Source organism: Fictibacillus sp. WQ 8-8 (assembly GCF_024494405.1).
Classification (GTDB): Bacteria; Bacillota; Bacilli; order Bacillales; family Fictibacillaceae; genus Fictibacillus_C; species Fictibacillus_C marinisediminis.
In genome coordinates this window covers 1-57,671 of the sequence record NZ_JAMXKG010000010.1, presented here as the reverse complement: position 1 = coordinate 57,671, position 57,671 = coordinate 1, and the positions used below count along the sequence as shown (strand labels likewise).

Genomic DNA, 57,671 nt, shown 5'->3' with positions numbered 1-57,671 from the left:
ATCCGTGATGAGGCCACACAAACCTGGCCCTGGTTAAAAAAAGCACCAAATACGGACCATTCAACCGCTGCTTCTATATCTGCATCCTCCAGGACAATGAGTGGAGATTTGCCTCCTAGTTCTAGAGAAACGCGTTTAAACGACCGGGCACATTGTTCGTTCACCTTTCTCCCTGTTTCCGATCCTCCGGTAAAAGAGACTTTATCTACATCCGGATGCGAAACAAGCGTTTCACCGACCGGCTGTCCTGTCCCAAGAACAAGGTTAAAAACGCCTGCCGGAAAATCACATTGATCAATTAGCTCTGTAAACATAAGCGCTGACACTGGTGTTATCTCAGATGGCTTAAAGACGACTGTGTTTCCGGCAGTTAGGGCCGGAGCAATTTTCCAGATTCCTAATAAAAGAGGAAAATTCCACGGTACGATTAACGCACAAACACCAATCGGTTCTTCCATCACCTTGCTTGTTGTGCCATCATGCATTTCTTTTTCCCATGGTTTCCGGCTTGAAGCGAGATCCGCATAATAGCGCAGACATGTGACTGTGTCGTTAACATCAAGGCGGGATTCCCGAATCGGCTTACCAGTATTGGTTGTCTCAGCAGCAGCAAACTGCTCTGCCTTTATTTCCAGTAAATCGGCAAGCTGATGCAGCGAGTTCACCCTTCGCTGTACATCCGCAGGCCAGCTGCTAGTTTCAAAAGCTTGGCGCGCTGCTTTAACAGCCTCCTCGGTTTGTTCCCTGGATGCTTCTTGTACCTCAACAATCAGGCTTTCGTTGGCAGGATTAATGATTTGCCGCTTCGTCCCTTCGCCCGCGACCCATTTACCTCCAATGTATTGGTGCTTTGTATATTCCATTTCCTCACTCCTTTGATCCTTGCAGGGCTGTTTCTTCATTTCTATTTAAGACGTGCTTCCTTTTCTTTAAGGCTGCCAGCGTAATCATTTCATACATAACAGATGAAGCAAGCGCGGCTGTAATTTCGCCATGGTCATAGGATGGCAGCACCTCCACTAAATCGAAGCCAACCACATTTAGGCCGTCCAGCCCTCTGACATATTTCAATGCCTCATAGCTCGTTGGCCCGCCAACCTCCGGCGTTCCGGTTCCCGGTGCATACGCTGGATCCACAAAGTCAATATCATAAGAAACGAACACTGGGCGATTCCCCACACGGCGATGGATTCGTCTCATTACTTCATCAAAGCCAATCTCCCGCACTTCCTTCATCGGAATGACTTCAAATCCCAGATCGCGTCCATCTTCAATATCCTCCGGGCCATACAATGGGCCCCGCATTCCCACTTGGATGGAATGCTCTACATCAAGCAGGCCTTCCTCTACCGCTCGTCGAAAGGGCGTTCCATGCATATACTTTTCGCCATAATAATGATCCCAGGTATCGCCATGAGAATCGAAATGAACGAGTGAAACAGGACCATATTTTTGATAAAAGGCCCGAAGATTCCCTAAAGAAATGGAATGGTCGCCACCCATTATGATTGGCGTAATACTTCGATCCAAAATAGGCTTTAACTCAGAAACCATGTTGTCATAGGTTTGATGGATGTTACCAGGAACGACATCAATATCTCCATAATCCACTCCAGAGCAATAGTCGAAAATATTAATATCCATATCCGGATTGTAAGGACGAAGCAGTACAGAAAAGTTTCTTATGTGCTGCGGCCCGCCGCGCTGGCCAGTCCGGTTAGAGGCAGCCGTGTCAAATGGAACTCCTAAAACAACAAAATCTACATTATCTGTCGTTCTCATCTGTTCCAATCGCATAAAGGTGCGTACTCCACAAAAACGCGGTGATTTGGATGAATCTTTTGGTTGATACATAGTAAAACCTCCTTGATGGCGTGTTTTTTTGTATATATAGAGTTGTTGCAAGAACTATGCCAACAATAACTAGGGGTAATAGCGCTTGTTTCATTTGATAAAAAAATGCAATAGCGCATTAACCTCAATCGGATTAATGCTCTATTGCATTTAGATGCGTTTTTGCATCGATATTATATTTCTTTAGTTTTCTCACGACATTGGACTGATTTAGCCCCAAGTACTTTGCCATTTCATAGGTGGTTATGCATTGTCTGGTTGCTCTTTTTAGCCATCGGATTTCTACTTCTTCCAGCGCTTCCTTCAAGGTACCGATTTTTTCTTCATCCTCCACTTCAGACCGATTGCCGGCTTGCTGCTCGAGAACATGTTGAAATGTAAAAGGCAAAGCATCAGGATAAATGGTTCTCGTTTCTGCTGTAACGACCAGCCGCTCCATCATATTCTGAAGCTCACGGACATTGCCGGGCCAATCATACGCCACCAGCTTTTCTATCGCTGTGCTGTGAAAAAACTTATTCATGCCATACTTTTCATTTGTTTTTTGCAAATAAAAGTGGGCGAGCAAGGAGATATCCTCTCTTCGTTCTCTCAGCGGCGGAATCGTAATTGGGATTACGTTAAGGCGATAGTAAAGGTCCTGCCTGAATTTTCCCTGTCTGACCATTTCAGCCAGATCCTGATTGGTCGAGGCGATCAGGCGAAAATCGATGCTTTTGACTTTTAGTCCCCCTACTCGCGCCACCTTCTTTTCCTGGATGGCCTTGAGCAGCTTCGCCTGTACGGAAAGGGGAAGCTCGCCGATTTCATCCAAAAATAACGTTCCCTTGTCCGCAAGTTCGATAAACCCGGCTTTTCCCGTCCGATTCGCACCGGTAAAGGAACCCGCTTCATACCCAAACATCTCGGACTCGAACAGTGCCTCCGGAATGGCGCCGCAGTTAACTTCGATAAATGGTTCTTTCTTTCTGTCGCTCCCTTGGTGGAGTGCCCGGGTAAACACATTTTTTCCGACGCCTGACTCTCCGAGAAATACAACCGATGCATCTGATTTGGCGACGCGCTCCACGAGTTGCCAAATTTGCCTTATCGCTTTGCTTTGGAGCACGAGATTTTCTATGCTCAGGTCCTTTCCTCGCAATTCCTGGATTTCCGTTTGATACTGCTCCATTCTCGTTTGTAATTCTTCAAAGTCTTCCTTCAAATGCTGTATTTCGGTTAAATCCGTCGAAAAGCTGATCACCCGGATAATCTCACCTGATTCATTCCGAACCGGCAGGCCTGTAGCCATCACCGTACGGCCTGTCGGTGTTTTCTGCATCACCTGAACTTCCTTGTTTTCTTTAAGCACCTTTACCGTCACAGAAGGGGAGAATATATTTTCAGCTTCTAGCTCAAACACAGATTTGCCTATTAAAAAGGCGGAGTCCTTACCATATATAGAGGTGCAGTTAGGACTCGCCCGCAGCACAGTCCCTTTCCCGTCAGCGATCACAATATTATCCTTCGAAGCTTGCAAAATGGCATTAAGTTCAATCTCAAACATATCAGCTTGTGTTTTCATCCAATCACCATGCCTTTTCCCAACAAAATCTATATGTAGATTATAGATTTAAGATTTATATGCTTTAATCAGGGGTTTCGTTTTAAGAACAAAAGATAAACTGAGACCATAAATCGAACCTTATCAGCCCTTTCAAGGGGTTCCGCTCCTTTTCCCGCAAAAAAGCATCCCTTTGGTGAGTGGTTTCGGAATTGATACCCCGCCTCATTTAAAGCAGCTTTCAAACGTTTTTCCCCGATTCCTTCTATTTGTTTCGCTATGCCCGATTCGGTTTGACCTTGCTTTGAAAGTTGCTTAAAATTTCCGCAATACGCAATAAAATTCACTCTCCTTTCACATATAAAACATCATCGATGTTTATTTCTATGTGAAATGAAATTCACCTTTTTTGCAAACAAAAAACCAGTTGATACGGTGTAGAATTCTGTTATTACGGCTAATTGCTAAGCCATTGCGGTTTTGCTTCTTTTTAAGGACTTTAATTAGATTGTGTATTAGCATGTGTTTTTTATTAAAGATTTTTAATATGCTCCTTTATACGTCCATTACCTTTATAGCTAAAGAATTTGGTAGATTGTTGCTTTAGTGATTAGAATAGCTTGTAGACTCTTTTCAGGATTTTGTCTGGTAGGAGTCACAAGAATTTTGGTACAGATCCTTTTACGGAAGTGTATATAGGATGCTTTTACCTTTTGAACACAAGTCCGGAGTAAAGGCATTTTAGATTTACAGATATTCACAAGCGTAATCATTTGCGTAACCATAAATATATATATAATCAAACATATATTTGTATTATAATCGTTTACAAAAGTGAAAACGAAAGTGATTATGCATGTGTTTTGTATCCAAATTCCATAAATACTTAACAAACTATTTAGCGCAAGGGCTAACTCTAAGCTGGACAACCCTGTGGTTTTCTTAATTAAATCCATCAAAGATGAATATGCAGCAAGTCCAAGAGAACTACCAGAATATCTACTTGACCAGGACTAAACGAAAAAATCACTGATAAAGCAACATGCACTGTATCAACAACAGGCAATCGCAGTCGTACAACATTTACTGGAATGCAAAGAGCTCTGCCGCAATCTCATGGAGATTACAGGTAAAGGCGAAGAAAAGTTAAAACGTCGTTTTCATTACGATTTAGTTCGCTGTTTTAGGATAGTTTAAAACTTCCTCTTTATAAAGCAGAGGAATTAAATGATATTGACATTCTCTCGATATATGTTTCCTTGTTACCTGTCCAAGTTTAAAACCAATGCTTATGCGTGGTTTTTTTGTTCTTAATTTCAAAATCCAAGAATACAAGTAAAAACACAAACATCCACGTCTGTGTACGTGATTTTAAAAATATAAGTATATTCTAATATTATCCTGGTAATTAACATAATACAAAATCAAATCCACTTAAAAAGCAAGATCATTAAAACGCTGTTTTAGTGATAATAAAAAAGTCATTATTATGTAATCTACCACCAGTTCCAAGAAGGAAGGAACATTGAGAGACAACTAGTTTTTGTTTGATGAATATCAAACAGTAGTGGTGAGGATTCTTTGAACCTATATCTACAAGTTACAAACACTTTTGTTTACGCAAGTGTTTGTAACTTTTCCGTCCCTACTTTTAGCAGCAAAAGAGGTTGGTATTGTTTGTAGCGGTGATTGGAATTCATTCAATAGATTGTAGACTCTTTCACAATTTTGTTTAGTGGGATTTTTTAATTTGTACAGATCCTTTAACGGAAGTGTATAGGATGCTTACCTTTTGAACACAAGTCCTGCTTATAAGGCATCTTAGAGTGTTTTTTTTACAGAATATTCACAAGCGTAATCATTTGCGTATCCATAGATACATATATAAACAAACATATATTTGTATTATAAGCGTTTACACAAACGAAAACATAAGTGTTTATGAAATTAAGAGACTATTTTTGTGTACATTCCATGTTAGATTGCTTACTGACGGAAATTAGGTTGTTATCTAAATTCAACGAGTATTTATAGAGCTTGGATGCAAAAACACAAGCATAAACATTTATATTTTTTACGTGTGGAATCACGTGAAGGTTTTCCTATCACATTGATCCTGGTTAATTTCTGGTTAAGGTAGCAGTTTAAGTTCATTATTTGTGTTCTTTAACCATGAGCAAAGAAGTATAAAATATACAAATCACAAAAATATTTACACTTGCGTAAACGGTTTTGTTATTATTTGCGAGTTTGCAATTATTTGTGATGGGGTCAATCTTTGCATTTGTTTGCTTAAAATAACATACACTCTATCAGGATTTTGTCTTGTGGAATGTATTTGGGTAGCATTTCTTTTACTGAATTATATATAGAATGATTTACCTCTTGAACAGAAGGTGGTGTAAAGGAAGTTTAACGTCTTGTTGTTCAAAATATTCACAAGCGTACTCACTTGCGCAATCATAAGTACATATACAACCAAACATATATTTGTATGACAAGCGTTTACATAAACGAAAACATAAGTGGTGATATTTATGCTGTTATTAAATTGCAGAGGATTTTATCGAACTTACACACAAAAACACATGCATAAACATTTGTATTTTTACTTATGAAACCAATTGATGATTTTCCTTTTACTTTGAAACATGGATAGCTTTTTTCTGTTAAAGCAGTACGTTTCATTATTAGTGATCTTTAACCAGGATACAGACATGTGTACAACATTTATAACATTATTTACACTTGCGTAAATGGTTTTGTTTTTACTTACGAGCTTGCAATTATTCAAAATATTAAGGGTACTTTATTATATATTTAAAAACAACAAGCAGCTCTGTTGTTGTTTTATATGTTTTTATTTTGTTTATATTGTTTTAATTGTTTTAAGAACAGCTGATCCCTTGATACGACAGGATTCTACGAACCTATCTATCACTTAATCAGCGCTAAGTATCACTATCTCAGCGTGAAGTATCACTGATTCAGCGTTCTAATATCACCTTTTCAACGTGAAGTATCATAATTTCAGCGAACCATCACTTTTTTAGCGTAAATATAGAATAAAAGCCGTTTCGCCCTGCTGTTCCCGGTTATCTGGATAAAACTATCACTATTTCAGCGTAAAGTATCACTGATTCAGCGTTCTACCATCACCTTTTCAGCGTTCAACTACTTCCAACGGTAATTATCACAAATTCAGCGTCAGCACTATATCTTTTATTATCACTATTTCAGCGTGCAGGAATGAGGATAATGTCAGGTGGGTGTCACCGTTCTAACTATCACCTTTTCAGCGTCCCGATGTAAGTTCTGCTTTTCCTGCCCTTTGATGTTACTATCATTAAATCAGCGTTTAGTTTTAACTTTTTCTTTTAATGATCACGAATTCAGCGCGCAATATATCTTATCCCTCATCCATACCTATCTATTCATGATGCCACTTCTTTATGCTAGATTTCAGAGTAAAGGTCAATATGAACGTAATATCACTAAATCAGCGTTGTTTTTATCGTTGATGCTCTAATCAACAAAAAGGATGAGTATTCTGTTAAAGATCTGTTCTATTATCACTTTTTCAGCGTGACAGCTATTTTAAGTATCACTTTTTCAACGTTAACAGTTGTATCACTAAATCAGCGTGTTTGGTAATGCGCTGCCGACTATCACAAATTTAGCGTGAAACGCGTCCTTCTAAGATGAAACAACGTCCAAAAGCTGTATTCAAAAACTATCACCATTTCAGCGCATAACTCATCCAGCTTTTATTTTGTTTTATCCTCTTTTAAGAAAGGAAAATTCAACTATCACGATTTCAGCGTTGCTACAGAAATGAACAATTATCACTAATTCAGCGTTGATTAAAGACAAGTATCACTTATTCAGCGTGAGATAATAGTTATTATCACTCTTTCAGCGTGTAAATGAATAAACTCGTCGATTTTTATAAGTTTTTGGTATTTTTTTCTTTCAATAATGTATCACTTGATTTATAGTAGTGATAAAAGGATAGATCGGAGGTCATTATGGTTGATCAAAAATATGATAACCCACCTCTCAGTGATAGTTTAGCTTATTACGGTATGCAGCATTTAGAAATAAGGGAACCGGATCATTTAAGCGGTCATAACTGGGTAACCAAATCAAATGCCTTGATCGAAAAGACGTATCAGTTGTCTGTCATGGAACAGAAATTGATTCTAACGCTTGCTAGCCTTGTACAGCCGTCTGATGAGGCATTTAGGCCCTATCAGATAAAAGTATCCGATTTCGTACAGCTATTGGGCTTAAAATCGACAGGAAAGTACACAGAAATTCGAAAGATCGTACAAGCTCTCCAGCAAAAAACATTGCCGATCAATACGGGCCAGTCGCTATTAGATATCACTTGGCTATCGAGTGCTGAATATTTTCACGGTAAAGGTTACGTCGAATTGGAATTCAGTCCTAAATTAAAACCTTACTTATTACAGTTAAAAGAGAAGTTTACTACATATCAGTTGAAAAATATCATACAGCTACGCTCTTCCTACTCTATCCGGATTTATGAATTATTAAAACAATATGAGCCCCTTAAGCAACGATCATTTACGTTAGAAGAATTGCGAGAGGTACTCGGCATTGAACCGAAGAAATATAAGTTGTTTGGTCATTTTAAGGATAAAGTGTTGAATGTAGGGAAGAAAGAACTTGAAGAAAAGACTGATCTCCGTTTTGAATTTGAGGAGATAAAAAAGGGCCGCAAGGTAACCGGGATAAAATTCTATATTTACAAAAATAAGGCCAAGGTGAAAAGTATCTCTCTCTCTGGCGATGAGGAATATGAATCTGATGTTCAAGAAGCGTTAGAAAAAATGGGAGTAACTAACATTGTAGCGAAGAGTTTACTCAAAGAGTACGACCTGGACCAAGTGGAACGCAATATTGCTTATAGCAAACTCATTATAGAAAAAAGGAAGCTGGACAATCCTGTCGGTTTCTTAATTAAATCCATCAAAGATGATTATGCAGCAAGCAGCAAGCAGCAAGTTCATAAAGAACTTCCAGAGTATCTCCTCGACCAGGATGAAACGAAAAAACCATTGAAAAAGAAACAGGCACTGCATGAACAAGAAGCAAGCAAAGTAGAAACACATTTGCTGGAAACCAAAGAGCTCTTCCGCAATCTAATGGAGATTACGGGTGGAGATGAAGAAAAGTTAAACCATCGTTTTCAAGAAGAAGTGGTTCGCTGTTTTAGTGATATTTTAAAACAAAGGGAACAATTTAAACTGCCTTTTTATAAAGCAGAGGAATTTAGTGATGATGAAATTCGTTCATTATATTTTTCCTTGTTACCTGTTCAAGTATAAATAAATGCAAACTAAAACCAATGCCTGTGCATTGGTTTTTTGGTTCTTTACTTTCACAGTAGAAACACAAGTGTACACATAAACATCCTCGCAAGTGCACATGTTTATAAAAATATAAGTATAATCATTTTATTTTTTGGTAATACTACTAATACAAATCCACATCATATTTAAGATCACATATTAAGTGACGCTGTTTTAGTGATAATAAAGTAATTAATTATTTATCACCATACATTGTAGTATTGAAATGTTTACCTATAGAGCTCTGAGTAGATAATCTCCACCTTTTTCACGTGTGCTTGATAAGAAGAATGATGATAAACGAATATCAATCATGTTACGGTTGAGAGAAATCTTTGATTACAATCTAAATGTGAGTGAAATAAGAATGGAACTCGATTAGATAAAGTGATAATTAGCTGGGATGATATCTAGAGATTAATCAATGACAAACACTTTTGTTTACACAAGTGTTTGTAAAAACACACATGTACAAGTGAAATTCCATTGTATAAAAACACTTATGTACATACTTGTGTTTTCGTAAACGTTAATGTACATGAAAATAATTTAAAGTTAATTCTTCACTTGCTGCAGCCACTCATCCACCATATGTTTTAAATGGATAGTTCGGTCTTTAAACTCTTCCATTAAAAAACTAATTAATTGAGCTAATGTTACTTCTTCATTATAAGGATTGTTCTTATTAATAAATTTAAGAATCTCTTTAAGCTGTTTGATTCGTTCTGGATCTAGTTTTTGATGTACAAAAGATTCAATGTAGGTTTTTACGATGTCTGTTTGCTTAACAGACATTTCTAACAAAATCATTGTAGCAGAGGATACCGTAAGATCGAGAGCATAGGCCAGATCGGCAAGTTTATCATGCGTGGTCTGTTGAAAGCGAATAGTTACCCTCTTCTTTATCCCACCCCTCTTCACGATACGATGGGTTTGTCTGGTAAGATCACCTAGATATAATAAATGTTCTGAAACTAAAAAGTCTCTTCTGAAATATGAACTCAATTTCTCTATAACGGCTTTAGAGGATAATCCATAGTTGCAGAGATCTTCTGCTACGTCTTTAATGGGTCGATTCGTAACGTAAGATAGCCGTGAAATACAGTCATACAATTCGAGGGGTATCGTAGGTTTGACATCGCGTTTTTTATCGCAGCGCACTTTACGGGTTTTCGTACTGGTATCTTCTTTCTTCATCATTCACCTCTAAATGGATAAATAAGATTGGGACACATTCTCGCAGCCCTAAAATATGTATATGGCATAGGAGAACGTAATATGAGAAGAATTCGATGAAATTACATAAGATACAACAATGCTAAGGAGGTATTCTAACCTGATTACATTATCATTTATGCTTATGTTTACACAAACGTAATTGGATGTATTTTTATATGCAATTTCTTTTAGATTTAATAGTTAGAGAGCATAAGTAAAAAGGTGTAACCGAATATTTGTTTTCGCAAAGGGATGCTGCCACGAGCCTTTTCATTGGTCCCTTCCCTCTTTCTTTTATCCCCAAAAGGAAAAATAAGGTTGGGACACATTCTCCCTGTCCTAAGATATTTTTTGAATAGGGAAGAAGTATGGATTTAAACAAGTGGAATGTCTATTTTGATAATGTTGAATACACAATCCACATCAAAATAATATATGCATATTAAAAAAGAAGTGAATTTAAAAGCATCAACACTTCCGTAAACACAAGCGTTGATGCTTTTACATATTAAGATGTTAAATAATGAATAAACAAAGGAAACAAGATGTTGGTTAAGAAGTACCATATGGATAGGGGATCTGGAACATTCTCCGTCTGCGAAAATACAAAAACTAACCCCTGGAGATACAGTACAAAATTTACATAAAGGGATCTCTGTTGTTAAAAGTGTTTTCTTTATCTCTTATAATGTAAAAATGATCTGTGTAATCTCGGAAGTGGAGGAGGAATCTATTCCTTAAATAACGTTTCCAATTACTGAATGGAGATTTGGATTTATTCTATTTTGTTCTCATTCATTACTGTGCAGATCATGTTACATTCGTAAATCCAATGATGAAAACACAAACGTATACACTTGCATAGATATATATGTAGATATATATGTGCTGGTTTTCCGGTTGTTTGCAAAGGATGGATATTGAAATAGGAGAAAATAATTTGAGTCTTTAGTTTGTTTCAATGAGTTATTTTGTTTAATCAGGTTAATGAGCGCTTGTTTGTATCACTACAATAGCTCTTTTAGTCAATTGAACTATAGTATACGAGGGAGAGTATTATGAGCCTCTTTCGAGGATGACAAACAAAGAGGGCCGTTTATTATTGCAAATATATTTACAAAAACAAATACACATCCGAAAACGGATGTGTATTTGTTTTTGAATGAGAGTATTACTTACATTCTACCGCTTCTTTATGGTCCCTTCCCTCATTTTGTAATCCATCCTTTATAATATGTTTAGGACACATCCTCATTGTGTGTGTCTTTTTATATTCCTAGACTTTTTTGGTATGAAACTTTGAAATGTTGTCCATCCTGTTGTTAGAAGAAGGATTAGCTATGGAGGTGCTTGTAAGTGTCTAAAATAAAAATGAGTGATAAAGAGGCTGCTAAGCTCGCAAAAAAGATATTGGATCATGGTAAAAAACACAGCATTCCATCTAAAAAGAAATAAACCAGGACTTGGAATCTTAATAAAATAGAGTCTCACTTAATTTGTAAACACAAGTGTTTACGAAAGTATAAACAAGTACAAATATACAATAAATAGACTTATAATTTTATGATTACATAATTTCAACGCTTCCTTTAGTAAAGGATACGTACGTGATTTACTCAATATCCTTAGGACACATTATGAGTGTCCTAGGGATATTCCTGTTATCTTAAAAAATACATGTGTTTATGGTTGTGTATTTACAAACGTTTTTGTTTTCAATTTTTTTTATAAAAGGAATACACTTTTTTATATTTATAGGGTGAAGTAATGTTTAGTATTATAAAAAATTATAAAATGATGCTATGAAAATGCTTATTAGTCAATGTGAACGCTCTACATCAGACTTAAGATCATAATCGAGGACGATAAACCTATCATCAAAGGTTGAATTTTAGATTCGATTATCTGCAGTTATTTGTGCTTGCGTAAACATAAGCGTAAACTAAGTAGATGAAATGTAATCCTGTTTTTCACTGATATACATGTTGAATTCCTCTCATTTATAGTAAACGGATCCTCTTGATAGATATATTATTGAGCTCATCATATTATCAAAGGCGATCAGACAATTCATAATAATAGTTGTCCTTTTCCCAGTACTTATTTCACATGATCTTTTAGTTTAACTATAGATACAAATACACAAGCGTTTTTATTTACGTATATGTTTGCGTATATAAAAATGTTAATTAATTATATATAACGTTTTTTGAGTGTTAATCTATATATTCAATTAAACAAACTTCCATAAACAACAAGTAAACGCTTGTGTTATAATTAACTACAAGTGGATACACAATCATTTACGCTTGTGTAGAAGGAATTGTAGATGTATGATCGAATAGAAATAGAAAGGAGGGAACGTGGTGGCAATTACAATTAGTTTTGGCATTCAAAAAGGTGGGGTAGGTAAAACCACAACTGCAGCAATCACAAGTTATTTACTTAGTAAGGATGCAAAGGTCCTGGCTATAGATTTTGATTCTCAAGGTAATTTAACGAGTTTTCTTACACAACGAAATATTTATGATTTTACGGAGAAAACGGTGTTACAAGCATTGAAAGACAAAAATCCAATACCGTACATATATGAAGTTACACCTAACTTGCATGTGCTTCCTGCAGAAGACTACCTTTCCACGCTACCGCAGTACCTATACAGGGAGTATGCACCGACAGGAAAAAACGTAAATGAACTTCTTAAGGATACAATTGCCGTGGTTAAAGATGAATACGATTATGTCATTATTGATATGCCGCCCAACTTGGGAGACCATACAGTAAATGGTGTGACGGCAAGCGACTATGCAGTGGTCCTGCTGCAGTCTGAACCATTTTGTTATGATGCCCTAGAGCGGTATTTAGAGTTTTTACAAGGAGTTAAAGAATATACAAACAAAGATTTAAAGTTAGCTGGAATCCTAACGTGTATGTTAGATGCTAGGGCAACGATAGATCTTTCAATTTTAGAGAAAACAAAAAGTGATTATGAAGACCTCGTATTCGATGCTGTCATTCGCCGTCGAAGCAAAATTAAAGAATATACGATTGAGGGTATTCAAACCCATACAAAAAAAGACAATGAAGCATTGAAACAATACATTGATTTTGTGAAGGAGTTGAAAGAGCGTGTCCAAAAAAGACCGGTTCAACGCACTACTAAATGATAAAGATCAAGAAACAAGTAAGGGCGAAGTAAGTAAAAACGCTCATCTTGCTCTTTTCGGAAACGAAAACACTTCCACCAACGCAAGCGAAACTGAAAGTGTCGTACCAAACAAAGAAACGGTTTCAGCTGAAACTGTAAATATTTCTGAACTTGCTGATAAGCTTGCTGCGGCTAATAAACCCAAACGAGTGAAATTTGAAGATACCCATACGAAATCCACCTATTGGATCCGAGATGATATCTTAAAAGCATTTAATAAGATAGCTGGTGAACGCGGCGAAAAAACGCGAATCATTAACCAAGCATTAATTGATTATTTTCAAAAACTAGAAAAGGAAATGCAGCAGCAATTGTAAAACCACCTATTGAGGTGGTTTTTTTCTTGAAAGCATTTAGTGATTTTATCAATTGAATATATATATTTACACATTAAAGTACCGTAAGTGATTTTATTACCAATAGTTAATGATTTCTCACAATCATTACCGCTTTCCTTGTATTAGGAAGTTGAAATGAAATTTCTGTATAATACATAATATAGGCGAATCATATACGTAAATAAAAGCATATGCATTTTTGGAAACGGAATCATATAAACAAACATAAACGGAAGCAAAATTATAATTGGTTTTATATATAAGTATAAGGCCGTAAATGTATTTGAATATGTTTGTTGTGATGATTCCAAAAATGTAAAACATTTTATATGATCTTTTCTAACAGCCTAAGACTATAACATATATAACTGAATGACTTAAAGATAAGTTCTAGTGTTTTTTACTTGAACACTAAAAACACAAGTGTATCAGTATAAAAAAAGAGTGCTGTCCAATAAGTCATAAAAGTAGCCAGCGGATGCCTGTTACTTTCAGTAGATTGCATTTCCAAACTTGGACATGTACTTTGTCAGGCCCCTGCAGTAACCATCTGCATATTCTACCCTAGTTTTGATCTGAAACACGCAATTGCTCCAGCAACAATATAAAGGATAGCTGTGCCGACTAATATATATACATTTTCGAAAAAAAATATTAAAGTTAGAACCCCTATCACTATTATGGAGATGCCATATGCAATGTGATTTATTTTATTTACTAAACAGCTTAAAACTAATGCAATGACTTGAAGCAATAGCATAATAAAGACCCCAATTGTAAAAAGATAATCAATAGGGGGCTTGATTGCAATAGTAATAAAAACCATCAAATAAATAATTGTTCCAATACTACTACCAATAAGCCCCAATACCATTTCGGCACTTCTTCGCATCGGTATTCCCCTCTTTTGCTCCAGATTTAGATAAGATCAAAATGTTTGGATGTACTATATGCAACAACAGCATGCTTTTATAACGCAAAATGCTTTATATACATATACTTTACAAAAATATTTACACAATTGTTATTAACGGGTCGGTTTAAACACAAGTGCAAACATTTGTGTAAAAGGAAGCCTGCTGCAAGGTTTATTATAAATATATCAACAAATAGATTGAATGGTTAATTGTTAATAGTAGCCTTATAAATCTATTCAATATTGTGTAAAGGCTATTGCCAATAAGAAAATTTTCTATTATGGCTGACAACAATAAAGTAAAAGAATTTAAGCTTGATAATTTCCAGCTCAGGTTTAAAATTGTGTTTATATTTTTACAAGTGTATTCGTTTTTGTTTTTAACTGTGTAAATACATGCGCTTTAACAAGTATCAATATATACACAATCGAATACGGAAGTGAAAACACATGCGCAAATACGCATGTGTTTTTTTCCTTAATATATAAGGGTCTCAATTGTCTTCCTGAATGAATCTTAAATGTAGGAAAAGCAATGTACTGATAAACACATCTCTTTACACATTAAGTAAAGAGATGTGTTTTATAATGAAAAAAGCAAATCAACAATTGCATGATATGGAATATACGTTGTACTTAACTAGCTGCTTTGTGAGTGATAACATTTCGTTTTGGAAAGAAAATAACGACATGAACTCTCTCTTCTGTTCAATTAATATTTATGGAAGAAGGGGATTTCATTGGAAAGAGTTTTCCTGGATTTAAGATATGGTTTGGATCTAGTAATCTCTTTAGGTCCATCATTACATCAAGAGCATTTCCATGCTCTGCCCGCTGATACCTTATTTTTCCTAGACCTACACCGTGTTCCCCTGTACATGTGCCTCCATGTTGTAAGGCAAATTCTACGATAGCCTTGTTGATCTCATGTGCTTTCTTCCTATCATTGGGTTCATCAGGATCGATAACTAGAAGCGTATGGTAATTTCCATCGCCAATGTGGCCAATAACTGCACCATCTATATCGGCCTCTTCCATTTTCTTTCTGGCATGTTCAATGGAATCTGCAAGGCATGAGAGAGGAACACAGACATCCGTTCCTTCAATATGCTTCCCAGGAGATCCATGCCGAAATGCATAGGATAGGTGATGTCGTGCCTCCCACAGTTTTTTTCTTTCTTTAGAGTCTGACTCGTAAATAAAATCCACACATGCCTGTTCTTCCGCTATAAGTCTGGTAAACGCTGTTTCCTGCTCTAATCCGTTGTCGTTACCATGAAATTCTAAGAAAAGAGTGGGCATGACTGGATAGTCTGTCTCTTGAAATCGATTCATCTGTAAGATGGAGCGTGAATCGACCAATTCCATTTTAGCAATGGGAATGCCAGCAGTTAATATGGAGGTTGCAGTATTTAGGGCTTGTTTTACAGTAGGAAAGGCGGCTCTGGCCGCCATCACACATTCTGGAATACCATAAACTTTCAATGTTAGTTCCGTAAATACGCCTAACGTTCCCTCTGATCCTGTAAACAGCCCATTCAAATTGTAACCAGACGAAGATTTTACAGCTTGGCCTCCAGTATGAATTGTACGCCCATCCGCTAAAACAACCTCTAGATCTCGTACCTGGTCACGCATGATCCCATAGCGTACGGCCGTTGTACCGCTCGCGTTTGTGGCAGCCATTCCTCCTAAGGTTGCATCAGCTCCAGGATCTACAGAAAAGAATAAGCCATATTTTTTCAGTTCTTTATTTAACTGCAACTGGGTCACTCCCGGTTGTACTTTCACACAAAAATCAGAAGGATAAATCTCTAAGATTCGATTCATTAAAGCAAAATCCAGGGTGATTCCTCCCTGAACGGGGATGGCGTGCCCTTCCAGTCCAGACCCTGCTCCAAATGGAACAACAGGAATTCTGTGTTCATTTGCAAACGATAGTATGCGGCTAACGTCGTTGGCACTTTTGGGAAAAACGACAACATCAGGAAGATGCGGTTCATGGAAGGACTCATCTTGGCTATGTTGTTGAAGAATCGTCAGGTTCTGTGTAACTTGATCAGAAGAAAGGATCTTGGTTAGCTCCTCAGCAAGAATCATTCCCAGCCCTCCTTTAGTGGATTGATGCGCAAAAGTAAATTTGTGAATATACTGAAAATTCTGTTTACACCTATAGTAGCACACTATATAATTTTCTGTATACAGGATTTGGTATACAGAACTTAAAATGGATGAGGAGGAATGAACTTGAACAAATGGCGATTGAAAAAGGTTGGAATGTGTGGAACAGCAATCTTAGTATTGAGTTTACTCAATGCCTGTGCTCCACCAAAAGGTGCGGATCAAGCATCATCGAGTAAATCATCCGGTTCAAAAGAGGAGATTAAAATTGGCTTCGTTTCACAGCTTTCTGGCGGCGGAGCATTGTACGGGAAACAAATGGAAAATGGGGCCAAGTTAGCAGTGGATGAGATTAATAAGAAGGGCGGCATTATGGGGAAAAAAATAAAGCTCATTATCCAGGATGATCAGGCCAATCCAAGTGAATCCGTAAAGGTGACCCAACGGTTAGTGACAGAGGATCGCATCAATGCATGGATTGGAACCCTGAAGAGTTCGGATACCTTAACGGATATCGGAATTACCTCCAAACAAGACATTCCTAGTTTTGTCCCTGTGGCGGTTGCAAACTCCATAACAGAATCAGACTATACCAACGTCTACCGAAACGTAGCCAACAACTCCATACAGGCCAAGATGTTCGTAGACTACATATTAAAGAAACAGCCGCATAAAAAGCTGGCAATCATTGCTGAAAATACAGATTACGGAAGAGGGCTGTCTGAAGATTTTAAAAGATTCTTTGAAAAAGGTGGCGGGGAAATCGTTAACGTTGAATATTACAACGTTGGACAAAAGGAATTTAACGACCAATTGACAAAAATTAAGGGCAAGAAACCAGACGGGATTGTCATCAGTGGACTTGTCGCCGAAGGTGCTCTTGTTTTAAAACAGGCCCAGGATTTGGGTATGAAAACACAATGGTATAGCTTTGGTGGTTTTAGTGGAGCGGCGCCTATTAAGTTAGCCGGAAAAGCGGCAGACGGTATGATTCATACCGAGTATTTCACGCCCATTAAAGGGGACAAAAAGATTGAGACGTTTGTAAATGCTTATAAAACCAAATTTGGTGACAAACCCGATGCTTATTATTCCGCTGCAACTTATGATGCGGTAAACCTGTATGCAGAAGGAGTTAAAAAGGCAAAGACATTAGATAACAAAAAAGTGAATGACGCACTTCACTCCATCAGTAATTATCAGGGTGTCATGGGAAGCATTTCGTTCCAGGAAGACGGACAAGCCACCACAAAAGTTTGGATGGCACAAATCAAAGATGGTGCACAAACGGTTATTTTCCGTCCAGAATAAATTACTTTTACAGGAGGCAAGGATGGTTGAATTTGCGCAGACTCTTGTTAATGGGCTCGTTTTAGGAGCCTTGTATTCACTGGTTGCTTTGGGATTAACATTGATTTATGGAGTGATGGGCTTAGCCAATTTTGCACAAGGGGAATTTGCGATGATTGGAGGATTTAGCGCTTTTTTCCTTGTTCAAGAAGGTGTGTCCTATCCGCTGGCCGTAATCATCGGTTTTGCAGTGGCAGGAATCATAGGACTACTCGTACATCTTTTAGCGTTTTATCCACTGCGGCAAAGCAATCATATTAATATGATGCTTAGTTCATTAGGGGTTTCCCTTTTCCTGGTCAATCTTGCTCAATATCTATTCTCCCCTAACCCTCAGGTCGTAAAAAGCCCTTTATCTGGAGAAAGCTTTAACCTGGGAGGCATCTTTATTTCGCAGCAGCGGGTGTTAATTGTGGTTATTAGCTTTATTCTGTGTTTGGCAACGTTCCTATTGTTAAAACATACAAAATTCGGGCGTTCCGTTCAAGCCGCTTCTCTTGATCCTGATACAGCGACACTTTATGGGGTCCCAACGAAACGAATATCCTTCATGACCTTCATATTGGGAGTGGCGTTGACGGGCATCGCCGGCGCATTGCTTGCTCCTGTTTATAATGTGTATCCCACCATGGGAATTTCCCTTACTTTAAAGGCATTCGTGGTAGTGGTTCTTGGAGGGATGGGAAATGTCTCAGGTGCGATCGCCGGAGGAGTTATTGTAGGGCTGATTGAGAGCTTTGCCGGGGGCTACATTTCGACCGGTTTTCAGGATGCCATCGTGTTTACGGTTTTATTTGTAGTCCTAATTTTAAAACCTCAAGGGATTCTTACCAAAGTGCAGGGGGAGAAGGTATGAATCGAAACCGGATCCTGTTTTGGACGTGTATTCTTGTAGGAATGATCTGTATCATATCTAGCCTGTATTTGCAAAACCTTTATATTTTGCGCGTAGCGGTTTTTGCAGTCATTGCGGCCATGCTAGCGGTAAGTGTGAACCTTCTGGTCGGTTATACAGGTCAGGTCTCACTCGGACAAGCTGGGTTTTATGGCATAGGTGCTTACACGGTCGGCCTTTTGACCACACAATGGCACTGGTCCTTTTGGCTGGCCTTGTTAGCTGCTTTCATTTTGACAAGTCTTACCGGGTTAATTCTAGGATTGCCTACCACGCAGCTTAAAGGGCACTTCCTGGGGATAGCAACACTTGGTTTTGGAATTATTGTCAATGTGATTTTTAACAACTGGACATCGTTAACGGGTGGACCCAACGGAATAAGAGGAATAGCTCCACCGGAGTTGTTCGGTATTTCATTACAGTATGAGAACTACTTTTTAGGGTTTTCCCTTTTTTGTTTAATGGTGGTTGTGTTAATGGTTCATCTCGTGGTTAATTCAGCCATCGGGAGAGCGTGGAAATGTATTCGGCACGATGAAATATCTGCACAAGTGAGCGGGATCAATGTTTACGGTTATAAACTCATGGCGTTTTCCTTAAGTGGAGGGATTGCTGGGATAGCAGGCGGTCTTTATGCGGGATTCATGACGTTTATCAGTCCGGAAACGTTTGATTTAAACCAATCCATTACCATTATCACGACGGCCATTCTCGGGGGGCCAGGTACGTTGTTTGGTCCATTAGTGGGAGCAGGGGTATTGACCGTTCTTAGTGAATCTCTGAGGGCTTTAAACGAACTTCGCCTCATCATATACGGAGCGATTCTTGTAACTGTTATCGTTTTCCTTCCAGAAGGAATCTATCCCTTTATCAGTAAGAAATTGAGAAAAAGGGGTATTGCGTCCCAACTAAAGTTAAAGGACCGTAGGAGGGAATTGGATGAGCAAGATTTTAGTCAAAGCTGAACAGGTATCTGTAAAATTTGGTGGACTCTGGGCGGTTAAAGAAGTGGATGTGGACGTAAAAACGGGTGAGATTCTAGGAATTATCGGTCCCAACGGAGCAGGAAAGTCCACATTGTTGAATGTATTGACTGGCCTACAGCGGCCATCGGCGGGGCAGATCCAAATAGATAACGGATATGTTTCCAAGAAGGACGCCTGGCAAATGGTGAAAATGGGGATCGGCCGCAGCTTTCAAACCATTCGTCTTCTCAACGAATTGACAGTGATCGAAAATTTATTAATCGGAGGACATTTATATACGAAACGGGGATTACTTGACGTTTTGGGTAGGACCGTTCGATGGAGAAAAACGGAACAGCAAATCACCAATAAAGCAATGGAACTTCTGCAGCTGCTGGGGATTGGGCATAAAGCGCAGGAAGAAATAAGTGCCCTTTCCTTGGAGGAGAGAAGAAGGGTTGAGATTGCGAGGGCTCTTATGACTCGCCCGAAGGTTCTTTTGCTCGATGAACCGGGCGCAGGATTTAGTCCGCAAGAATCCGACCAATTATGCGAACTTATTCTCTCCATTCGAAATCGTGGTGTCTCTGTTGTTCTCGTTGAACACAATATGAAGGTCATTATGTCATTAGCTGATCGAATCATCGTGCTCGACCACGGACAAAAAATTGCAGATGGCACACCGAAGGAGATTTCTGAAGATGAGTTGGTCATTCGGGCTTATTTAGGAGGGGAAGACCATGCTTGAGATCCAAGGATTACGGAGCGGTTATGGCGATATTACTGTGTTACAGGGTGTTAGCTTGAATGTAAACTCAGGGGAAATCGTGGGGATTTTAGGAGCTAATGGGGTGGGTAAAACCACCTTATTAAAAACCCTTTCCAATTTAATAAAAACACGTGCCGGAACGATAAACTATCAGGGGAAAAACTTAACGCAAGTCCCGCCATCTAAACTCCTCAATTTTGGGATCGCCCATGTTCCTCAGGGCAGGAACATTTTCTCTAAGATGACAGTGGCTGAGAATCTTTACGTCGGGTTAGACAATGTAAAAAAAAGAGTCAACCCACAAGAACAGCTGGATTATGCCTTAGCGTTATTTCCTAAGCTTAAGGAAAGATGGAATCAACTCGGTGGAACGTTAAGCGGGGGAGAGCAGCAGATGCTGGCGATCGCGCGAGCACTCGTGACAAAACCCACCTTGTTGATCCTAGATGAACCGTCGATGGGCTTAGCTCCTATCATTGTCAGATCCGTATTTAACGCGGTAAAGAAAATTGCACAAGACGGAACTACGATATTATTGGTGGAGCAAAATGCTGTGGCAGCTTTAAATGTAATTGATCGGCTTTATGTCATGGATATGGGAAGAATGGTTTATGAATCCCAAGAAATGAATGATAACGAATTAGAGAAAATCAAAGAGGTTTATCTAGGTGCAGGGTAATTACAAGTGTTGAAGTCGACTGACGATAAGCAGGGAAGGACAGGAGTGAGACAATATGCTGAAAAAATTAACTCAATCAGAAACATTGGCAGAACAGGCATATCGTGAAATCAAGCAGGCCATCATCGAAGGGAGGTTTTCTCCAGGTGAACATTTACCCGAGGAAGCGATCGCTTCGATGTTAGGTATTAGCAGGACTCCTTTAAAAAAAGCCATTGAAAAACTATCATATGAAGGTTTAGTGGATTTGCGCTCCGGAAAGATCGCTCGAGTGGCGGAGTACACCCCCAATGATATCGAAAACTTTCTGCAGCTGCGTGTGCTGTTGGAGCCCTTCAATGTTGAACAGATTGTGAGAATACCAATCTCGGAGGAGAAGATGAGCGAGCTTGTTGAATTGGTGGAAGAACAGAAAAAAGCCATTGAAGATAACGATTTGTACCAATTTATTCAGCTAGATGCCGAATTTCACCTTTCATTAGCGAAGCTGAATCCAAATCAAAAACTCCAGCAATTTATTGAACAACTGAACAATAACCTCCATCGCCGGTATCTAATACTGTCAAAGACATTGGAGTATGGTTCCAAAACGGCATACGAAGAACATGTATCCATTTTAAAGGCTCTTCAAAAAGGAAATCCAGAGGAAGCGGGTAGAGCGATGAAAACACATATCCAGAACGTTGAAAACAGGATAAGAGGGTATCAAGCTTCCTCTTTACACTGAGTTAAGTTGGAGGTTCGGCATGAAACATCTGGTGAATAAAAGGGTAAAAAAGTTAGAGGTCACAGGTATACGAAAATTTTCGAACATGTTAGTGGATTACCCCGAAGCCATTAATTTAACGCTTGGACAGCCAGACTTTCATACACCAGACCATATTAAGAACATAGGAATATCAGCCATTATCGAAAATAAAACAGATTATACAATGAACGCCGGATTGCTTGAGCTGAGAACAGCCGTAAGTAATATTATGTATGATAAGTACAGGCTAGCCTACAATCCTGAAAACGAGATCATTATAACGAATGGAGCGAGTGAGGCGATCGATACGGCTTTCCGTACCATACTAGAAGAAGGCTGTGAAGTTATCTTGCCTGCACCGACTTATCCAGGATATGAGCCGTTAATCGAACTTTGTGGAGCCGTTCCCGTTTATGTAGATACGAGTAAAAACGGATTTTTACTGACTGCAGAGATGATAGAAAAACATGTGACAAAGAAAACCCGTGGTATCGTGTTAACCTATCCATCAAACCCCACAGGGAAATTAATAGGTGAGGGAGAGCTCGAAAAGATCGCGCGGCTTCTTATCGATAAAGAAATTTTTGTCATTTCAGATGAAATCTACAGCGAACTGGTTTATGACGGAAGCCATCATTCCATTGCTTCGTATTCTAGTTTACGTGCCAAAACCATTGTAGTGAACGGTATATCCAAATCTCATTCCATGACCGGTTGGCGAATCGGCTACGTCTGTGCACCCTCGTACCTGGCGGAGGAAATGTTGAAAGTTCATATGTATAATTCCGTTTGTGCTAGTTCTATCAGTCAATACGCTGCCATTGAAGCGTTAACTAATGGAACGAATGATCCATTGGAAATGAGAAAGGAATACAAAAAGCGGAGAGATTACATGTATGAGCGGCTGGTCAATATGGGGTTTGATGTCGTTAAACCAGACGGTGCCTTTTACCTCTTTCCTTCTATTAAAAAGTGGAACATGAAATCGTTTGATTTCGCCATGCAGCTGCTTCGATCTGAGGGAGTGGGGGTGGTGCCTGGTGATGCATTTACACCTTCCGGAGAAGGTTTCATCCGAATCTCTTTTGCTAATTCTCTTCAACAATTAGAAGAAGGATTAAATAGGATAGAAAGGTTTGTTAAGAATAAAAAAATCAATAGGGTTAATATTCCGAAAGGGCTAGTTCCTATAAACCGTATCGAATAGCAAACCATAGGAGCTGTTTTGATTAAAGATGAAACAGCTCCGCGATTACATTAGGACTACAGTTATTTACTGATATGAACAAAACTGTCAACTCAAAGCGCAAATTCGGTTGAAATTTTCCTTTTTGCGCATCTTTAATAGAAGTAGCGTTTTTGCTCCTTTTCCGGGGTCACCAAGTAGGGCTCACTATTTCCTTTATCAACCCCTTATCCTTAGCTTCTCAGCGGGAGATGGTCAAGTGGTTTTCTTGACGAGCTCCCGCTGTGGGAACAGATCTTGGGAGGGCTGAAAGGAAGAATAAGCGCACGGCACGAAGCATCAACTCCGATAGGCATACTGATATCCGTGGGTTCGCACATTTATCGTTCCGTCTGAGGACCTTCGACTAACTCGCGACGTGCGTTCACCCTAGAAGAGTTAACACAAGTAAATGCTAGTGGGTTATCCTTTACGGTTTTTGCCTTTGCCTCCGGACCCTGCGTTCAGTCAGTGATTCAAATTCTTCTTCAATACCAAAGGCATCTATCCCAACTAATTGAAGAGATAGATGCCCTAGCAGAAGAATTTGAGGAATATGAGATTATCCGATCAATCCCAGGTATTGGTGGAAAGATTGCGGCCACAATCATCTCCGGAAATCGATCAGTTCAATCACCCAAAGAAGTTGGTTGCCTACGCAGGAATTGACCCAAGCGTTTTTGAGTCAGGTAAGTTTAAGGCAACCATCAACAAAATCACAAAAAGAGGATCTTCACGCCTTCGACAAGTCCTCTATACAGCTGTGCAATGTGGAATAACCAAGAATCGAAATCCAAAACTAAGAGCTTATTACGATAAAAAGCGCGAAGAAGGTAAACCACATAAAGTGGCTATCATTGCTTGCGCAAACAAGCTCATCCATTGGATTTATGCATCACTAAACCGTGAAGAGGCTTTCAAGGTATAAATATCATCTAATAAAATACTTTTATAACAATTACTTCAAGTCCCGCCTTTGAAGCTTATTTAGTATGTTCATTTTTATTGTAACATGTCTTTTTCAGCTATTTAGTCTTATCTATTGACCTTCTATTAGCTGGTATTGCGGAACAAAATAATTCAGCGCTATCCTAAAACTGGTACCATAAACGGTCTTTTTTGAGACGAGTTAAAAGAGACTGTGGAGAGACTCATTTTTGGTAGAAATCCCATTCCAAAACCCATACACAAAATCAACATCTCATTTTATCTATTAAAACCTTAATGGGATTATTTTTTTGACAACTTCAGCAGCTAAATCTATATACTCTTGAAGTTCTTGTCATACTTCCTCTTGATTTTTGGGGTACTGTATTTCCTGAATAGCTAATTGCATGGGATGTTGTGTGGAACGATTTTCGATGTTCGGCTCGTGTAGTACTTGTTTTCATTTGAACCAGGACAAAGGTTTTTTATATTGCCTTCTTGTTTAACGCAGCTGTGCCAAAGAGCAATCTTTTTTATTCTTTTATACAAGCTCTCCAGTTTTTGCTTTTCCCAAAAAGAAGTCAACTGTTTCTATCGCAGCATAAAGGCTTCCGAGCGCCGCCATAAATGCACCGTGGACATGAGTGGCAGGGATTCTGTGGCCATGCAAGGTTAAATCTGGTGATGTGCAGGCATCTTCAATGACTGTGCAGCGGAAGCCGTAATCTACAGCGGCACGGACCGTTGCGTCAATACACATATGACTCATCATCCCGCAGATAACCACGTGTTCCACACCTGCTTTACGGAGGTCGCTAAGAAGAGACGTTTCCCGAAAGCTGTTCGGATAGTTCTTTTGGATAACCGTTTCGTCTTCCAGCGGCTTTACGGCTTCGTTGATATGGATGCCATCCGTTCCTGGAGCAAAGAATGGAGCGTTCGGATCCTTGAAAATGTGCTGTATGAAAAAAATCGTCTTGTTTTTACCCCGAAAGTAATCCAGCACCTTTTTCGCGTTTGAAGCAGCTATATTTGTTTTGTGCAGCTCCATACGTCCCTTTGGAAAGTAATCGTTTTGAATATCAACGAGAATGAGTGCAGTCTTAACCATGTGTTCCTCCTTATCCTTTTTAAAAACTAGGGACAATCCTCCAGCCCCTGTTTTACCCATCGTTAGTTTAAGTTAAACCGAATTTTTTACTTCAGTTATCTAACGCGTAACCGCCCATTAAGCATTGTAGCAGTTCACCCAAATGTACGGCTTTATCTCACCGGCTACCAACGGATCACATCGTCTAAATCATCAACTGGGATGGCAGCCTCAACAGGACCTGAATCTTTTCCTTGGCAAATCGACATCTCATCATTCACATCAGCAAAGATGATAGCCGTCTCCCTGGCCGTAAATGCCGCCAGTCACCACTCTTCAGCGCCTTCTCATTTTCCCTTTTCAATATAACCTCCAACACGCTTCAGCTGTTCATCTGAAACCAACCGCCCGATTTGGGTGGATGGGTCAATCCGGCGCCTTGCTTAAAGTCTTGGGAATGACTGACCAGATCGACCGTTACATTATCATAGGACTTTTTCTCAATAAAAAGTCGGGAGCAGAGGATCATCCATTTCGCCATTCTGTGTTTTATTATGGCAGTCTGGACATATTCCATGAATCTCAAAGAGATGTCGGCTTACTTCAAACCCTGATTTTATTTTGGCAAATTGCTCCACTTCTTTTAATTCAGGATAATTAAAATCTCGCATTTTACCGCATGAAGTACATATAACATGGTAATGAAATGAGGTTTTCCATTCGTATCGGCTTGAGGACTGTCCAAAGCTCAGTTCCTTGATAAAGCCGTATTTTTTAAGGCATTTCAAATTATTATACACGGTACCATTTGACATATTAGGAAACTTATTGGTTAAAGATTTAAAAATTTCATCTGCTGTTGGGTGTGATTCAGTAGTTGCTAAATATTCCATTATAGCCATACGTTGAGGTGTTATTCTTATACCATTTTTTTTAAAAGATTTAACCCCTTCCATCACACGATGTTGATCCATATTTTACACCTCAATTACCAATAGTTTAAATACGATAGTAGAAAAGACCATCTTGAAGATGATCTTTTCTCGGATATTGGATTTTTTCAAAAAGGATATGGAATTTTTAAAACCAATAAATGAGAATAGTTTGATATTTTTAGAATAAGAGAGTAGGGGGTGCTCAAGTTAAAATGGGCTTCCTTTCAATAGTCTTCATACTGTTGCGCACCTCAAATAACTTTGAAAATAACGATTACCTTGTCCTAAATGATTCAAGTATTTTAAGCTTTTTGAGGTACAGATAAAGCCAGGCCCACTGCTACACGCTCTCCATACTCTGGATCTGCTTTATAGAAATGTTGAATTTGTCGGAGTTTAATTTCCTCTTTTGCCACCGGTTTCATAGCGTTAACAACAGTTGTAACCAGGCGTTCACGCTCTCCTTCACTTAACAAACGGTATAAATCACCAGCTTGCGTATAATGATCGTTGTGATCATATGAAACACTTTCTGCAATTCCTGATACGGGATATGCGGCTTGCTTGTGCTGAGATACTTCTGTCGGACCACTGAAACTATTGGGTTCGTAGTAGACAGAACCCTGACCATTATTGTCAAAACGCATTGCGCCATCACGTTGGTAATTATTCACTTCCACTTTTGGACGGTTAATCGGTAGCGCCTGATGATTGGCTCCCACGCGATAACGATGGGCATCGTGATATGCGAATAGTCGCCCTTGCAGCATTTTATCTGGAGATACGTCGATTCCAGGTACTAGCGTTCCAGGTGAGAACGTAGCCTGCTCCACTTCAGCAAAATAGTTTTCCGGATTTTTATTTAAGACCATTCGTCCTACTTCAATTAACGGATAATCTTTTTGAGACCATACTTTTGTAACGTCAAATGGATCAAATCGATACGTATTGGCATCCTCTAGTGGCATAATTTGCACATACAGTTTCCAAGCTGGATAATCACCGTTTTCAATCGCATTAAACAAATCTTCGGTATGATAATCAGGATTTTCACCAGCCAGTCGTTCAGCCACATCTGGTGCAAGGTTTTTAATGCCTTGCTCTGTTTTAAAGTGGTATTTAATCCATACGCCATCACCATCTGCATTGGTCCATTTGAAGGTATGGCTGCCAAAACCGTGCATATGGCGGTATGTAGCAGGGATACCGCGATCAGACATTAAAATCGATACTTGGTGCAGGGATTCAGGCGAAAGAGACCAGAAATCCCATACGGCAGTCGGATTTTTCAAGTGCGTTTTTGGATCTCGTTTTTGTGTATGAATGAAATCAGGAAACTTAATAGCATCACGAATAAAGAATACAGGCGTGTTATTTCCTACTAAATCATAATTTCCCTCATCCGTATAGAACTTAACGGCAAATCCCCGCGGGTCACGAACTGAATCAGCAGAGCCAAGTTCACCGGCAACCGTAGAGAAGCGAATAAATAAAGGTGTGCGTTTTCCAACTCCAGATAAGAAATTAGCTTTTGTGTACTTTGTTAGATCATTTGTGACTTCAAAGTAACCGTGTGCTCCAGCGCCTTTCGCATGAACCACACGCTCAGGGACGCGCTCACGGTTAAAGTGGGCCAATTTTTCTAACAGATGAACATCTTGAATTAATGTTGGTCCGCGAGAACCAGCTGTAATGGAGTTTTGATTATCACCGACAGGAGTACCCCAACTAGTCGTAAGATCATTCTTATTTTTACTCAATTCAATCACCTCATTATGATTTGTTTTTATGACTACCTATATTCTTTTTCGTTTTTGCTCTCAAACTATCAATCGTAATTGAGCATATTGCCCAGATAATTCAAGAAATAACGGTTTGTCTTTTGATTCAAGCGCATCATTAATCTTTTCTTCTAGGAGCCGCAGTTGACGGATAAACATTAATTCATCCAGAATCATTTGTATATACATATCAAGAATTGAAAAATCATTGGGTTTGTTTTGTGTATTGACGGATTTCATGATCTCAGTATACGATCTATATGGTTTTTTATTTTTCATTACAGATCACCCCTGACACCTTTATCTTATACATGGATACCCATCCTTACGAAAGAAATACAGTCTAGTTCACTCAATCAGGAGTGAACTGGAATTTTACTTTGGCTGAGATAAGGAGTCGGCCAATGTTGTAATTCTGACTCCCCTATTTGATTTTGCTCATCTAATATCCCTTCTAATGCAAATAGTTGGATGAAAAGTTCTAAGACCTCCTCTTTGTTTGTATGACTATTGATTTCTTTTATTCCCATTAATGGGTCATGCAACATCTGATTAACGATGCTTTTTGAATATTTACGAATAACCTTCAGCTCTTTTTGTGTTAGATTTGGCAGCTTATTCTCAATATGGCGCATAGCCTCTTCATGAATAAATAATGATTTTTCTTGAAGTGCCGCCATCAGTGGTACGGCATCTAACGTGTTTATCCAAGATTTAAAAGCTAACAATTCGTTTTCTATCATGGAATTAATTTTTTTACTTTCTTCTGCTCTTTTGTTAAGATTGGCTGCCACAATATCTTCTAAATCGTCAATATTATATAAAAAAACATGATCAAAATTGTTAATTTCAGGATCAATGCTCCTTGGAACAGCAATATCGATCATGTATAAAGGACGGTGCTTTCTTTTAAGATTAATAGTTTCCATGTCTTGTTTAGTGATAATAGGACCTTTGACGTCTATAGAGCTGATAACAATATCAGCTTGGCTTAGAACATTTTGAATTTGGTCCATCGTTTTAGCTTCACCACTAAATTTATTAGCCAAGTTCATTGCCCGTTCGTATGTGCGATTCACTACAATAATCGTGCCTGCACCATTAGTGTGTAGATGTTTTGCAGTTAATTCCCCCATTTCACCCGCACCTAGAATAACAACCGTCTTGTAATGAAAATGCCCAAAGATTTTTTTACCTAATTCAATAGCTGCATAGCTCACCGAAACAGCATTTTTTCCTAGATCTGTATTGGAATGAACACGTTTGGCAAATGTAATCGCCTTCTTAAATAACATATTAAATACTGTACTTGTTGCCTTTTGCGTTTGACTTATAATAAAAGATTCTTTCACTTGCCCTAATATTTGTGTCTCTCCTATAACCAAGGAGTCTAGTCCACACACAACACGAAATAGATGCTTTATGGTATCATCATTCTCTTTAGTATAAAAAAAATTAATACATTCTAATTTGTTTAGTCCAAGTGATTCTAAGAAAAAGCCTGTCATAATAAGTTTACCTGTGTGTAAATTATCTACTACGGCATAAATTTCAGTTCGATTACATGTGGATAAAATTACACACTCCTGAATACCCCTTGTTCCACGCAAAGATTGAATACATTTAGCGTAGGATTCTTTTTTTATATTCAATCGTTCCCTGACTTCCACTGATGCTGTGTTATGATTTAAGCCCATAACCATTATCTGCACTTGTACCACTCCATTATCAATCCATTCCAGAAATACCGAAGAGAAGAGTTAAATGGATTATATCGGATTTTTGTATGCTCCTTAACTTATTTTCACTGGGTTCACGCCATCTACTCATAAAGGAGCTATATGGTTCAACACCAACCTAAATCACAATTCTCTACATACTGTAAGGTTTTTAGATGATCCCTAATCATATAGATTTTATTATCTCTAAAGAAAAAAGTATTTTTGTTCAGACACACATTTGATACATCTTCCCATCGTATTTCACCAATGGGTTGTTTATTGTATGTTAATACAAAACCGCTTTTTGTTAACCTAGAACTAATATAGCGAGTGATATCCATTTCTTCCTGAACTTTTTCGTTTACATCCGTCATAAAATATACCCTCTTTCCATTAGCTTTTAATTTAGACAATGACTATTACATTTCAGGCTATAGGAGATAGGTTTACTTTTAAGGAGTGCAGTAAACTGAAAGTCTAATTTACTGCACCCATGTATCGGATTCCAATTGGTTAGAAGTTTATATATTTTCTAGCTTCTTCAGGGTCAGCAAACAGCATAATTTTGTCATCTAACATAACCATACGACCATAGTGAGTAGACATCTCGACTTGAAAAGAGTAGGGATCAAAGTCTCGACCTAAATCGTCACTGATCTCGCTCATATCAAATTCAAGTACGCCTGTACCATCAATTCGAATCATGGCAGGGTAATGTGATACTTCAACGCCTGGTTTTTCACGCATAATGTCGGCGATGACACGACCTTCAACACTATCACTAAGAGTCACTCCACATTTATTATTAAATCCTTTTTCAAGTTCCAATTGGCTCATTATAAACTTACCCCTTTCGGCAAACTTATGTTTAGATGCGCCAAGATAGTGCTAAACCGTTCTTTGGCACGATTAAAGGCATCTACATAAGAGGTTACTTTTACTCTTGGTTGCGACCAAATTGGCTGCAGTTGTTTGGAAGCGTTTACACATAATGGCACATATTTTTCAAGCCATCTTTGAGCTAATTGTTGATTTTCTTCGCCATACTCAGGATCATTGAAGAAAACGTCAAACATTTCAGCTGTGTAATCTAAATTACGTTCGAAATCGGCTTCTGCAGTTGAAACCAATGTAGGTGTCGCATAATCTCCATGAGACGCTGCATATTGCATTAAGAATCCACTTCTGAATAATTCAGCTACTAAAGGCTCATAAATGAGATTTGTAGCGAATAGTTGTTCAGCCCAATCTGTTGCGGCACCAAAAGTTTCCACGACTTCGCGAACACCTTGCCAAACGGGATTATTCATCCAATTTTCTTTACCTTTTGCTTCATCAAGCTCAATCATTGTAGCTACTTCTCCAAGATAGATAGCAATATCCTGAGCATATCGCAGCTTATCTGATGAGTTTATAAGAATAGAATTGTTAATCATTTGAGTCATTCCATCACGTTGTGCTTTCTGAAAGAGCATCCCTAGACCGTACTCAGGGTGTTTTGATGCTCCTAAGTGTTCCTGGAGAATTTTAACCCATGTTTTATCGAGAATGGCAAATTGGTTTTCCGCTTTAGCATTTTGAATGGTTAAAGCTACTTGCTTTTCAATAGAGGATTGGCGAATGTAGTGATTTCGCTCCCATTCTCCATTAGGGTCACGGTATTTATGCCAGTCAGAACTTTTGATTTTTGTCCTTGTTTGTGAATAAGCTGGTGTTCCATCACTAAAAGAAACAATCCATCCTTGAAGTAAATGGCGTTCTGGATCGGGCTGTACATCAACAGTGACATCCTCATATAACGTTGATCTTCTGCCTTTTGGTTCATAGTAATTATATTTTCGACTTCTACTTCCAGCGAATGTTTTGGATCCTGCTTCAGCAGACTTGACGATAGCCTCTGTCATCATTTGAACCTCCTTTTTTGAAAGAACGGTATCTTTATTTTGCATCTGTTTATCTAATTAGTGGCAGGTACAAACTTATCAAAGAAAATTCGATCAACTGTTACCCCTTTTTGCCTAAGTACTGCCATTGCAGCATCAATCATCGGTCCTGGTCCACATAAGAAAGCCTCTAACTGATTAGCTGTTTCATGATTAATAGATCGTTCAAGCACATCCGTAATTAAGCCGGCTTCACCATCCCAATCATCTTCCAGTAATGGTTCAGATAGGGCAGGTATGAAACGAAATCCATCCAAGCAAGTGGCTATCTCTTGGAATTTTTCGAGATAAAACAAGTCTCTTTTTGAACGAGCGCCATAGAAGAAGGTAACGTTGCGTTTCACATTCTTCTCCGCCATATCATTTAATATTGACCATAATGGAGCCATACCGGATCCTCCTCCAATAAGGACAATATCTCCCGTATTTTCCTCACGACGGATACAATTCCCAAATGGACCTCTTACTTCAATGTCATCTCCAACTTTCAACTGCTCGTCCACAAGTGTTGAAAACTTGCCGCCTTTAAATATTTTGATCATGAACTCTAAACGGTCTGATTGACTGGGTGTATTTGACATGGAATACGAACGATAATAAGTCTTGTCTGGAGCATAAAGATCTACGAATTGACCGGAATGGAATTTGATTTCCTCTGGCTGGTTCAATTTTAAGGTCAGTTTTCGGATATCATGTGTCAGACTTTCTATGTTCACAACGGTTGTACTGAAATTCTTAATTGGAACGGATACTTTAAGAGCTTCTTCATCAAATTGGAGTAATTCTACAGTCAAATCACTGTACGCCTTTGTTTTACAAAGAAGGACGTATCCATCTTCTTTTTCATAGTCATTAAGTGCAAAAGTTGAATAACGCTCCATTTCAGCATCTCCATCAACAAGGAGCGATTTACAGGTGGAGCATTGTCCTTCTTTACAACCATGCATTAAAGCAATTCCTTGACGAAAGGCAGCCTCTAAAATCGTTTCGTCGTCCTGAACCTCCATTTCTAATCCGACCGGTTCAAGTGTAACCTTATAACTCATATGGCTCCCCCTTACGATGAATTTTTAGAAAAAACTCAGCCTTTGAAATCAAGGCTGAGAACTACCTTGTTATTTCCAGCTAAATCCTGCTTGGTAATCTGCGATACTTTGTTTTCGATCTTTTTCCGGCATCGCTCTAAGATCTAAAAGTGGACTCCTGACCTCGTAACCTGTTACGTGTTCTAATTTCCACATCTTTTCATCTTCAAAGTGCAAATGTGGCTGAGGAACTAACGTTTTCCCATCATTACGAACAAAACCCATATCTTGAATAACGTCAGCTAAATCCACACCATGGTACATCTCTTCCCAATTTCGTTTTCCACTGAAGCGTCCCATCGCAGGAGTTGGCCGACCATTATAGTTATCAGAGAACGCTACTTTATGTGTCCAGCAACACTGTTCAGAGCAATAGGTGTGTAACTCACCGTTTACCTCATCAACAACCAAATCTTCACGGATGACTACAGGTACTAAGCAGCTCCAACAACGATGTGGATAGACATATCCTGTATCTGCCCAAAGATATGGGTCACTACCAGGTTTGGATAACTCTCGGTAATGTTCCCAACCTCTTCCGAACTTGTTGTACCAACCGGGATATTTCGATTCAAACCATTCAAAATCATACTCATCAAGCGCATCAATACGCCAGAAGTTAACCGGCCATGCAGTTGCAAAGAACTGAGCGACTTTGTGAACATAGTCCTTTTTAGTGATACGGTCCCATGCTGCTTCCACATCATCGTGGTGGATTTTCAATCCGTACTTCTCAAGAGGAACTAAATAGCTGCGGTAGTAATCTTCATAAACCCATTTCCGCCATAGCTCCGCATAGGATTCTTTATTTTTCTTACGATCCTTGGTGCCGTATTCAATAATTGTACCGATAGCAGCATCGACAATAGCGTGATTCTGCCAGAAGGCATAACGGATATCCCTTTCCAGAAGATCATGGTTGTCAGGATCGCCTAAAACCATCATTAATGTCCCATACCCATTATTAATATGACGGGACTCATCAGATTGTACAGAAAGGAAAATGGACGGAAGGGCATAATCCCCATTTGCAGCTGCCTCAGAAGGCATGGCCACAAAAAGAGTATTAGTAAAGGCTGTTTCTGCAATGATTTGCAGATAAATGTTAGCTGAAGTGATTGCGTCTCCTGTAATAAAACCTTCTCCAAATTGACGCCCAATAGTAGTGGCATAGCATTTTCCAAATGCCTTTTGGGTTATATCAAACCCAGCAGGATCAATATAGTTTTCCATGTACCATTTCTTTAGGTTCATTTGAATGGTTGAATGACGAAATTCGTCAATCATTTGCATGGTGTAACCATTTTTTAATTCATCATTTGGAACAACATCGCTTAGCAAAGCCATAGATCGGGCTGCAGAGATTTCAGGGAATGGAATAATAGCTAAAAATAGTTTCATCCATTCAACCCATCTTGGTTCGGCATCACGGAACATGTTTCCTCGAAGCGCAGCATCCATGGCACCGTACACCCGATTATCTTTTTCTTCTTCCATAGCAAAGTAAGATCGTAAAACTTGTTTCATAGTGTCTTTCGGTGCTTTAGAAAACTTATAATCGGTTGGATACTTTAAAGACTCCTTGGCATAACTGGGTAACCATGCCAAATCTTTCACCCTTTTATGAGCCTCTGCATTACTCATATTAGGTTGAGATTTGATTTTTGATAACGTAACCATCATGTACCTCCTTTAAAGATATTTTAGTAGGATAGATCCTACAGCCTAACAGCATACTGCAATATCTGTGCCAAGTTGATTTTATTCTCCATGAACGCAATGAATATGTCATAAAAATAAATTTTTGTTAGATTATTCAGATTATTATCGCGGAAAATATGTCGCATTCTGTTAACTCTTTCTTAATTAGCTACAAAATTGTCGCAAATTTCAAAAAATAACTTAGGTTAAAAAATAATTTTGCTGTTTTTTAGTTCTCCAATTAAATGTAAATCACGCAAAGACCCTATAGATCTATGTTTTTATTAGATCCACCATTCTGGCATTTAGATTGGCATGTAAATTGCAAGACAAATGGATGTAGCATACAAATCAGAAAGGTGGTCTATCTGTGGAGAAAAAAATATTGATCATTACAGGGGATATGGCAGAGTCTCAAGAGGTGATGTATCCCTTACATCGGTTAAGAGAAGAGGGATACACAGTGCATGTCGCTGCCCCAACAAAAAAGGTGATTCAAACTGTAGTTCATGACTTCGAACCCGGATTTGATACGTTCACTGAAAAATTTGGATATCGTGTTGAAGCTGATCTTGCTTTTAGCGATGTTATTCCGAGTCAATATGAAGGCGCTGTCATTCCAGGTGGTCGGGCTCCTGAACATATTAGAAACGATGATTCTTTTAAAGGAATTGTGAAACATTTTGTAGAATCCAATCTCCCCTTAGCATTCGAGTGTCATGCAGCGCAGGCATTAATTCCTTTAGGTTATCTGAAGGGAAAACGTTGTGCAGCATTTTGGTCATTAGCACCGGATTTGAGGGCTGCAGGAGCAACTTTTGTAGATCAGGAAGTTGTTGTGGATGGGAACTTTGTAACGTCTAGGGCATGGATTGATCATCCTGGCTTTATGAAAGAATTTATTACCCTACTAAAATCAGAAAGTTATGCTTCAAACACAATTTAGCATTAAGAATCTAATAAAGAAGTGGAGGGTTTAATATGTACAGAACGTCAGATGGGGAAGATATTTTTATCATTGATGCACACATTGCGTTATGGGATGGAAGTCCTGAAAATCAATTAAATCGACACGGTGAAGAATTTATAAGTTGTTTTTACGACTACCACAAAAATCTAAGTCCTGAAGAAAAATTATGGCCTTATGATAAGTTCAGAAAATTTAATACCGAGGATTTAGTCAAAGATGTACTTATTAATGGATACGTGGACATGGCAATTTTCCAGCCGGTTGCCCTTACTGATTTCTACAAAAATGGATTTGGCGATATTGAACTAAATGCTCGATTAGCTAAAAAATATCCAGGTCGTTTTATTGGAAATGGCACGTTTGATCCACGAGACGGTGATGGAGGGCTGGATTACTTAGAATATTTAAAACAAACCCATGACATACAAGGCGTGAAATTATATACAGCTGAATGGCGCGGAGAATCCAAGGGATACAAGCTTTCATCAAAAGGAGCAAAACGGTATCTTGAGAAATGCATAGAGTTAGATATCAAAAATATTCATGTTCACAAAGGGCCTACCATCACTCCTCTAAATCGTGACGCGTTTGATGTAGCTGACATAGACGACGCGGCTAGCTGCTATCCAGAATTAAATTTTATTGTAGAGCATTGTGGACTTCCTAGATTAGAAGATTTTTGTTGGATTGCTACCCAAGAAAAGAACGTTTATGCAGGGTTATCTGTTGTCATGCCATTCATTCATACAAGACCCCGATATTTTGCAGAGATCATAAGCGAGTTACTTTACTGGTTGGATGAAGATAGGATCCTATTTGGTAGTGACTATGCCATTTGGGAACCTGGGTGGCTAATAGAGAAATTTATGGCCTTTGAACTACCAGAAGATATTAAACAGGAAACAGGAGCTGATTTAACACGGGCGGTTAAAAAGAAAATTCTGAGTGAAAATGCTGCACGTTTATATGGGATTGACATTGAAAAACAAAAATCTAAATTTCGTAATGAAAAATTAGCTGTTCGATAAAACGATTTCAGGAAAGGAGAGTTTCGAATTGGGACATCAAGAGGCTGTTATGGAAAAGATTAACTTAGTGTATGATCCCGAATTGGATAAGTCTGTATTAGAGATGAATTTTATAGAAGAAGTGAAAATTCAGGGAACTGACGTGAATGTTGCAATGCGGCTCCCCACTTATTGGTGCTCTCCAAACTTCGCCTTTATTATGGCAGAAGATATACGTGATCGGGTAATGGAAATTCCCTGGGTCAAAAAAGTCATCATTAATCTGAAAGATCATAGTGCCTCAGAGGAGATTAATAAAGGAGTCACTGAAGGAAAATCCTTCAAAGAAGTCTTTACTCATTTAGCATCAAATGATCTCAAAGAGGTTAGAAAAAAATTCCAAATTAAGTCGTTTATTTCGAGGCAAGAAAAACTGCTTCGCAGCCTAATCAATTATGGAATGGAAAAAAATATGCTAAATCTGACAGTAAAAGAATTAAACGCACATCCTGCAATTACTGATAGATCTGTTTTAAATCGTTATTTGATTCTTCGAAATGAATTAGGATTTAGTAATGACCCTTACGATCAAGCTTTTATTAAACCTACAGGAGAAAGTATTGACCCGAAGGAGTTTTCAGATTATTTATTAGAAGCAAGAAGAACCCGAATGTCTATGGAATTTAATTCCACATACTGTCGAGGTCTTCTTGATGCCCGTTATCAAACAGTATTAGCAAAAAAAGGAGAGTAGACAATAATGAAAGCTGCGCGATTATATGAATATAACAAACCATTACGAATTGAAGAGGTCCCAAATCCAGTACTAACAGATCCAACAGATGTCATTATAAAAGTGGCAGGTGCCGGTGTCTGTCATACCGATTTACACTTAATAGAAGGAGTATGGGCTGAGACTTTAGGGACAGAATTGCCCTATGTTATTGGTCACGAAAACGCTGGATGGGTTCATGAAGTCGGTTCTGCTGTTTCCGGTTTTAAAGTTGGAGATCCAGTTATACTCCATCCAGTTTCAAGCTGTGGAAAGTGTCTTGATTGTAGATCTGGGGAAGATATGCATTGCGAGAACTTGAAATTTTCAGGGCTCACCGTGGATGGTGGTTACGCAGAGTATTTAAAAACATCGGAACGGGCTTTAATAAAATTACCTGATAATGTAGATCCGACCGATGTAGCTCCTTTCGCAGATGCGGGTATTACTGCATACCGAGCTGTTCGTAAAGCTGCCCCATTAGCAAAACCAGGTACGAAATTACTTATGATTGGTATGGGCGGACTTGGGCATATAGGGGTACAAGTGATGCGTGAGCTTGGTAATGCTGACATTATTGCCGTTGACAGGGATGAAGGACGATTAGCAATGGCTCTTGATCTAGGCGCTTCCCATACCGTTATTGCCGATAAGGATATGATTTCACAGGTGAAAACCTTAACAGATGAAAAGGGTGTAGATATTATTATCGATTTCGTGGGGACCGATCAGACACATGAAGATAGCATGAAGATGCTTCGTAAAGGAGGTCATTATTTCGTAGTTGGATATGGTGGGACTGTAAAAGTGCCTTCATTAAATATTATCAATAATGAATATAGTATCATAGGTAGTTTGGTAGGTAACTATACCGATTTGTACGAGCTGATGGTGTTGCATGGACGAGGGAAGGTTAAACTTCACTCTTCAAAGTATCCCCTGGATCAAGCTAATGAAGTTCTAGAATTACTTCATAATGGCAAAATTAATGGTCGGGCGATTTTGGTCCCATAATGTTAAAACATCTGGGGAGGTATAACTTAGTTAGCCTTCCCTAATTTATTACAATAGTGATGAAAGGAAAGGAGAGAATCGTATGAAGTTAAAACCAGTGGGAAACCGGGTTGTTGTCAGTTTAATAGAAGAGGAATTACCGACACAAAATGGAATTATACTTCCAAACTCTGTAAAAGGGCCAGTCAATCAAGGAAAAGTTTTAGCAGTTGGTGGTTGCGACAATCTTATAGATTCAGCGTTAAAAGTAGGGGATGTTACCTATTTTTTAGAAAATGCTGGGGCCTCGTTAAAAATTGAAAATGAAGACTACCTCATTATAGATGTAAAAGACATTTTAGCTATTGATGAAGACAAACATTAAAAATCGAGGAGGAACACACTATGCCGAAGTTAATTAAATTAAACGAAGAAGCTCGCGTTGCTCTTGAGAATGGGGTAGATAAACTAGCCACCGTTGTAAAATCTACCCTTGGACCTAAAGGCAGAAATTCCATTATTGATAGACTATTTGCGACTCCTATGGTCTCGAATGATGGAGTTTTCATAGCAAATGAAATCGAGTTGGATGATCCTTTTGAAAACATGGGTGCGATGCTCGTTAAAGAAGTGGCAAGTCATACGAATGTTAATGCCGGTGATGGTACCACTACAGCAACTGTCCTTGCACAAAGCATGGTTAAACAAGGTCTTAATTATGTAAGAGAAGGTTCTAATCCGGTTATTTTAAAACAGGGGATTGAAGAGGTCGTTACGTTAGCTGTAGAGGCCCTGAAGAAAAAAGCCATTCCTATAAAAGATCGAAAAATGATTTCTGAGGTAGCCACTATTGCATCAAGGGATGAAACAATTGGAGAACTTATCGCAGATGCCATGGAAAGAGTAGGACTAGATGGCGTTATTCTTGTTGAAGAATCGAAACTTCCAACAACAATATTAGAAGTAGTGGAGGGAATGCGATTCGATCGTGGATACATCTCACATAATATGGTTACTGATTATGAAAAGATGGAAGCTATACTTGAAGAACCCTATATTTTGATTACCGATCAAAAGATTTCTTCTGTTCAACAAATCCTGCCTGTCATGGAAAAGTTAAGGGAATTAGGATATCCACTTCTTATAATAGCTGAAGACGCAGCAGATGAAGTAATAGGTACATTGATGGTTAATAAAGGGAAATTACAAACCGTTGTGGTCAGGGCTCCAGAGTTTGGTTATAATCGAAAACTTATGTTAGAGGATATTGCTATCGTAACAGGAGGCCGGTTGATTTCAGAATCGATAGGCCGAAATCTTGAAAACACTGCGATAGAGGATCTCGGTAAAGCAAGACAAGTGATCGTGAACAAGGATCAAACGGCTATTGTAGAGGGGAGGGGAAGATATGATGAAATGAAAGGACGGAAAGACCAGATTCGATTGCAGGTTGAAAAAACAGCTCAAGAGTGGGAGAAAGAAAAACTTCAAGAACGTTTGTCCAAACTGTCAGGAGGAATGGCAGTGATTTTGGCCGGCGGTGCCACATCGGTTGAGTGCAGGGAGAAGCTGTTGCGTATAGAAGATGCATTGAATGCTACATATGCAGCCGTTCAAGAAGGGATCGTTGCAGGAGGAGGGACTGCTTTACTCCAAGTTTTATCGGACATTAGTGAAAATATTGGACATTTAGAGGGAGATAAATACAATGGCGCACAGGTTGTATTAAGTTCGTTAACCTCTCCACTAATGACCATTGCAAATAATTGTGGTTTAGATGGATTATATGTAGTAGAAAGAGTTAAATCCTGCCCTAATGGTTTTGGGTTTAATGCATTGAGTGAGGAATATGTTGATTTAATTAGTAATGGAATTATTGACCCTGTTAAAGTGACTTGTACTGCTCTTCAAAACGCTGCATCAATAGCCTCCCTTATTATTACGACAGATTCTTTAATTACAGAAAAAGCAGAAGAAGTTGACCCCACTAGAGGACCTTCTCGTGGAGGAGGCGGGGAATTATTGGAATAGTCATCATAATAAAAAGGTGGAAAAACCCTGTTGTAAACAGTTATCAGAGTTAACCATATAAAGTAGAGAAAAAAGACCGCAAAGGAAAGTTCTTTGCGGTCAGACGTAAAGGGTGCACGTGATTTGAAATTAATCATGGTTTTGTGTTAATGATGTCCGAAATCTTTGAAAGCTTTCTATAAATGGTACTTCTATGAATCCCAAGTTTCTCAGCTGTTTCTCTGACGTTACCGTTTGATTCGTTAAGGACAGTTAGTATGGTCTTTAATTCCTGATCTTTTAATGATTGAATTTTATTTTCTGAATCATCTTGTGAATCTTCCTTAAGGTTTACAAGATGATTTGTACTCCTACTTTCCATCATTTCTTTTGGAATATTATTAATTGTTATTATATTGCTTGTTACTTTTACCGCCATTTTGTATGCGAAATTACGCAGTTCACGTACATTGCCCGGCCATTCGTATTGTTCCAGAAATTGTAACGCTTCATCATTTACCCAAAGCTGAGATCGTCCTATATCCCTACAAACTTTTTTCAACAAATCATCTAGCAGCAAACGGATATCTTGGGTTCTGTCTCTTAGTGGAGGGATTTTTATTGAAAGAATGTTAAGTCGATAGTATAGATCTAGACGGAATTTTCCTTCTTCAGATTCCTTTTTTAGATCACGATTCGTTGCAGTAATAACCCTTACATTTAATTTAATAGGCTTTTTTCCCCCAAGACGTACAACTTCTCCCTCCTCAAGAACACGTAATAAAGTCGTTTGTAAATCTAATGGCATTTCCCCTATTTCATCTAAAAATATGGTTCCGCCTTCAGCCTGTTGAAACTTTCCAGACTTTCCTCCCTTTTGACCACCCGTAAATGTCCCCTCTTCATATCCAAATAATTCACTCTCTGCCAAGTCTTTTTGAATCGCACCACAATTTACCGCAATAAACGGCCCTGAAGAACGAGCACTAGAAGAATGAATGGCTTGAGCAAATAATTCTTTTCCTGTCCCACTTTCTCCCTGAATTAGTACCGGCAGAGTTAGACTTGCAATAGAACGAGCCTCCACAATAACAGATTGAATCTCTTTAGATTTTCCAATCAAATTAAAGAAGGAATACTTAGTGGTGTTCTCCTTAGGCGAAGACAGTCGTGTTGGTGAAATGGCTTGTACGATCGAACCTATAAGTTTGCCACTATAATAATAAGGACTCACTTCATAATTCCATTTTTCTTTCGACTCCAATCTGTATTCTTCATTTAAAGATCGTCCATTATTCTCCAAGCCAATAATATGGTTGCTATCACTATGGATCCAACCATTTGAATAAAAGGTATTATCTGCTTTTATGACATTACCTCCACGATCAATTACAGCTAATGTTTTATTAGGGGTTTTTAAACTTGTTTCTCTGTAATATTCCAATAACTTATACCGTTCAAATTCAAGTTGTTTTAGAAGTATCCCCTCAATGGACTGAGCTATGAAAACAGCTGTAGATAAGGAGTGGGGATGTATTAAACTCCAGTCACCAGTTAAATCAATGACTCCAAGAATCTCTTGTGTTGCAGGATCCCTAATAGGAGATGCAGAACAGACCCAATTATGTACTGGTTGACAAAAATGTTCACTTGCAAAGACTTGAATAGGGGAACCTGTAGCGAGTGCAGTACCGATCGCATTGGTTCCAATATGAAGTTCTGACCATGAAGATCCAATGGTAAAATTCATTTTTTCAGCTTTCTGTTTCAGGGAAGGAGCACCATTTAAATACACTATTTCTCCTTTGTTATTGCAAAAAACAATGAGGTGTCCTAAGTCTACTGCAGTATTTTTAAGTTGTGTAAGCAATGGTTCTAAAACAGAATAAAGAGGGTCAGTAGATTGATATTCTTGAATTTTCTCTTCCGATACTAGAGTGGGCGCATTTCCTTTGATAGGATGTATCCCATGGCTTAGGGATCTTTGCCATGATTGATACATTAAAGACCTGACTTCGAAATTAAGATCTTTTCCTAAGATAAAATGTTCCCATGCCTTTTCAATCCTGACTCTTTCAATCTTTGGACGTGAAGAAATATTTAGGGAAATTAATGGATTGTCCAAACTGTAAGCTCCTTTCATATTCTATATATGTAACCGCTTACAAATATTTGTTTGGTACTGTAATGTTGAAATCCTTTAATATCTTTACTTTATAACATTTATCTAATTTTTTCAAAATACTCTGAATTTTATATTCACCGCTGGAAATTGGATATTTGTTCAAATGCGCTTTATATAATAAGCATTGCAATAATTGTACCAACAATTTATTAGAACGAATTAACAAGAGTAATTCTTATATAACAACTGATATTCTTTATTTTGAGGTTACGCCCTATAATTATTCTTTAGATCCTAATGTCGCATATACCGACATTTTTTTCATTTTGCGACTATGTCTTTTTTTTTGCGACACTTTTTAGTGTATTTAGATAATTTTCGAACATTTATCGTTAATTTAAATTGGCATAATATTTGCAATATATATGTTAAGTAATTGATTGTCTATCATACCATTAATTAACTATAGAAAACTATCGGTCGTGTAACAGGGTCTTATGACGTCTTCAAAATAAAAAGGAAGGACTGAGAGTGCTTTTGGAAATCTTAATAGAAGAATTAGAAGTTTTCAGGGATCATTTACATCAAATAATTAGGCAAAGGGGTAACATTACTCATTCAGATGTGATCATCTGTAGTCAAAGATTAGACACTGTTATTTTACAAATACAGCTACTTCAGAACAATTTGAACTTCGAATAAAAGGCCTTTCATAAATACTAAGATTAAATATCAAATTATCAAAGCCTATAAATTCTAAAAAGAGGTGTATATTTTATGGAAGCAGAAGCTTGGAATAAACTAGAAAACAAGAAGCGAGAAAAGGCAGTAAATCTTATAACTGAGTTCAGTTCTATCGCTGTTTCTTGGAATGATATGCAACAAAAAAAAATACTAGATATTTTTTCTCAGTTGATTACAACATTTCAAGAAGAGCATAATCTAAAACCTCACGAATTAATGGTTCTTTCAAAAATGTTACAAGAAATTTCCCTAACTAATCTATTTGAGTGGCTACCTTCAGACTTCGAGGATTGGAAAAATAAAGATGAACTCATGGCCACGTTTTTCTTTGGTCAAGAAGGTTTAGCATCTTATAAAGAAGAAAAGGGGAAAACTGCTAAACTAGACCTCTCAAAATGAGGCTTGACAGGCTGATCAGAAAAGGGAACAACATCTTTCTCTCAGCCTATTCGCGTCGTTTCGTATAAAGGAACCGATCACCACGGTTAGAAAGTCTTTCGCCTACAACTGTGAGTAATGATGTTCCCAAAAAGAAATAGCAATTGGATTTGATTTTCGATGTTCGGCTCGGTGTTATGCGGCTTACCGTAAAGGGGGATCAGGAATCTACGGACAGTAGGCGGGCTTCCGTACAGACCGTAATTATCGAGCCCTTTAATGCAGAAGCGACACCTACAGGATCACAGGAAGGGTTTTTCCTTTCTCATCAGTCTGTTGGTGCTGCCATTCATTTTAGTTCTCTACCCTGTCTCTTTAATTCCTTTATGTCGGGTCCTTTATGGGGTAAAAGTAACGAATCCTTACCGCAAAAGCATCATCTGTTCGGGGTCGTGAGGATAGGTTGAGTTCATCTCCTTTCTACGTTACAAACAAAAAGAAGAGCAAGATAAAGGCCTCTTCATTAGGGTCAAAATGGAGAGGTTTTGCAATATAAACGTATTGGCATTCAATTATCCCATGGCGTATGAGCAGTATATGATGCAGTCAACACACCGTGAGGGAATCGCAAATCAGAAAAAACGATCCCCTTCTGAATCATGGATCGTCCTTTCCCGTGAGATGGAAAGCACATCTACTCATCAACTTACATTTTAGATTGACTGAGCTGCTGAATGATCATATCTTTTTTCGTTGAATCACCCTGGCTGAAAGGTTGTGCAAAATCGGGCTAATAAGGGAACATTGTTTTACTTGATTTCTCTATCTTGAATAACAGGTATTCGAGGTATGATGCAGAAAGTTTAGTAGGGAAATACCCTTGCCTGTCACGTACCAAATTCTCTAATACAAAACATTTACGAGTCCAGTAATTGTATTGTTCATACAGCTCTTTTTCTCCTTGTCGATAATAGGCATCTTCTCGGTGGTTGAGTGCTCTGAGGATCGATCGCCGTGATTCATAGGTTTTGAACCGTTCACTTCTTGCGATTTTTAACAAATAGAGAAGTTCTATCGTGCTGTACGTCATCAGGGCTGGAGTGGTTTTGTGTACATCCTCTATGTCCGGCTGATGGTCCGGCATAACGTTTTTTCGTTTTCCGTCTTCTTGGACATCCTCAAAAGAAATGACCATCTCACAAAATGAACATTCATGATGATCTTCACGGTTTTCTACCATGCTTCCGCAATAGGGACATGTCTTCATACCATTCATCTCCTCTGGCATTGTCATAAAGGAAGATCAAAAGAATCGGCAGCCGATTCTTTCCTTCTGCCTCCGTTAGGGAAGGGCCGCCCTTAGGTGGTTGCTGTGTCCTTCGTTTCAGCGGTAAGCTGTTTGATCATGTGATGACTGCATCGAACAATGTCCGATCCGATTTTTTCATAATAGTTAGGTCTTGGCACCATCCGGCGATGTAACCGAATGAGTATTTTCCTGTATCATAACCAAAATGATTCATGACCACATAAGCAATGGCTTCTGCCTGCGCTTCTTTGATGTGGCTGTCTTCCTTCTCAAATGGAGCGCCGTAGGCATGCAGAAGATAATGGCCATATTCATGGATAAGTGTTTTTAATTGCTGAGAGGCGTTTCGTCCTTCATGAATGGCGATGTAGTTTTCCTTAAGATGAAATTAGCCATTGGCGTGACCCGTGTCCTTAAACCGGACAGGGATTCCAATTTTTTTCACCCATTCCTCGAGCAGAACTTCCTCCGCTTGTCCGCCATCTTCCAGCATTTGAACCGGTGATGGTGGGATAGCGTCTCCGTCTGTCTGTTCCAGATCAAAGACATTGACATACCGAAAACCGTACACCTCTTGTTTTTCTTCCCCAGACGCCTACTCCTTCTTTTTTCGTAGCAAAGGCGCCAAAATTTTAATCGCTTTTTCCCCTTTCTTTATATATAGGCCGTCCATTCTCCATTCACGAAAGCCCTTGACCGCCGTAGCTGCCGGTTTTTTGGAAAAAGATTAAAATCGTGTTGTTAAAGCTGTAGGAATGAAAACTGGCAATAAACTTCAGCCAATCGTGAAACGCCGCACTGGTCATTACCTCGTGAATGCCTCGTTCTAACTGGTTTTTAACCTCTTCTAACGCTGAATGGTTCTTCATTGGTTCTCCTCTTAAGGAGAGAAGGGAGACCCCTCTCTCTTTTTTTAATACACACATTTCAAAACGGTTTTGGTTTGATAGATGTAAACCCACAGCACCAGGTGGCCATCTAAATGAAAAGTCCACGTGTAGGTTTTTGAATCCCACGTATCGAGAAAAAACTTGGCTTGCCGCTGCTGGTCTATGGTGTAGGTTTTCTGGAATTCCTTCCGAAGTTTTCGAAGTGCTTTTTCTTTCATAGTTAACCCTCCTTTCCTTTTGCGTTAGGAAGCGAATGCATTCCCGGAAAGGGGAGGATTTTTCCCCTTTTGACGTGGAGAACGAAAAGCACCCACAGGCAGACGGTCAAGGGAATAGCACAAAAAGTTTTTGCTGGCAGCTCGGAAGCGTTAATCCATCAAAAAAAGTTTTTTGCCCCTTGATTGGGTGACTAACCGCCTTGCCATCCAGCTGGAGAGGTTCGGGTGTCCTGCCGGCTGGATGGTTAGCCGGTTTGGGATGTTTTACGATTCGTAACGCAAAAGGGGGAAATACAAAAAAGACATAAAAAAAGCAGACGCGCGTCTGCTTTCCTTTTCCTTTCCTTGTTTTATTAACTCTATCTTTTTCGACTCGTTCAGTACGGCCATAGGCAAACGAGGCAGGAACCTACAGGCTGTGGTTCACGTCTCGTTTAGTGCTGAAGCGACACATACCAGAGTGACCAAAAGCGTTTCTTGCTTTTGGATCAGTCTGTTCGTGCCCTATGGGGTCGACATAAAGAAGGTTGTAGCCTCTAACCCTCGGTTCGATTCTATGATTTAATGGGGATCAGCAAAAAGTAGTGTTCACGCCGTTAGCAGATTGTGACACACAGCAAGTGAGAGTCAAACTGAAATTCTCGTAACTTCGACGTCTTGTTTGATTTCCTTTAGGGATGCTAGGTCTGTTTTCAATGAGGAATTGGATTCAAAAACCAAACGCAAAAACAGCTTCTTAAGGCAAACTTTTAAAAGTGCATTCATATCAATACACTTATGTTTTTAAATACACAAGCATTTACAAAAGCAAATATAAAAGCGAATACAAAAGTAATTATACACTTTATCAAACTTTGAAAGATTTGGTCTTTATCAACAGATCATGGATGATAATTGATCGTTTAAGGAATAATCAATATTGACTGAAGTCGAGTGATAGAGTGATTTAAATGAAAACGTAGAAAAGTGTTAGGAAATTGGTTTTAATATAATGGTTTAATTGGAGAAGGTGACAGAATGATTAACTATTTAGGAACACCAAAAATAGAAACCGACAGATTAATCCTTAGAAGATTGGAACCTACTGATGCACAAAGTATTTTTGACCATTGGCTTTCAGACGAACGGGTAACTGACAATCTAATCAAAGGAGCACACAAGACAGTTTCGGAAACGTTTGAGTGGGTGGATGGAATTGTGAGGGAGTATAGCAGTAAAGAATTTTGTAACTGGGGCATTGAAATAAAAACTACCGGTGAACTAATTGGAGAAATCGAATTCTACAATTTTGACATTCCCACTGAAAACTGTGAAGTAGGTTATTCGCTTGGATGCAGATGGTGGCATCAGGGCTATGGGACTGAAGCGTTAAGAGCGGTTGTTGAATTTGGTTTTAGGTATATGAACATTCACAAAATATCCGGAGCACATAACATCGATAATGCAGCTTCTGGCAGAATTATGAGTAAAGTTGGGATGGCAAAGGAAGGAATGATTAGGCATAAGATCCGCAATGCCAAGAATCAATACAAGGACTGTGCAGTTTATGGAATTCTCCAAGAAGATTATCTTAAAAATACTGTCAGTACCCAAACCTATATCCTTAATTTAGAATGATTAAATCCGGCAATCCAATATAAGTGGTTTAACGATGTTCCTCTGAAGTAGGTCTCTTTTCCAGGCTTCAAAAACCAAAGCTGCAAACTCCAATTTGCACTTCCGCTTACTGTACAAAAATTAAGTTAATTTTGTATTATTCAAAACGTATTCCTTTACACTAGGTTGTTGTTTTTATATAATTTGCATTATTCATATAAAATTACGGTGTTTAAGGGAGGAAAAAACATGGCTCAAACTTCAACATTGGTTAAAGTATCCGCTACCGGCAAGTGGGAATCCGGCGTTAAAACCAATCATTCTGTACGACAATTTTCCCCTTTTTCGATGGACGAACCTGTAGAATTAGGAGGTACTGATACCTCGCCAAATCCGATTGAATATGTGGCTGCAGCTCTCAATGGTTGCAATGGGGTAATGATTCCGTTAGTAGCCCAAGAAATGGGCTTTACTTTCACTGGAATTGACTTTAAAACGAGCGGAATTTTAGATACACGCGGACTCATGGGAGAAGAAGGAGTATCACCGCATTTTCAAAAAATTCGTTTTCAAGTGGATTTACAAACAGAGGAAAGCGAAGAGAGAGTTCAACAATTGAAACAAGAGGTGGAGCACAGATGCCCGGTTTATAATCTCTTTGTAGATGCTAACATTGACATTCATACCGTTTGGAAGAAGAATTAGAATTTAGAAGCGTAAGGTTGATAATAGACAGTAATAAAAGACTCTTAGGTGGTGAGAAGATGGCTCCGGTTTAGGCTGGCCCTTCTACCCGGAGTCGGGGGTTAGTCACCCCCTCCTACTCGATTATAAAGCTAATTAGCTAATTTTGACCTATTCACCAAACTAAATATCTTTGTTGAAGGTATTAAATGTTATTACCAGTGCATTATGATTGTTAGCATTTTATCCGTTGATTTTTAATGATAAATATCTATATTATAAAAAATAAGAAAACCCCTCTCAAAATGAAACTATTGAGAGAGGGTTGTCGACGGATATCTAACTATTCCTAACCAATCTTCTTCTACTTATTTAATACAGTACTTTCTGATTTCTGCAAGGTATTGTACGAAATACTTAAATCTATATTTTGTCCAGATTTTCTAACGGCTGGCTGGTAGTTTTGATTAAAATCAAGACTTAGTATACCAGGAACAGAATAATGACCTGCCGGGTCTACTGCGTATTTGCAATAAACGATCATTTCAAGGTCAATATCTGCATATGCAAAACCCTCTTCATTTTTCGGAACAATATTACTGATTACCGTACTCTCAGGTGAGATGATTTGTGTACATCCACCACCTTGCTGGATAATTTGTCTTTGATAATCATTTTGACAGAGTTTATCAATCATTTCTTGTGTAATAATTTGTGTAGACATTAACGTAAAGCACCCCGCTGATACAGAGTAATATTTACTTGCTGTCACATTTGGTCCTTCTGTAAAAAGGGTTCCTATGTTGCAGCTAAAAGCTGGCCATGAGCCTACATGAACCTGTTCATTTAAAGAATTCATTGCAGCAATATTTTATGGAATCATATGTTCCCAGCATTGGAGTCCACCTAAATTTCCAATTTCTGTGTCGAAAACCTTCATCATGCTAGTGATTCCTTATGTTTAAACATGTAATACATATTCTCTCTGGCTGATTTAATGGTCGCTTTTATTTAACTGATATTCTGCTTCTAATTCACTCAAAGTTAATTTGTACAACTGTTTATCCTCTTTTTTATAAATACCCCACTCTATTAAGCAAGTTATCAGGAAATTTTTCCTCTGTTCGATAGCTAATCGAAGACGATTTGGCATGCATCATCCACCTTTAATAAAATTTCGACATAGAAAGGGAGGGTGGAAATAGATCCCTCCTTTTTATTCTATGAACACATTCTTTGAAAGGTGTGGAGAATGAACCGACTTCTTTAATGAGGTGAGATGGGGAACATAAACACAAAGGGAAATCGACTTTCGTTCATTCCACCAATACTACACAATCCCCAGTTACAAATTGAGATGTTGAATTACTAATAACATAGCCGTTTTACATGTTTCGGCAGTATCAATGCTGTCCAGGTCAGAATTCCCTTCTCTCGAATACGACCATCACACTCCTTTCTTACAGTGTTTAAGAACATGCACTCAAACGGACCGAAATAGAACAAAAAAATCTTTTCCTCAAACTCCCAGATGTATATAGATTTCACTTTGCGGGATGCATTGCTACAATAGAGGACAGGTGAAGTCTATGTTTATAAACCCTATGTTACTGCACAAAAGTGAACCGTTTTCTGATCCGAAGTGGATTTTTGAACCCAAAATGGATGGAATACGTTTACTGTTCTCCAAAATCAACAATAACGTACAACTATATACCAGGCATAACCATAACGTGACGGAGCGTTTCCCGGAGCTTTTGAAGATACCCGTACATAATGACGTGATTCTTGATGGGGAACTGATCTGTTATGATCCCGAACAAAACAAAGTAGATTTTGAACGCTGCATGGAACGTTTTATGACCCGGCGCCCTCAAAAAAGGCAGCAGCTAGAGGTCCATTACGTTGTTTTTGATATCCTTCATTACGATGGGATGGACGTAAGGCACCTGCCTTTGATCAAGCGGAAAGAAATCCTGGATTCGGTGATAGAAGATACCGGATATATCTCAAAGATTAAATACGTTCCGAATGAAGGAGAACGCTACTTTGAAGCCATCAAGCAGATGGATTTAGAAGGAATGGTCGCGAAACGAAAAGACAGTCCTTATGAGTCAAAAAGATCCGCAAAATGGTTGAAAGTCATTAATTGGAAGTACGTGGATGTCTATATAACGGGCTTTAAGAAGAAGGAGTTAGGCTGGCTTTGTTCCGTGAAGGAAGGAGACAGACTGAAGTCTGTCGGAATCCTCGACCTAGGGACAACCCCAGAAAGCAAGGAGGCATTTTATCGCGTAGCGAAGTCCATCAGGATCGAAGAAAATGAGGACGTTGTTTTCCTGGAACCAAAAATCCAGGCTAAGGTAAAGATAAGGAATTGGACGAGGAAAGGAATGCTGCGAAGTCCATCTTTCGTCGGGTTTACATTATAACAGCCGGGAGTATAATCAAAATACCCCCTAATTACTATATAAGAACGTTTGAAGGAAGTGCACGTTGTTGCACTTCTCTTTTTTTATGGAATCCGTAAAATCCCTACAATAAAGATGGAGCATGAAAATCTTAGATCTTCAGCTATCGCCAGGGAATGCTTTTGTACTCAATAGTAAAGTATTTTTCTTTGTCACTTCTGAACCTCCCTCGAGCTTTTATCGTAGTTCCATGAATGGCTTACTTGCAATAAAAAAAGAAAAGAGAGAAGAGGAAACCTCTTCTCTCAAAATGTTTATAAATATCCTTTTTCTTTCAAGCTGAAAAAATCACCAGATGCATTGACGATCAAATGGTCCAGAACTTCAATTCCAAGGATTCTACCGCAATCGACTAAACGAATCGTAACGTCGATGTCTTCCTTCGATGGCTTGCAGTCCTGCGAAGGATGCTGATGGCTGATGATAATCGATGAAGCATTATTTAAGATGGCAGATTTAAACACCTCACGAGGTACTACTAGACTGGCGTTCAATCCTCCAATGTGGCAGCGATGGACAGCCACCACTCGATTCTTCGTATTGAGGCACATCACGAAGAACACCTCGCGATCGTCCTCGCCGATGAAGCTTGTGGCTATTTGGGCTCCATCTTGAGGGGAGCGTATGATGTATTGTTCGCCCCCTTCTACCTCCTGAATAATTTGTTTAATCCGTTGAATTTCATAAATTTTCTCCATAGCAGAACAGCTCCTTCCATAGTTTGAGACGGAAGGAATGTTGGGCACGAACAGGGGGAAGGGGGCGCTTGACAAAGAAGCGCACTCGCCAGTGGGCCGTAGGCAAAGCGCCAGCTCTTAGCGTTTTGCCGTTAGAAATAGAGGTAAGCCCAATGACTTAGGGACCATTAGAAAGCGATTTTTGCTTTTTTAGGGTCCGTTAGCCGACTTGGCTTAGCCGATTTCTTTCGGTTCACGCCAGCCCTTCCGGCTGTCATAAGCCCACACATTATAATGGAGAGAACAAAGGAAGGAAACGTATACCATCACAAGTTTAAGTGAAGCTGTCTTCATCAAGGCTATTTATCTGGGTCCGTTGAGGTACCGTTCGCGTTGTTTTAATTAACTAAATGGAATTAAACGTTTGTTTAAGAAAGATCCGTCACTTTAGAAGAATTCATTTATTAAAATAATGAGCTGAACAAAGTGGAAATTAAATAATACACAAGCAATTTCGCTTTTGTGTATGTTTGTGTTTTTGGACACACACTATTGCTTTCAGTTTATAGAAGCAGGAATCGTAGAAATAGACAAAACCAAGGTATGATAAGCGGTGGTGGGATAGCGCTATTAAACTATAATATTTGAATAAATAGTTCATCGAAACTAACGCACCGGTTCGTATTGGAGAGTGACCTGCAAGTATTGAATACCAACAGGATAATTGTGCGAACAAGATCGAAGCCTTTATGAGCAAAAGTTGTGGAGTATAATGAATTTAATCTGAAATGAAAAGCTGGAGTGACATTTTAAAAACATGGGTCTCGGAGCGATCTGTGATATTGACCCAGCTAAAAAAGCGATATGTGAAGAAACGTATCCTGAAGTTTATTATGGGTTAGCAGGTGGCAGATGTACGTAATCAAGTACGCCATCGCTCTTAACAAATTTCGGAAATTTCCAAGTTTCCAAGCTGGCTTCTCATCAAAAACATAGGTAAATTTGAATGCTTGACCAGGGTTACTACCAGGTAATCGGTTTTCGATTCTATATTAAAAACAATCGTTAAAGCTAAGCAGAGACTTAAATTCTTTCGGTAGGTCATGGAGTTAATTATGGTATAATTTTCATATCAGTTACATATGCAGGGTGTGGTGGCACTTCCCGAAAGAAGGGAGGTGCTTACATGGTTGTTACTACGCAGCATTTACTAGTTATGATTGCATTTGCATCATTAGTCGTAGCGATAATCAATGCAAACACAAAAAAGTAACCCCACCCTGTCCAGTAGCATGTGATAGGTGAGGTTACTTTCCTTTACTTATTCAACTGGTCACCGCACCTTGCGGTTGTGTAGCTGTAAGGGCGTAGGTCTGATCCACCTACGTCCTTTTTTATTTCGCTTCAATATATCGCTATTATACACCACTCTTGAAATATTATGCAAAACTTCATTTTAATAATCCCAAATGGAATGTACTCATTTTTTTATCGATAATCGCACGTGCCTATAGGTAAACCCCAAAAGATAAACAAGTGGAAGCTTTCCACTGGTACAAGAACTGTCAGCGAGTGCATTATTGTGATTCCGATCTAAGGTCGAGGGCTATACGTGTTATACTATTTTGTAGCCGCCTGTTCCAAGAAGAAGGAGTTGATGTTTTTTTGGCTGAACCGACAAAAATTTTTATTAGTTCTGCAGCACAAGATCGATTAAAACCATTGAGAGAAAATATACATACCGCTCTTCGTGCCATGGAACACAAACCACTAATGTATGAAAAAGACTTTGGTCCCTGGCCTGCCGATCAATTAGTCGAGAACTGTTTGCAACATGTAGAAAGAAGCGATATTTTTCTTCTTCTTATCTCAGATAAGGCCGGAAATTACAGCAACTTTTATAAGGCGACCATAACGCATTGCGAATTTCAAAAAGCGTATCAATCACACAAATATATTATTGTTTTTGTGGAAGATTATATTTATGATTTGTTTTGGTATGAGTTAAGATTAACGATCGCGGAGATGCTCAAAGCTTACCAAGAGGAACATGGAAAAGATCCAGATTCCTATATGGAAGTGGCCCAGAAAGCATGGATTGAACACCCAAGTAAAGAACAGTATTCAAACATTGAGCCTTACATCTGGGGTTTTTTATATGATATTTATAAAAAAGGCCACTATTTAGAAAAGCTTCCTTTTGGCATTGATCCTATTCCGACGATTAAACGCTATTTTAGTGATTTATTTCGGCAAGGAAGTCAGTACTTAGCGTTTCAATCAACTATTGAAGAGCAGCTGAGACAAGGTCCGATTTACAAAAAACACGCCGAGTTCTCTGGTAAAATGATTCATTACTTAAGAGATGGGGAACTACAGAACCCAAGGATGTTTTTGGAGTACCTGCAGCGCTTTTTAACAAAAGGAACCATATACAATCTACCAGGTACTATGTTTGAACAAGAGCTCGGGGTATATGAATCCTGTTCAGGGAGCACATTATATAAAAAAGAAGAAAATCTTTTGCGACTTATTAGTGCTTCAGGTATGGCAGGTGGAGATAACAATTTTTATGATCTGCAGGATACACAGTCATATGTCGTGCAAGCCTTTCACAGCGGGAAAACAGAACTTTTTTTTAGTGAAGAAAAACAACAGTTTTATCTTGCCATAAAATGCGGAAATTATGTAATCTGCTTTCATTTTCCGGTTGAAGGATTTTGGTCGGAAGATAAGGTTCATCGCTTTAAAGATGACATCATGCGTGATATAATGGAAACAGAATCAGCCTTATTTCGTGACTTCGCCATTCAACTACTAGGAGGGATTAGATAATGTCCACTATTAAAGAAATACGTTTTGAAAATGATAAGATTATCCACGTCGCCTCCGGATCATTGAATGCTGGAAAGCGATTTATCGAGGAAAAAGCCAGACGATTTGATGAAAACAACCGAATTTTAAAAGAAATCTTTTCAAAAAGCAAAAAAAATAAAACATGATATATTTTCAAAGGACTTGCAGGCTCGGTCATATGACCGTGCTTGCAAGTTTTTTTTGTTGTAATATTCTTGAAATAACATTTGTAATTGGATATGAAGTTAATGAAAAAAATGCGATTTACCATAGACAGTCAAATAGCCTTGGATGGTGGAATTACCAATCGATGCCATTACGGCGATGGAACTAGAGGTGATCGGAAGCATCGGCAATCCTCATACTGGCTATGACGGTTTGTTGTCGTTGATCTCCGATTGAACCCAAGGTCCCTCGTATCAAAGGAAGTATCTTTAAATGAAGTAACATCCATTCTTAACGATATGACGAACTATAAAACGTTTGGTTTTAACGTGATTACGCTTTTTAGTCCGGTGTTGGTTTAAGTTTGTTTTGATAGTTAACTGCCTATTAGAGATAATCGGACCTAGTGCCGATTATCTTTTTTTAAAGGTGACGGGGGATGGTTTAAACAAAATAAGCCTGACTTTATCCTCTTACTGCCTTTTTTATTTGTATCAAGTGTTACTTAGGGTCATGTTGTTTCGTATCACTTGTAGAACGTTAACTATCTAATTTTTATATAAAACCAACATGTGCATTAGTTTAAGACTTTGATCCTGTTTCTCAGCCCCTTTATATAAATGACAACTGTCTATGATTCATGAAGCAGTATAGTTCGGGGAATGTCCCTCTAAATAGAAATTATTAGAACCAATATAAACATAAATACAAATGTAAACAGTTATGGATACATTTGTGTTTATGGGTTCAAGATCATTGTTCATCCTTGTCTATGTAAGCACAGAAACCTACATAGGCTCTGTGTATTTGGCAATTAAAAAATGCTGTTAATGGCAGTATCTTTTATGAATGTAAAAAAAGCCAAAATACGCAAGTAGTGAATAAAAACTTGCATATTTTAGGCTCTTTAATTTTATTCCTTATTGTGTTAAAGCACCCGTTAGATCCATAAGTACTCGCAGCTCGATCTTTATTTGATGCTTATTTGATGCACTACCAACAATACAAAAGGACACTTTAAATAATAAAACAAAAAACCCTGATATTTTTAAGAGTTTTTTTTGTTATGTAGTTTACTAAAATGTTATTAATTTTTGTCTGATAATGCAGAAATAACATCTGTTAAATCAAATATTTTCCCACCAATATCATGTAATTCATGTGTTATAGTGTATGAATTTACCGCAATTACCGCTAGTAAAATAATAAGCATTATCTTATAGAAATATTCAAATTTAATATTCATATCTATTCCCTCCTGTTTTAATAAATAAATTATACAAATATTCTCTACAAATTAATACCATTTTCGATAATTAAAAATCCAAATATAGGAAAAATTACTCATTTTCGTCTATTATTATTGTGAAAATTGGAAATATTTGTTTTAATTAGAAAAGCATTACAATAATTTGGAAAAGGAGCTTGAAGAATGAAAAGTAAGGCCTTAATTAAACCATTACTGTGTTTAGCTTTGATTGGAACAGTTGCCACATCTCCGTACAAACTTAATTTACATCATGACTTAACTACTCCTGTTCATGCTGAAAAGGCAATTAAAAGTATTACATTTGTTAGTAATGAAACTAACAAAGGAAATCAACTAAAAAACATTAAATCGGAGAAAAAAGATGAATCATTAGACAAGGTTAGAGAAAGTATCAAAGCGGGATTGTTACAAGTTAACGAAACTTCATATTCTACATCTAATTCCATAAAATCACTACAAAACGAGAATGCCACTGCATTAGCATTTGATGTAAAGGAAGTAAAAAAAGATAAGAACCTACAAAATTTAATCCATGATTCACTTCAACAAGGAAAACAGATTTATATTTATGGTGAGCTATCAAAAGGTGACTTTAAAAAATTAGCAAAAATTGATGAATTAAAAATTCCTACAACAGTTAACGGTACAACTTTATATGCTAATTTCGAAAAAGAAAAAGGGCCTAAAAAGTCCAAAAAAACTGGTGTTGATCCAGTAGATTCAAACGATAATGTGAGTATTATTGGATACTCATTAAATAAAGAATCGCTTTTGCAATACACAGAAATGAATGTGAATAGCTATGACATTAATGGAAAACCACGAGCAAATGAAGACGAGGTTTACATGCAAGAAATTATTATGCAACAAGCTGATATTGTTGATAAAATTAATAAAAATACCCTACAAGCTCACGGTTTAATTACTAAAAACCAAGCTGCAGCTGATAGTACTCGAGTACAAGAGAAATATGGTTATACAGGTTCTGCTTATGGTGCGGGAAACACTTTACAAGGCAGAGTTGAGACGGATTATTATCTTTACAAAGCAAACTCTCCTGATGGAAGTAGCACGTTTGATTATTTTTCTTTAAAACCTATGAATCAAATTACAGAATATAACGATGGTCACAGCAGAAAATTAAAGACAGATATTGACATACCTACAAGCGGTGACGAACTTCAAGATTGGGATCCGCATGGAACCAAGAGTACCACAAGCTATTCAATTTCTTTTGGATTCCCATGGAATTTATCTTGGAGTGCTAGTTGGAGTGATGAAGTTAAAATTGAAGATATCAGTAGTCGAGAGCTAGACTATGCTCGTTGGGTGGTAACGGATGGAGACTTGAATCATCAAGATTTTCGACCAGGAGCTGCATGGGCTTCTACTGGTACCCAAGCCTATGCAGGAATTCAAAACTGGGCTACATTTTGGTATGGCCCATCTGACCAATATCCAATAGAAGCACATAATAAGATCACAGTTTCTTATGACTACTAAGAATAAAAAGCGAAGGGGTAGTTACCTAAGGCTTTCGTTTTGAGGGACAATTATTTGAATTAAATCATTAATTTGCAGAACCAATCCATTATATGGATTGGTTCTTGTGTAGCTAATAGGCCTTTTTTATAAAAGAATTACCTTCCCTAATAGGAAGGTAACGAAAGAGAACGCTTTATTAATGATGTTCAACTTGATACGATCACTACGGATCAATTAAAAGCTTATTTAGCAAAATCAAGTGAAAACCTCAAGCCTGCAAGTTTGGCTCATCGAATTCGTTTTATGAAATCATTATTTCGATGGTCTCATGAAGAAGGGCATATTCCCAAAAACCCAGCAGCGAAAATAAAAGAACCTAAAACCGGGAAACGAATTCCTAAATTTTTGACTGAAATGGAAATTGAACATTTACGGGAAGCCTGTTGTTCCCCAATGGAAAAGGCTCTGTTTGAATTCATATTTTCCACTGGATGTCGAATAGGTGAAGTTGTTACCCTAGATAGAGGTAGAATTAATTGGTCGAACCGGTCAGCTGTTATAAGAGGTAAAGGCGATAAGGAACGGGAAGTCTATTTTAATATCCGGTGCGAAATTTGGTTAAAACGATACCTGGATAGTCGTGTAGACAGGGATCCTGCTA

At 38.4% G+C, this 57,671-nt stretch carries 51 protein-coding genes and 1 pseudogene (1 of these 52 running past the window's edge); 26 read left to right on the top strand and 26 right to left on the bottom strand.

Translation table 11 applies throughout. The annotated features are described in order from the left end of the window. The 3 genes from M1K46_RS19545 to M1K46_RS19535 form a co-directional block, all read right to left on the bottom strand. On the bottom strand, positions 1-863 hold the 5' portion of the coding sequence (locus M1K46_RS19545) for an aldehyde dehydrogenase family protein (protein ID WP_256227353.1). Its footprint begins 592 nt before the window's first position; only the first 863 of its 1,455 coding nucleotides appear in the window; its start codon is at positions 861-863; its stop codon lies off the left edge, out of view. 4 nt (positions 864-867) lie between these two features. Further along, a complete protein-coding gene (gene speB, locus M1K46_RS19540; protein ID WP_256227352.1) occupies positions 868-1,854 on the bottom strand; it encodes an agmatinase in 987 nt (328 codons plus the stop codon). A gap of 133 nt (positions 1,855-1,987) precedes the next feature. Then, the gene (locus tag M1K46_RS19535; protein ID WP_256227351.1) at positions 1,988-3,418 is read right to left on the bottom strand and encodes a sigma-54 interaction domain-containing protein; all 1,431 of its coding nucleotides are present in this window, start codon (positions 3,416-3,418) and stop codon (positions 1,988-1,990) included. Between the two features lie 4,007 nt (positions 3,419-7,425). Here M1K46_RS19535 and M1K46_RS19530 point away from each other — a divergent pair. After that, complete coding sequence (locus M1K46_RS19530) at positions 7,426-8,751, top strand: replication initiation protein (RefSeq protein WP_256227350.1); 1,326 nt, start codon at positions 7,426-7,428, stop codon at positions 8,749-8,751. A 579-nt stretch (positions 8,752-9,330) separates the two neighbouring features. Here M1K46_RS19530 and M1K46_RS19525 read toward each other — a convergent pair. Next, positions 9,331-9,972 carry a hypothetical protein gene (locus tag M1K46_RS19525; RefSeq protein WP_256227349.1) on the bottom strand — a complete coding sequence of 214 codons (642 nt, stop codon included), beginning with the start codon at positions 9,970-9,972 and terminating at the stop codon, positions 9,331-9,333. Between the two features lie 2,387 nt (positions 9,973-12,359). Here M1K46_RS19525 and M1K46_RS19520 point away from each other — a divergent pair. Both M1K46_RS19520 and M1K46_RS19515 read left to right on the top strand, forming a co-directional pair. Beyond that, positions 12,360-13,160, top strand: a complete 801-nt coding sequence (locus M1K46_RS19520; protein WP_256227348.1) for a ParA family protein — start codon at positions 12,360-12,362, stop codon at positions 13,158-13,160. Next, positions 13,123-13,518, top strand: coding sequence for a hypothetical protein (locus M1K46_RS19515; protein ID WP_256227347.1), 396 nt, complete (start codon positions 13,123-13,125; stop codon positions 13,516-13,518). Before M1K46_RS19520 ends, M1K46_RS19515 begins: the two co-directional genes overlap by 38 nt. Before the next feature lie 580 nt (positions 13,519-14,098). On the opposite strand, the gene M1K46_RS19510 is transcribed toward M1K46_RS19515, so the two are convergent. After that, a complete protein-coding gene (locus M1K46_RS19510) occupies positions 14,099-14,431 on the bottom strand; it encodes a hypothetical protein (protein WP_256227346.1) in 333 nt (110 codons plus the stop codon). 732 nt (positions 14,432-15,163) lie between these two features. Further along, positions 15,164-16,555 carry an FAD-binding oxidoreductase gene (locus M1K46_RS19505; RefSeq protein WP_256227345.1) on the bottom strand — a complete coding sequence of 464 codons (1,392 nt, stop codon included), beginning with the start codon at positions 16,553-16,555 and terminating at the stop codon, positions 15,164-15,166. Between the two features lie 147 nt (positions 16,556-16,702). Between M1K46_RS19505 and M1K46_RS19500 the strand changes: the two genes are divergently transcribed. The 8 genes and pseudogenes from M1K46_RS19500 to M1K46_RS19465 all read left to right on the top strand — a co-directional run. Continuing rightward, on the top strand, positions 16,703-17,887 hold the full coding sequence (locus M1K46_RS19500; RefSeq protein ID WP_256227344.1) for an ABC transporter substrate-binding protein: 1,185 nt from the start codon (positions 16,703-16,705) through the stop codon (positions 17,885-17,887). Positions 17,888-17,909: 22 nt separating this feature from the next. Further along, the gene (locus M1K46_RS19495) at positions 17,910-18,782 is read left to right on the top strand and encodes a branched-chain amino acid ABC transporter permease (protein ID WP_062234730.1); all 873 of its coding nucleotides are present in this window, start codon (positions 17,910-17,912) and stop codon (positions 18,780-18,782) included. Beyond that, on the top strand, positions 18,779-19,786 hold the full coding sequence (locus M1K46_RS19490; RefSeq protein ID WP_091007497.1) for a branched-chain amino acid ABC transporter permease: 1,008 nt from the start codon (positions 18,779-18,781) through the stop codon (positions 19,784-19,786). The genes M1K46_RS19495 and M1K46_RS19490 overlap by 4 nt, the downstream gene beginning before the upstream one ends. Continuing rightward, positions 19,761-20,534 carry an ABC transporter ATP-binding protein gene (locus M1K46_RS19485; protein WP_256227343.1) on the top strand — a complete coding sequence of 258 codons (774 nt, stop codon included), beginning with the start codon at positions 19,761-19,763 and terminating at the stop codon, positions 20,532-20,534. The genes M1K46_RS19490 and M1K46_RS19485 overlap by 26 nt, the downstream gene beginning before the upstream one ends. Then, a complete protein-coding gene (locus M1K46_RS19480) occupies positions 20,527-21,234 on the top strand; it encodes an ABC transporter ATP-binding protein (RefSeq protein WP_256227342.1) in 708 nt (235 codons plus the stop codon). The genes M1K46_RS19485 and M1K46_RS19480 overlap by 8 nt, the downstream gene beginning before the upstream one ends. A 55-nt stretch (positions 21,235-21,289) precedes the next feature. Then, positions 21,290-21,961 (top strand): GntR family transcriptional regulator, encoded by a 672-nt coding sequence (locus tag M1K46_RS19475; protein WP_256227341.1) that lies wholly within the window; start codon positions 21,290-21,292, stop codon positions 21,959-21,961. A gap of 19 nt (positions 21,962-21,980) precedes the next feature. Continuing rightward, positions 21,981-23,189, top strand: a complete 1,209-nt coding sequence (locus M1K46_RS19470; protein WP_256227340.1) for an aminotransferase A — start codon at positions 21,981-21,983, stop codon at positions 23,187-23,189. A 492-nt stretch (positions 23,190-23,681) separates the two neighbouring features. Continuing rightward, positions 23,682-24,135, top strand: a pseudogene (locus tag M1K46_RS19465) (transposase); the annotation flags it as partial. Between the two features lie 540 nt (positions 24,136-24,675). Here M1K46_RS19465 and M1K46_RS19460 read toward each other — a convergent pair. From M1K46_RS19460 to M1K46_RS19415, 10 genes are all read right to left on the bottom strand, one after another. After that, positions 24,676-25,245 (bottom strand): cysteine hydrolase family protein, encoded by a 570-nt coding sequence (locus tag M1K46_RS19460; RefSeq protein ID WP_256227339.1) that lies wholly within the window; start codon positions 25,243-25,245, stop codon positions 24,676-24,678. A gap of 479 nt (positions 25,246-25,724) precedes the next feature. After that, a complete protein-coding gene (locus M1K46_RS19455) occupies positions 25,725-26,198 on the bottom strand; it encodes a Fur family transcriptional regulator (protein ID WP_256227338.1) in 474 nt (157 codons plus the stop codon). A 263-nt stretch (positions 26,199-26,461) separates the two neighbouring features. Beyond that, positions 26,462-27,919 carry a catalase KatA gene (gene katA, locus M1K46_RS19450; protein WP_256227337.1) on the bottom strand — a complete coding sequence of 486 codons (1,458 nt, stop codon included), beginning with the start codon at positions 27,917-27,919 and terminating at the stop codon, positions 26,462-26,464. A 60-nt stretch (positions 27,920-27,979) separates the two neighbouring features. Beyond that, positions 27,980-28,219, bottom strand: a complete 240-nt coding sequence (locus tag M1K46_RS19445) for an IDEAL domain-containing protein (protein WP_256227336.1) — start codon at positions 28,217-28,219, stop codon at positions 27,980-27,982. Between the two features lie 77 nt (positions 28,220-28,296). Continuing rightward, positions 28,297-29,643: a glutamyl-tRNA reductase gene (hemA, locus tag M1K46_RS19440; RefSeq protein WP_256227412.1), complete on the bottom strand. Its 1,347-nt coding sequence runs from the start codon at positions 29,641-29,643 to the stop codon at positions 28,297-28,299. A gap of 143 nt (positions 29,644-29,786) precedes the next feature. After that, positions 29,787-30,035, bottom strand: coding sequence for a DUF2553 family protein (locus M1K46_RS19435; RefSeq protein ID WP_256227335.1), 249 nt, complete (start codon positions 30,033-30,035; stop codon positions 29,787-29,789). Between the two features lie 139 nt (positions 30,036-30,174). Then, complete coding sequence (locus M1K46_RS19430) at positions 30,175-30,498, bottom strand: MmoB/DmpM family protein (RefSeq protein WP_256227334.1); 324 nt, start codon at positions 30,496-30,498, stop codon at positions 30,175-30,177. After that, positions 30,498-31,565, bottom strand: coding sequence for a toluene hydroxylase (locus M1K46_RS19425; RefSeq protein ID WP_256227333.1), 1,068 nt, complete (start codon positions 31,563-31,565; stop codon positions 30,498-30,500). Before M1K46_RS19425 ends, M1K46_RS19430 begins: the two co-directional genes overlap by 1 nt. Before the next feature lie 53 nt (positions 31,566-31,618). Beyond that, the gene (locus tag M1K46_RS19420) at positions 31,619-32,650 is read right to left on the bottom strand and encodes an NADH:ubiquinone reductase (Na(+)-transporting) subunit F (protein WP_256227332.1); all 1,032 of its coding nucleotides are present in this window, start codon (positions 32,648-32,650) and stop codon (positions 31,619-31,621) included. Between the two features lie 69 nt (positions 32,651-32,719). Further along, positions 32,720-34,369: an aromatic/alkene/methane monooxygenase hydroxylase/oxygenase subunit alpha gene (locus tag M1K46_RS19415; protein WP_256227331.1), complete on the bottom strand. Its 1,650-nt coding sequence runs from the start codon at positions 34,367-34,369 to the stop codon at positions 32,720-32,722. 391 nt (positions 34,370-34,760) lie between these two features. Between M1K46_RS19415 and M1K46_RS19410 the strand changes: the two genes are divergently transcribed. The 6 genes from M1K46_RS19410 (at position 34,761) to groL (ending at position 40,163) form a co-directional block, all read left to right on the top strand. Beyond that, positions 34,761-35,336 carry a DJ-1/PfpI family protein gene (locus M1K46_RS19410; protein ID WP_256227330.1) on the top strand — a complete coding sequence of 192 codons (576 nt, stop codon included), beginning with the start codon at positions 34,761-34,763 and terminating at the stop codon, positions 35,334-35,336. Between the two features lie 35 nt (positions 35,337-35,371). Beyond that, complete coding sequence (locus M1K46_RS19405) at positions 35,372-36,388, top strand: amidohydrolase family protein (RefSeq protein WP_256227329.1); 1,017 nt, start codon at positions 35,372-35,374, stop codon at positions 36,386-36,388. Positions 36,389-36,416: 28 nt separating this feature from the next. Continuing rightward, positions 36,417-37,121: an iron-sulfur cluster assembly protein gene (locus tag M1K46_RS19400; RefSeq protein WP_256227328.1), complete on the top strand. Its 705-nt coding sequence runs from the start codon at positions 36,417-36,419 to the stop codon at positions 37,119-37,121. Between the two features lie 6 nt (positions 37,122-37,127). Next, positions 37,128-38,153 (top strand): NAD(P)-dependent alcohol dehydrogenase, encoded by a 1,026-nt coding sequence (locus M1K46_RS19395; protein WP_256227327.1) that lies wholly within the window; start codon positions 37,128-37,130, stop codon positions 38,151-38,153. Between the two features lie 82 nt (positions 38,154-38,235). Then, positions 38,236-38,517, top strand: a complete 282-nt coding sequence (locus M1K46_RS19390; protein WP_256227326.1) for a co-chaperone GroES — start codon at positions 38,236-38,238, stop codon at positions 38,515-38,517. Between the two features lie 20 nt (positions 38,518-38,537). Then, positions 38,538-40,163 carry a chaperonin GroEL gene (gene groL / locus M1K46_RS19385; protein WP_256227325.1) on the top strand — a complete coding sequence of 542 codons (1,626 nt, stop codon included), beginning with the start codon at positions 38,538-38,540 and terminating at the stop codon, positions 40,161-40,163. 133 nt (positions 40,164-40,296) lie between these two features. On the opposite strand, the gene M1K46_RS19380 is transcribed toward groL, so the two are convergent. Beyond that, complete coding sequence (locus M1K46_RS19380; protein ID WP_256227324.1) at positions 40,297-42,267, bottom strand: sigma-54-dependent Fis family transcriptional regulator; 1,971 nt, start codon at positions 42,265-42,267, stop codon at positions 40,297-40,299. Between the two features lie 531 nt (positions 42,268-42,798). On the opposite strand from M1K46_RS19380, the gene M1K46_RS25890 reads away from it, so the two are divergent. Next, positions 42,799-42,969, top strand: coding sequence for a Spo0E family sporulation regulatory protein-aspartic acid phosphatase (locus M1K46_RS25890; protein WP_375162223.1), 171 nt, complete (start codon positions 42,799-42,801; stop codon positions 42,967-42,969). Positions 42,970-43,044: 75 nt separating this feature from the next. Continuing rightward, on the top strand, positions 43,045-43,410 hold the full coding sequence (locus M1K46_RS19375) for a hypothetical protein (RefSeq protein ID WP_256227323.1): 366 nt from the start codon (positions 43,045-43,047) through the stop codon (positions 43,408-43,410). A gap of 769 nt (positions 43,411-44,179) precedes the next feature. Here the strand turns inward: M1K46_RS19375 and M1K46_RS19370 are convergent. The 5 genes from M1K46_RS19370 to M1K46_RS19355 all read right to left on the bottom strand — a co-directional run bounded on the left by M1K46_RS19370 (position 44,180) and on the right by M1K46_RS19355 (position 45,806). After that, positions 44,180-44,656 (bottom strand): hypothetical protein, encoded by a 477-nt coding sequence (locus M1K46_RS19370; RefSeq protein ID WP_256227322.1) that lies wholly within the window; start codon positions 44,654-44,656, stop codon positions 44,180-44,182. A 136-nt stretch (positions 44,657-44,792) separates the two neighbouring features. Beyond that, positions 44,793-45,065 carry an ImmA/IrrE family metallo-endopeptidase gene (locus M1K46_RS25885; RefSeq protein ID WP_375162225.1) on the bottom strand — a complete coding sequence of 91 codons (273 nt, stop codon included), beginning with the start codon at positions 45,063-45,065 and terminating at the stop codon, positions 44,793-44,795. Positions 45,066-45,086: 21 nt separating this feature from the next. After that, entirely contained in the window at positions 45,087-45,269 is a 183-nt protein-coding gene (locus M1K46_RS19365; protein WP_256227321.1) for a hypothetical protein, read from the bottom strand. A gap of 109 nt (positions 45,270-45,378) precedes the next feature. Beyond that, positions 45,379-45,567 (bottom strand): hypothetical protein, encoded by a 189-nt coding sequence (locus M1K46_RS19360; RefSeq protein ID WP_256227320.1) that lies wholly within the window; start codon positions 45,565-45,567, stop codon positions 45,379-45,381. Positions 45,568-45,611: 44 nt separating this feature from the next. After that, on the bottom strand, positions 45,612-45,806 hold the full coding sequence (locus tag M1K46_RS19355; protein ID WP_256227319.1) for a hypothetical protein: 195 nt from the start codon (positions 45,804-45,806) through the stop codon (positions 45,612-45,614). A 1,017-nt stretch (positions 45,807-46,823) separates the two neighbouring features. Between M1K46_RS19355 and M1K46_RS19350 the strand changes: the two genes are divergently transcribed. Further along, positions 46,824-47,423, top strand: a complete 600-nt coding sequence (locus M1K46_RS19350) for a GNAT family N-acetyltransferase (protein WP_256227318.1) — start codon at positions 46,824-46,826, stop codon at positions 47,421-47,423. 228 nt (positions 47,424-47,651) lie between these two features. Next, positions 47,652-48,107: an OsmC family protein gene (locus M1K46_RS19345; protein ID WP_256227317.1), complete on the top strand. Its 456-nt coding sequence runs from the start codon at positions 47,652-47,654 to the stop codon at positions 48,105-48,107. Between the two features lie 343 nt (positions 48,108-48,450). Here the strand turns inward: M1K46_RS19345 and M1K46_RS19340 are convergent, their stop codons facing one another. Together M1K46_RS19340 and M1K46_RS19335 are read right to left on the bottom strand one after the other, a co-directional pair. Next, positions 48,451-48,858, bottom strand: a complete 408-nt coding sequence (locus M1K46_RS19340) for a nitrilase-related carbon-nitrogen hydrolase (RefSeq protein WP_256227316.1) — start codon at positions 48,856-48,858, stop codon at positions 48,451-48,453. A gap of 222 nt (positions 48,859-49,080) precedes the next feature. Continuing rightward, a complete protein-coding gene (locus tag M1K46_RS19335; protein ID WP_256227315.1) occupies positions 49,081-49,239 on the bottom strand; it encodes a Fur-regulated basic protein FbpA in 159 nt (52 codons plus the stop codon). A 436-nt stretch (positions 49,240-49,675) separates the two neighbouring features. Between M1K46_RS19335 and M1K46_RS19330 the strand changes: the two genes are divergently transcribed. After that, a complete protein-coding gene (locus M1K46_RS19330; protein WP_256227314.1) occupies positions 49,676-50,518 on the top strand; it encodes an RNA ligase family protein in 843 nt (280 codons plus the stop codon). Between the two features lie 293 nt (positions 50,519-50,811). Here the strand turns inward: M1K46_RS19330 and M1K46_RS19325 are convergent, their stop codons facing one another. Continuing rightward, positions 50,812-51,255: a JAB domain-containing protein gene (locus tag M1K46_RS19325; protein WP_256227313.1), complete on the bottom strand. Its 444-nt coding sequence runs from the start codon at positions 51,253-51,255 to the stop codon at positions 50,812-50,814. 1,644 nt (positions 51,256-52,899) lie between these two features. On the opposite strand from M1K46_RS19325, the gene M1K46_RS19320 reads away from it, so the two are divergent. Together M1K46_RS19320 and M1K46_RS19315 are read left to right on the top strand one after the other, a co-directional pair. Beyond that, positions 52,900-54,069 (top strand): DUF4062 domain-containing protein, encoded by a 1,170-nt coding sequence (locus M1K46_RS19320; protein WP_256227312.1) that lies wholly within the window; start codon positions 52,900-52,902, stop codon positions 54,067-54,069. Continuing rightward, the gene (locus M1K46_RS19315) at positions 54,069-54,236 is read left to right on the top strand and encodes a hypothetical protein (RefSeq protein ID WP_256227311.1); all 168 of its coding nucleotides are present in this window, start codon (positions 54,069-54,071) and stop codon (positions 54,234-54,236) included. The genes M1K46_RS19320 and M1K46_RS19315 overlap by 1 nt, the downstream gene beginning before the upstream one ends. Before the next feature lie 1,106 nt (positions 54,237-55,342). On the opposite strand, the gene M1K46_RS19310 is transcribed toward M1K46_RS19315, so the two are convergent. Further along, entirely contained in the window at positions 55,343-55,501 is a 159-nt protein-coding gene (locus tag M1K46_RS19310; protein WP_256227310.1) for a hypothetical protein, read from the bottom strand. Positions 55,502-55,687: 186 nt separating this feature from the next. On the opposite strand from M1K46_RS19310, the gene M1K46_RS19305 reads away from it, so the two are divergent. Continuing rightward, a complete protein-coding gene (locus M1K46_RS19305; protein ID WP_256227309.1) occupies positions 55,688-57,028 on the top strand; it encodes a hypothetical protein in 1,341 nt (446 codons plus the stop codon). A gap of 177 nt (positions 57,029-57,205) precedes the next feature. Beyond that, positions 57,206-57,671, top strand: a 466-nt coding sequence (locus M1K46_RS19300; protein WP_375162224.1) for a tyrosine-type recombinase/integrase, incomplete at its 3' end; no start/stop codon positions are given.

Coding starts and splice junctions, on each gene's coding strand:
- M1K46_RS19475 (WP_256227341.1), top strand. CDS start 21,290: ATGCTGAAAAAATTAACTCAATCAGAAACATTGGCAGAACAGGCATAT.
- M1K46_RS19535 (WP_256227351.1), bottom strand. CDS start 3,418: ATGAAAACACAAGCTGATATGTTTGAGATTGAACTTAATGCCATTTTG.
- M1K46_RS19445 (WP_256227336.1), bottom strand. CDS start 28,219: ATGAAAAATAAAAAACCATATAGATCGTATACTGAGATCATGAAATCC.
- M1K46_RS19480 (WP_256227342.1), top strand. CDS start 20,527: ATGCTTGAGATCCAAGGATTACGGAGCGGTTATGGCGATATTACTGTG.
- M1K46_RS19370 (WP_256227322.1), bottom strand. CDS start 44,656: ATGAAGACATGTCCCTATTGCGGAAGCATGGTAGAAAACCGTGAAGAT.
- M1K46_RS19360 (WP_256227320.1), bottom strand. CDS start 45,567: ATGAAGAACCATTCAGCGTTAGAAGAGGTTAAAAACCAGTTAGAACGA.
- M1K46_RS19530 (WP_256227350.1), top strand. CDS start 7,426: ATGGTTGATCAAAAATATGATAACCCACCTCTCAGTGATAGTTTAGCT.
- M1K46_RS19310 (WP_256227310.1), bottom strand. CDS start 55,501: ATGAATATTAAATTTGAATATTTCTATAAGATAATGCTTATTATTTTA.
- M1K46_RS19420 (WP_256227332.1), bottom strand. CDS start 32,650: ATGAGTTATAAGGTTACACTTGAACCGGTCGGATTAGAAATGGAGGTT.
- M1K46_RS19505 (WP_256227345.1), bottom strand. CDS start 16,555: ATGATTCTTGCTGAGGAGCTAACCAAGATCCTTTCTTCTGATCAAGTT.
- M1K46_RS19415 (WP_256227331.1), bottom strand. CDS start 34,369: ATGGTTACGTTATCAAAAATCAAATCTCAACCTAATATGAGTAATGCA.
- M1K46_RS19325 (WP_256227313.1), bottom strand. CDS start 51,255: ATGGAGAAAATTTATGAAATTCAACGGATTAAACAAATTATTCAGGAG.
- M1K46_RS19375 (WP_256227323.1), top strand. CDS start 43,045: ATGGAAGCAGAAGCTTGGAATAAACTAGAAAACAAGAAGCGAGAAAAG.
- M1K46_RS19485 (WP_256227343.1), top strand. CDS start 19,761: ATGAGCAAGATTTTAGTCAAAGCTGAACAGGTATCTGTAAAATTTGGT.
- M1K46_RS19510 (WP_256227346.1), bottom strand. CDS start 14,431: ATGCGAAGAAGTGCCGAAATGGTATTGGGGCTTATTGGTAGTAGTATT.
- speB (WP_256227352.1), bottom strand. CDS start 1,854: ATGTATCAACCAAAAGATTCATCCAAATCACCGCGTTTTTGTGGAGTA.
- M1K46_RS19330 (WP_256227314.1), top strand. CDS start 49,676: ATGTTTATAAACCCTATGTTACTGCACAAAAGTGAACCGTTTTCTGAT.
- M1K46_RS19470 (WP_256227340.1), top strand. CDS start 21,981: ATGAAACATCTGGTGAATAAAAGGGTAAAAAAGTTAGAGGTCACAGGT.
- M1K46_RS19315 (WP_256227311.1), top strand. CDS start 54,069: ATGTCCACTATTAAAGAAATACGTTTTGAAAATGATAAGATTATCCAC.
- M1K46_RS19355 (WP_256227319.1), bottom strand. CDS start 45,806: ATGAAAGAAAAAGCACTTCGAAAACTTCGGAAGGAATTCCAGAAAACC.
- M1K46_RS19525 (WP_256227349.1), bottom strand. CDS start 9,972: ATGAAGAAAGAAGATACCAGTACGAAAACCCGTAAAGTGCGCTGCGAT.
- M1K46_RS19395 (WP_256227327.1), top strand. CDS start 37,128: ATGAAAGCTGCGCGATTATATGAATATAACAAACCATTACGAATTGAA.
- M1K46_RS19305 (WP_256227309.1), top strand. CDS start 55,688: ATGAAAAGTAAGGCCTTAATTAAACCATTACTGTGTTTAGCTTTGATT.
- M1K46_RS19490 (WP_091007497.1), top strand. CDS start 18,779: ATGAATCGAAACCGGATCCTGTTTTGGACGTGTATTCTTGTAGGAATG.
- hemA (WP_256227412.1), bottom strand. CDS start 29,643: ATGGTTATGGGCTTAAATCATAACACAGCATCAGTGGAAGTCAGGGAA.
- groL (WP_256227325.1), top strand. CDS start 38,538: ATGCCGAAGTTAATTAAATTAAACGAAGAAGCTCGCGTTGCTCTTGAG.
- M1K46_RS19425 (WP_256227333.1), bottom strand. CDS start 31,565: ATGACAGAGGCTATCGTCAAGTCTGCTGAAGCAGGATCCAAAACATTC.
- M1K46_RS19335 (WP_256227315.1), bottom strand. CDS start 49,239: ATGCCAAATCGTCTTCGATTAGCTATCGAACAGAGGAAAAATTTCCTG.
- M1K46_RS19435 (WP_256227335.1), bottom strand. CDS start 30,035: ATGACGGATGTAAACGAAAAAGTTCAGGAAGAAATGGATATCACTCGC.
- M1K46_RS19430 (WP_256227334.1), bottom strand. CDS start 30,498: ATGAGCCAATTGGAACTTGAAAAAGGATTTAATAATAAATGTGGAGTG.
- M1K46_RS19350 (WP_256227318.1), top strand. CDS start 46,824: ATGATTAACTATTTAGGAACACCAAAAATAGAAACCGACAGATTAATC.
- M1K46_RS19405 (WP_256227329.1), top strand. CDS start 35,372: ATGTACAGAACGTCAGATGGGGAAGATATTTTTATCATTGATGCACAC.
- M1K46_RS19345 (WP_256227317.1), top strand. CDS start 47,652: ATGGCTCAAACTTCAACATTGGTTAAAGTATCCGCTACCGGCAAGTGG.
- M1K46_RS19495 (WP_062234730.1), top strand. CDS start 17,910: ATGGTTGAATTTGCGCAGACTCTTGTTAATGGGCTCGTTTTAGGAGCC.
- M1K46_RS19455 (WP_256227338.1), bottom strand. CDS start 26,198: ATGGATCAACATCGTGTGATGGAAGGGGTTAAATCTTTTAAAAAAAAT.
- M1K46_RS19460 (WP_256227339.1), bottom strand. CDS start 25,245: ATGGTTAAGACTGCACTCATTCTCGTTGATATTCAAAACGATTACTTT.
- M1K46_RS19390 (WP_256227326.1), top strand. CDS start 38,236: ATGAAGTTAAAACCAGTGGGAAACCGGGTTGTTGTCAGTTTAATAGAA.